Source organism: Burkholderia sp. 567 (genome assembly GCF_040545115.1).
Classification (GTDB): domain Bacteria; phylum Pseudomonadota; class Gammaproteobacteria; order Burkholderiales; family Burkholderiaceae; genus Burkholderia; species Burkholderia ambifaria.
Genome location: NZ_JBEPLG010000007.1, coordinates 1 through 56,084 on the forward strand (window position 1 = coordinate 1; position 56,084 = coordinate 56,084).

A 56,084-nucleotide genomic window follows, 5' to 3' on the forward strand; every position below is an offset into this window, starting at 1 on the left:
TTTGTGGGCCCGGGGGGGGGGGGGGGGGGGGGGGGGGGGGGCGGGGGGGGGGGGGGGGGGGGGCCCCCCCCCCCCCCCCGCCCCCGTCTGTGTCGCGCGTTATTTAGTCAAGCGGCGCGGAACGCAGGTCGCTCACCTGTTGCGGCGAGATCGGCGTACCGTTGTTGCCCCACGACATCCGGATATACGTGACGACTGCCGCAACTTCCTGGTTCGACAGCGACTGTGCGAACGGCGGCATCCCGTACGGACGGGGATTCTTGAACGTGCTCGGCGGGTAGCCACCGTTCAGCACCATGCGGATCGGGTTGACTGCCGATTCCATCACGATCGAATGGTTGCCCGCGAGCGGCGGATACGCGGGCGGCTTGCCTGCGCCGGTTTCGGCGTGGCAGGTCGCGCAATTGTCCGCGTAGATCTTCTTGCCCTGGTCGAACAGCGTGTTGCCGAACTGCTTCGACGGCTCGTACTGCATGTTCTTCGGCGCTTCAGCCTTCTGCGGGATCGACTTCAGGTACGTCGACATTGCGCGCGTATCTTCGTCGTTCATGTACTGGAGGCTGTTGTGCACGACGTCGGCCATCGGGCCGAACACCGCGCCCTTGTTCGACACGCCGGCCTGCAGCAGGTCGGACAGCTCCTGCACGTGCCAGTCGCCGAGGCCGAGTTCCTTGTCGTTCGTCAGCGACGGAGCATACCAGTTCTGCAGCGGGATCAGGCCGCCCGCGAAGGCTGCCGAGTTCACCGGGCCGCCCATCATGTTGATCGACGTGTGGCACATCGAGCAGTGGCCGAGGCCTTCGACGAGGTACGCGCCGCGGTTCCATTCGACCGACTTGGTCGGATCCGGCTTGTACTCGCCTTCCTTGAAGAACAGCGTGCGCCAGCCGATCAGCAGGTTACGGTTGTTGAATGGGAACTTGAGTTCGTGCGGACGGCTCGGCACCGAGACCGGCGGGACCGAACGCAGGTACGCGTAGATCGCGTCCGAATCGGCGCGCGTGACCTTCGTGTAGCTCGCGAACGGGAAGCCCGGGTAGAGCAGGCTGCCGTCCTTCGAACGACCGGTGTGCATCGCGCGGTAGAAGTCGTCCGACGTCCACTTGCCGATGCCGTCCTTGTCGTCCGGCGTGATGTTCGGCGTGTACATCGTGCCGAACGGCGTCGCCATCGGCAGGCCGCCCGCGAACGACTTGCCGCCGCGCACGGTGTGGCACGCGATACAGTCGCCGACGCGCGCGAGGTATTCGCCCTTCTTGATCAGCGCGGCCTGGTCGGCCGGCGTGGCCGCGACGGCGGCAGCGCCGTGCAGCGTGTCGTTGCCCGGCCACAGGACCGGCACGAGGGCGACTGCCGCGACGATCGCGACAGCCGAGAGTGCAAACAGGGACTTGCGTTTCATTGTGTCTGTCTCCCTTGCCTTATTGCGGTTCGCTGCCGCAGGCGAGCGGAGTCTTCATCGAACGCGCCGGGGCCGGCACGGGGTTGGCGGGCGCCGGTTGCGCGGCGAGCCACGCGGTCACGGCCGTGACGTCTTCATCCGACAGCTTCGACGCGATATCGTGCATGCAATCCGGTGCCTTCGCGTGGCGGTTGCCCGAGCGCCATGCGCCGAGCTGTGCGCTCAGGTAATCGGCGTGCAGGCCGACGAGGCCCGGGATCGCCGGCTGCATGCCGGTCAGCCCGGCGCCGTGGCAGGCGACGCAGGCCGGCAGCTTGCGCGACGGATCGCCTTGCGTGACGAGCTGCTTGCCGCGCGCGAGCGTGGCGGCCGGCAGCGTCGGCTTGGCCGGCGTCGGGTACGGCGGACGCTCGGCCGAGAAGTGCTCGGCGATCTCTTTCAGGTAATCGTCGTTCAGGTACGTCAGCAGGTAGTTCATCGGCGGGTACTTGCGCCGTCCGTCACGGAAGTTGACGAGCTGGTTGTACAGGTACTCGGCCGGCTTGCCGGCAAGACGCGGGAAATAATCGTTGTCGGTGCCCTGGCCGTGAACGCCGTGGCATGCGGTACAGCCGCGCACACGCTCGGCCATCGTATCGGGTGCCTTGAGCGGCGCCTGCTGGGCGTGCGCTTGCTCCGTGGGCTTGGTCTGCGCTTGAGCAGCGCTCATAAGGCCCGCGCCACCGATCAAGAGAACGGCGAGCAACGGACGGAAGAGGCGTCTTGAAGACACACGAGACTCCATGTTTATTCGTCGGGGACCTGTCCGGGCTACGATCGGCTCGGCGCATGGATGGCAGGGCAGCCGGGCTGCTGCGACGCGGCATTCTATCATCGATGGGTAATGACGGCTATTTGGCAAAAGGACATCGGTTCCTGTCTGTTTGCGACTTGCGACAATTTGCCGCGCGATATGTACGGATGATGTGAACCGGCGTGCGCTTTGACCATCGAAGACCGTACACTCGCGGGTCGCGCGGCGCCGCCTCCGCCGCAGATCCAGTCATTTCTCCCGTTTCCGGATTCATCGATGACGTTCCCTACCGTGCCGTTGCCGTCTCCCCGCTGTCGTTCCACTTGCCGCCGCGTCGCCGGCCGGCCGTTTCCGGGAGGGCGCGCGCAATGAGGATCGACAGCTTGTGGATCGGGCAGGTCGCGCTCGCGGCCTTGATGGACGCGACGTTCGCGATGGCGGTCGGCTCGGCGCTGCTCAAGGCGTGGCTCGGCAAGGACGGCGCGCGGCCGGTCGTCGCGCCGTCGCATCATGCATGGCTGCGCGCGCAACATTCGCTGGTCGCGGCGGCGCTGGCGCTCGTGCTCGCCGATCTCGGCTGGCTCGTGTATGAAGCCGCGTCGATGAGCGGCGCGGGGCTCGGCGGCGCGTTCGATGCGATTCCGACCATGCTGATGCAGACGCATGCGGGCTTTGCGTGGAGCGTCGCGTTCGCCGGCGCCGTGCTGCTCGCGATCGTCGCGCTGGCGAAGCCCGAGGGTCCGGTCGCGCATGCGGTGCTGTGGTTCGCGGTGATCGTGGTCGCGGCCGGCAAGGCGTCGCTCGGCCATGCGGCCGATACGGGCCCGCTGTCCGCGGCGGTCGGCGTGCAGACGCTGCACCTGCTCGCCACCGCGGTGTGGGGCGGCCTCGTGCTCGCGGCCGGCCTCGCGGTGCTGCCGGTGCTCGGTTCGTCGGTCGCGCGCGGCGCGCTGATCCGGATCGGCCAGCAACTGTCGCGAACCTCGGCGATCGCGGTCGTCTTCGTGCTCGGCACCGGCGTGCTCAATGCGCTGCGCGGGCTCGGCGGCTCGCTCGCGCCGCTCGACGGCAGCACGTGGGGGCGCGTGCTGTTGCTCAAGCTGCTGCTCGTCGCGCTCGCGCTCGTGCTCGGCGGGCTGAACCGCTTCTCCGCGCTGCCGCGCCTGCGCCGTACCGCGTCGACCGAAGACGCGCACACGTTCCGCAACATCCTGCATCTCGAAGCGCTGACGATGATCGCGGTGTTCGTCGCGGCCGCGGTGCTGTCGTTCTGCGTGCCGGGGTTCGCGGCGCTCGGCTGACGGCCGGTTCGGCGCGGGATGCCGTTCCCGCGTGAGCTGCGTGAGCCACATGAGCCGCATGCCGCGGATGTAAAAGCGGCCGCCTGTCGGGCGGCCGTCTCGGCCTGCGATGCGCGGCTGGTCCGCCGCGCAACGCACGTCATCTCATCTCACTTCACCTCCGCATCACCACTCGGCGACGCTGCCGTCCGCGTGGCGCCACACCGGATTGCGCCAGCGATGGCCCGTCTTCGCCATCTCGCGCACCTTCTCCTCGTTGACGTCGATGCCGAGCCCCGGGCCCTGCGGGATCGCGACGAAGCCGTCTTCGTAGCGGAACACCTCGGGGTTGCGCAGGTAGTCGAGCAGGTCGTTCCCCTGGTTGTAGTGGATGCCGAGGCTCTGTTCCTGGATGAACGCGTTGTAGCTGACCGCATCGAGTTGCAGGCACGCGGCCAGCGCGATCGGGCCGAGCGGGCAGTGCAGCGCGAGCGCGACGTCGTAGCTTTCCGCGAGCGTCGCGATCTTGCGGCACTCGGTGATGCCGCCCGCGTGCGATGCGTCGGGCTGGATGATGTCGACGTAGCCGCCCGCGAGAATGTGCTTGAAGTCCCAGCGCGAGTAGAGCCGCTCGCCGAGCGCGATCGGCGTGTTGGTCTGGTTCACGATGTCGCGCAGCGCCTCGGCGTTCTCCGACAGCACCGGCTCCTCGATGAACATCAGCTTGTACGGATCGAGCTCCTTCGCGAGCACCTTCGCCATCGGCTTGTGCACGCGGCCGTGGAAGTCGACGCCGATCCCGACGTGCGGGCCGACCGCGTCGCGCACCGCCGCGACGTTCGCGATCACCTGCTCGACCTTGTCGTAGGTATCGACGATCTGCAGCTCCTCGGAGCCGTTCATCTTCACGGCCTTGAAGCCGCGCTCGACCACCGCGCGTGCGTTGTTCGCGACATCGCTCGGCCGGTCGCCGCCGATCCACGAATACACCTTGATGCGATCGCGCACCTGGCCGCCGAGCAGCGCGTGCACCGGCACGCCGTGATGCTTGCCCTTGATGTCCCACAGCGCCTGGTCGACGCCCGCGATCGCGCTCATCATGATCGGACCGCCGCGGTAGAAGCCCGCGCGGTACATCACCTGCCAGTGATCCTCGATCAGCAGCGGATCCTTGCCGACCAGATAGTCGGCGAGTTCCTGCACGGCGGCTTCGACCGTGTGCGCGCGGCCCTCGACCACCGGCTCGCCCCAGCCGACGATGCCCTCGTCGGTTTCGATCTTGAGGAACAGCCAGCGCGGCGGGACGACGAAGGTTTCGAGGCGGATGATTTTCATGTCGCGAGTCTCCTGGGTTGCGCGGCGCGGACGTGCGGATGCGGCGCCGTCGAGTACGTGACGGTTATCCTAGCGTAGCGTGATAAAAAATAGTATTAATAGCACTATTGTGCAGATAGTGGACAGCCGCGGCGTGCCCGGCCAACGGAGAACGATCATTCAACGCGACCTGCATGGACAGACGTCCTTCCGCCTTGCGACAGCGATCCTGCGCGGCGACTATCCGCCCGAATCGCTGCTGCCGCGCGAGCCGGACCTGATGGAGATGTTCGGCGTGAGCCGCACGGTGCTGCGCGAGGCGCTGCGCACGCTGACGTCGAAGGGGCTGGTCGAATCGCGGCCGAAGGTCGGCACGCGCGTGCGGCCGCGCCGCGCATGGAACCTGCTCGATGCCGACCTGCTCGACTGGTATGCGCGGGTCGCGCCGCCGCTCGCGTTCGCGCTCAAGCTGCAGGAGATGCGCGAAATGATCGAGCCCCACGCGGCCGCGCTGGCCGCGCGTGCGCACGGGGCGGGCGCGTTCGACGCGATCGATGACGCGGTGCGCGCGATGGCCGCCGCGCGCAACGTCGACGAATGGGTGCGCGCGGACCTGCGCTTTCACCTGAGCGTGCTGGAGGCGGGCGGCAACGAGCTGCTGGTGCCGCTCGGCGCGCTGATCGACCGCACGCTCGAGGCGCAGCTGCACCTGAACGCGCGCCGGGCGCACGTGTTCAATGCGTCGCTCGCCGAGCATGCGGCCGTCGCCGACGCAATCGGCATGCGCGACGAGGACGGCGCGCGCCGTGCGATGGCGTCGCTGCTCGCGATCACGCGCGCGCGCATCGAGATGTCGTGACGGGAAGCGGCGCGCGATGCGGCGCCGTCAGGCGGCGTTCGCGCAGCCGCCCGGCTTGTGGATGCGCTCCGTCGACGCCGGATATTTCGCGAGCAGGCTCGCCGGCCGGCGCGGGCGAGCGACCAGGTCGCCGCCGCAGTTCGGGCAGCGGCCCTTCAGCACCTCGTCGGCGCAGGTCGCGCAGAATGTGCATTCAAACGTACAGATGCGGGCTTCCGCCGAATCGGGCGGCAGGTCCTTGTCGCAGCATTCGCAGCCGGGGCGCAGTTCGAGCATGACGGTTTTCCTTGGTTGGGACGGGTCGGGACGGGCGCCGCCGGACATTGCGTGCGGCGCATGTGCGCGCTACTGTACGCGCATGGATCGGTCCGGCCAACGGTGTCCCGCCCGGGCGCCGTCGTCGTGCACGGGCCGCACCAGGAGACGACCATGCTCTATCGCGGAAGCTGCCACTGCGGCGACGTGAAGTTCGAGGCGGAAGGTGACCTGCAGGGCGTGATGGCCTGCAACTGCTCGATCTGCCGGCGCAAGGGCGCGCTGATGTGGTTCGTGCCGCGTGACCACATGACGCTTCTCACGCCCGACGACAATCTGTCGACCTACATGTTCAACAAGCACGTGATCCGCCATCGCTTCTGCAAGCGCTGCGGGATTCACGCGTTCGGCGAGGGGACGCATCCGAACGGCACCGAGATGGCCGCGATCAACGTGCGATGCCTCGAGGATGTCGATATCGACGCGCTGCCCGTCACGCATTTCGACGGCCGCTCGGCCTGAGCGGCGCGTCGTCGCGTGAGCGCGCGGGCGGCGCTCAGGACGGCGAGACCGGCGCGGCCTGCGGCGTCGGCGTTTCCGCCTGCGGCGCGGGGCCCGCCGTGCGCGTGCCGGCTTCGACCGGGCGTTCGATCAGCGGCGCGAGCGCCGGCGCCATCGACTTCAGCAACTGCACGGCCATCGCGCTCGTGAAGTCGTAGCGCGCCGCGTACGGCTCGTGCGCGGTCGCCGTCAGCACGCCGAAGAAGCGGTCGCCAAGCACGAACACGAACGTGCCGCTGCGGTTGACCTTGCGCGACTCGATCAGCCGCGCGCCGCGTGCGTACACATTGAAGCGCTGGTCGCCCGTCCCGGTCTTGCCGTACACCGGGAGCGTCTTGCCGTCGGGCAGCGTGAAGCCGCCCGCGAGGCGCCGCGCGGTGCCGTGCTGCACGACGTCGCCCAGCAGCGTGCGCGCCACGTTGACGATCTCGGGCGACAGCAGCGGCTGCGGCTGCGCGGCCGCGCGCACGAAGCGCGTTTCGTACGGCGTGCCCTTCGCGAAGTCGAGGCGCGTAATCGTCTCGGTCGGCGCCTTCTGGCCGCCGTTCGCGATCAGGCCGATCAGTTTCGCGAGCGCGTCCGGCTGGTCGCCCGACGCGCCGATCGCGGCCGCGAACGACGGCGTGACTTCCTCGAACGGATAGCCGAGCGCGCGCCACGCCTTCGTGATTTCGCCATACGCGCGCAGCTCGACCATGTGGCGGATGCGCCGGTCCTGGGTCGCGTGGTAGCGGGTCTTGTACAGCCACGAGTACGTGTAGAAGCGCGCATCGCGGCTGTCGCGCTGGACGTCGGCGAGCGGCGCGTTCGGGTGGGCGCGCAGGTAATTGAGGGTCCACAGCGCGAGCGGGTGGACGCTCGCGATGTAGCCGCGATCGTTGAGGTTGAAGCGGTCGATCGCGTACTTCGCGTACAGCTCGGCGAGATCGTAGTCCGACATCGTCGCGGCCGGCGTGCCCTTCAGCTGCGCGCGCATGTGCGCGCTGAACCACGCGAGCGATTCGTTCGGCGCGACGCTGCGCAGCACCGTCGCGATCTTCGGCGGCGACTTGCGCACGTCCTGCAGCATCAGCGCGAGCGCGTCGTCGGGCGTCTTGCCCGCGTAGCGCGTGTAGTAGCGCTTCACGTACACCTTGCTTTCGCCGTCGACGAACTGCTCGAGGTAATGCTTGCGCTGCTCCGGATCGCCGAGCCACGACGTCGACGGGCCGGCCGCCTTCAGCATTTCGTAATGGACGATGTCGCGCATCAGCCGCACGAACACCAGGTTGACCGAATGCTCGAACGCCGTATGCAGCGTCAGGATGCGGCCGTTGTCCGACTTTTCGAAGTTCGAGAACACCTGCGCGCCGCCGCCCGTGTAGAACACGTCGGGGCTCGCCGAGTACTTGCGTTCGACCGCCGCATCGAGCATCGCCTGCAGCGAGCGGTCGCGCGTGTGCGACAGGTAGTCGAGCGCCCAGCGCGACAGCCCGTCGATCGGATCGGGCTTCACGTGCGCGAGTTGCGCGTTCGGCAGGTTGCCGTAGCGCGCGTGCAGCTCGGAGACGATCTGCAGGTAGGTGATCAGCGTGCGCAGCTTCGCGGTCGAGCCGAGGTTGATGCGGCCGCCGCGGTTCACGTCGAACGGCTGGTTCACGCTGTCGGTCTGCACGCGCAGCATGTTCGCGCCGTTGCGATGCTCGTACAGCGTGAAGCTGTACGTCAGATGAGACGGGTCGTCCTTCGGCGCGAGCATCTCGAAGCCGTACAGCCCGGCCGCCTGCGCGCCGTCGCGGGTCGACGCCCGCGCGAGCCGGTCGGCGACCGCCTGCTGCACACCGTTGTCGAGCGTGCTGGTGGCTTCCAGATCGAGCTGGTCGAGCTGGTACAGGTCGCTGATGCCGAGCGCCGAGAGCAGCGACGCGCGCGCGGACGACACGGCCTTGCGCGACACGAACGACTGCACGCGCGCGGCGGCCGGCGGCGCGGCGCGCTCGATCTGCGCGGCGAGCGCCGCATCGCGCAGCGCGGGAGAGATCACGCCGCCGTTCGACAGCAGCCGCAGATAGCTGTCGGTCAGCTTCTGCAGCGCCGGATAGCCGCGGTTCAGGAAATACGACGGCGCGCGCTGCGCGATGATCAGCGACAGCACCTCGCGGAACGCCTTGCCCTGTTCGTCGACGTTGTCGCCGGTGGTCGGCGCGGACAGGATGCGGTTCACGTCGTTGAAGTCGCGGCCGTACCACGCGGCGAGACCGTCGCCGATACCGTTGATTTCACCCACGTGCGGCCGCGCGGCGAGCGGCACCGAGTTCAGGTAGCGCACCAGGATCGTGCGGCGCGCGAGCATCGTCTGCGGGCCGTTCAGGTACGCGAGGATCGACGCGGACGCGATCTGGCGCAGCTTCTCCGGCGGCGTCGCGGTGCGGCCGTCGGGCGAATGGCGGAACTTCTCGATCTGCGTCGCGAGCGTGCTGCCGCCCGGGCGCGCCTGGTGATGGTTGACGACGTGCAGCGCCTGATCGGCGAGCGCGCGGCTGAAGCGGCCCCAGTCGATCGCCGGATTGCGGTTCGGCTGGTTCGGGTCGAGCAGGTAGCGATCCTCGATGAACATCAGCGAATCGGCGACCACCCGCGGCACCGTGTCGAAGTCGGCGTACACGCGCTGCGGGAACACGGTCGCGAACAGCGGCGAGCCGGTCGAGTCGAACAGCATCAGCCCGGCCTGATCTTTCTCTTCGTAAGGAAGGAACAGGCCGCGATCGGCGAGCGACAGCATCCGGTCGGAATCGCGCGCCTGCTTGCCGACGACGAAGCCGCGTGCGAGCAGGCGCTCCTGGAACGCGGGAATCATCGAATAACCGAGGCGCTCGTCGTACGGCCCGTTCGCGGGGAAACGGATGTGGTCGCTCGCGCCCGCCTCGACCGTGTAGCCGACGTCGCGCGTGAGTTCGGACAGGTAGTGCGCCTGCATGCGCGACGTCGCGATCTCGGTCATCACGAGCCGCACGAGGATCGCCACGGCGATCACCAGCGCGGCCAGCAACGACCACTTGACCCACGTCCAGACCGATGCACTACCGGTCATGCGCGGCAGGATGCGATTCAGTGGCCGATTCATGGCGGCGTCTCCCTGGAGGCACGGGCTCCGGCCGCACCTCATTAAGGATTAGTGTAGTCCTCAACGGCCGGCTGCCAAGAGCGGTTCACTACTGAGATGCAGCGGCGCAACAGGTGTGCCCGCACCGGGCGTGGGCGGCGATGCGGCCGCACGTGGCCCGGCTGGCGCGGGTGCGCGGCGGGCCGCGGGTTCGCCGACGGCGCCCGGCCTCGATGCAAAAAAGGTGCGCGATTGAACCCTTCTTTCACCTGACGAAATACTCGACCAGGTGATCGACGAAAAGCCGCGTCTTGCGCGGAAAGTGCCGCCGGCTCGGGTACGCGATATTCATCTCGAGTTCCTCGAGCCGATAGTCGGGCAGCAGCGCGAGCAGCCGTCCGTCGGCGAGATCCGCTTCGACGAGGAAGTCGGGCAGCACCGCGATACCCATGCCCGACAGCGCCCAGTTCCGGATCAGCCCGATGTTGTTCGACGATGCGGATTTGTTCGGCCGCACCGCGACGCGCGTCGGCTCGTGATCGAACGACAGGTATTCGCCCGCGAAGTCGGCATGGAACGTCAGGCACGAATGGGACGCGAGATCGTGCGGATGGACCGGTGCGCCGTGCGCTTCGACATACCGGGGCGCCGCACAGACGATCCGCTTGAGCCGCGTGAGCGGGCGCGTCACCAGCGTGTTGGTGCTGATGCGCTGCGACAGCAGCAGCCCGACGTCGAAGCCCTCGGATACGAGATCGACATGGCGGTCGACGATCGTGACTTCCGGCACGATGGCCGGATGCTGCGTCTTGAACGCATCGATCGCCGGGGCGAGCACGTGCATGCCGAACATGACCGGCGCGGCGATCTTCAGCGACCCGATCGGCTCGTGATGCATCGACGCGATCGTGTCCTCGACGCGGTCGATTTCCTCCACCACGTGGCGGATCTGCGCGAGATACAGATGACCGGCGTCGGTGAGCGACAGGCTGCGCGTCGTGCGGTTCAGCAGGCGTGCGCCGAGCCTGTCCTCGATGCCCATGATGAGGCGGGTGGCCGACGAGTTGGAGATGTTCAGTTCCGTGGCTGCACGCGCGAAACTGTGAAGTTCGGCCACCTTGATGAATAGCCGCATTGGCAGGAGTTCGTCCATTTTTTTATCGGTAAATAGAATTGTTTGTTTAATTCTATCTGTCGATGCGTCGTATTTGAACGAACGACTCACGCGAATAAGTATTACGAAATGATGTGTTGATCAACCGCCGGAAGGGTCTCAAAATAACGGGTTCCGGGGCCGTTGCCTTGTTGAATCTTATCGGCAGGATTGGTCCTATATAAACCTTCTTCCTCGGTTTGTATTTAGTAATTGTACGAAATTAGACGTGATTTTTCTTATAAAGAAAATCGATATTCGTAGTGCGATTCGAATCGAATAGGACAGGTCACGATCGCCACAGCAGTTTCGCGGGATCGTACCGGCGCACGGCCTCGACGAAGCAGTGGATCAGGTAGTCGCATGCGACCGTGTTCAGCGCATCGCGCCGCGTGAGCACACCGGCCGACACGGTCGGAATCGTCTCCTTCACATCGATCGCGACCATCCGTTCGCGTATCCAGTCGATCTCCATGAAGAGCTGCGGCACGCACGACACGCTGTCGGTATGCACCGACAGCGCGAACGCCGCGCTGAACGACGTGCATTCGACGATCGGCTGCGGTGCCGCGTAGCCGTGCGCGACGAACACGTTCTGCAGCAGCCGGCCGATGCTTTCCGGCGACGTGTTGAGCACCCATTGCGCATCCTGCAGCTGCGCGAGCGACGTGCAGTGACGCAGCGGATTGCTCGCGCGCGTCATCAGGATCAGCGCGGATTCGATGAGCGGCCGGAACGTGAATTCGGGCGACAGCCGCGTCGCATCGACGATCGCGATCACGAAGTCGAGCGTGCCGTCGCGCAGGCGCGGCAGCGCCGTGTCGAGAAAGCCTTCGCGCACGTCGAGGCGGATCGTCGGCATGCGCTGACGGAACGCGTCGAGCGCGGCCGGCAGGAAGCCGAGCGACATCAGCGGCGTCAGCGCGCACGCGAGCGCGCCTTCCTTGCCGCCCGACAGATGGATCACGTCGTCGCGCGCGTGCTGGATCTCCGCGAGGATCAGCCGCGCGCGTGCATAGACGGCCTGGCCGAAGCGCGTGAGCTGCGCGCCGCGCGCGTTGCGCGTGACGAGCGGCACGCCGAGGTCCTGCTCGAGTTCGCGGATCGCCTTGGTGAGTGCGGGCTGGGACAGATGGATCGCACGCGCGGCGGCGCGCAGGCTCCCGTGTTCGGCGATGGCGGCAAGCGCCCGGAGCTGATGGTGTTTCACGGCGTGGCGGGGCGCGGCGGCAGTAGCGACGTTCGTATCCTACACCGCGATCGCGCGGGCAAAGCGCGCGATAACCAGGCGTTATCACGATCGAAAAATGTCGCTCCGGGCTGCGTATTTTGAATGCCTAGACTGCATGCGCAGGCCGTCGAACGGGCCGCGCAACAGACACGCACCACACACGCAACCGATACGCACAACCAGTACGGAGACAAACCTTCATGAAGGCGCCCCGAGCGGACAGCACGTTCGGCGGGCATGTCGGCACCGTTGCCGCATCCCCGTCCAATCGCCAGCTGATCGTCGCGATCACGATCGGCAACGGCCTCGAATTCTTCGATCTCACCGTGTTCAGCTTCTTCGCGGTGCTGCTTGGAAAACTGTTTTTCCCGGCCGCGTCCGCGCAGCAGCAATTGCTGATGTCGGTCGCGACGTTCGGCGTCGGCTTCATCGCGCGGCCGATCGGCGGCGTCGTGATCGGGCTGGTCGCCGACCGCTTCGGCCGCGTGCCGGCGATGAACCTCACGCTCGTCACGATGGCGATCGGCACCGGGATGATCGGCGTGATGCCGACCTACGCGCAGATCGGCGCCGCGGCGCCCGTGCTGGTCGTGCTCGCACGGCTGCTGCAGGGCTTCTCCGCCGGCGGGGAAGTCGGCGTATCGACGTCGCTGCTCGCCGAGCGTGCACCGCCCGGCGAACGCGGCTACTACACGAGCTGGCAATTCGCGAGCCAGGGCGCGGCGGCACTGGCCGGTTCGTTCGTCGGCTTCCTGCTGTCGTATTTCCTCGAACCGGCCGCGCTCGAATCGTGGGGCTGGCGCGTGCCGTTTCTCGCCGGCGTGCTGATCGCGCCGGTCGGCCTGTATCTGCGCGCGCGCTTCAATGCGCTCGAACAGCACGCGCCGGCCGCGGCCGCGCGGCGCTCGTCCGCGGTGCTCGGCACCGTGCTGCGGCGCGACGGCGGCGCCGTGCTGACCGCGCTCGGCCTCGTGGTCGGCGGCACCGCCGCGCACTTCATCGTCCTCTATTACATGTCGACGTATGCGATCCGCGTGCTGCACCTGTCGATGGATACCGCGCTGTGGTGCGGGATTCTCTCCGGGGCGGTGATGTTCGTCGCCGCGCCGATCGGCGGACGCCTGTCGGATCGGCTCGGCAGCAAGCGCGTCGCGCTGTGGACGCGCGTGGCGCTGACCGTGCTGATCCTGCCGGGCTTCTGGCTGATCGGCGCGGTGCCGTCGATCGCGACGATGTACGCGGTCGTGATGCTGCTCGCCGCGCTGCACTCGGTCAATGCAGGCGCGAACGGCGTGATCCTCGCGGAGCTGTTTCCGAAGAGCACGCGCGCGACCGCGCTGTCGATCGCGTATGCGGGCGGCGTGTCGATCTTCGGCGGCTTCGCGCAGTTCATCGTCACCTGGCTGATCGGGGCGACCGGCAATCCGGCCGCGCCGGCGTGGTACGTGATCGTCTGCGGCCTGCTGTCGCTCGTCGCGCTCGCGTTCGCGTCGGACCGAAGCGATCAGGATCACTGACAGACTGACTTCCATCTTCTTCGATCGATTCCATGACCACGACCGTTTCGTTTTCGCCGTCGCCGGCCGCGGCCGCCGCCGGCGATCTGTGCGACCTGCCCGCGCGCACCATGCTCGAATTGCTGAAGTCCCGGCAGATCAGCGCCTGCGAGCTGCTCGATGCGCATCTCAAGCGCATCGCGACGATCAACCCGCGCGTGAATGCGCTCGTCACTGTCGTCGATCCCGATGCGCTGCGCGCCCGCGCACGCGAGCTCGACACGCGCTGGGCGCGCGGCGAATGGCAGGGGCCGCTGCACGGGCTGCCGGTGTCGCAGAAGGATCTGACCGCGACGCGCGGCGTGCGCACGACCTTCGGTTCGACGCTGTTCGCCGAGCACGTCCCGCAGCACGACGCGCTGATCGTGCGGCGCTGTGCGAGCGCCGGCGCGCTGATGATCGGCAAGTCGAACACGCCGGAATTCGGCGCCGGCTCGCATACGTTCAACGACGTGTTCGGCGCGACGCGCAACCCGTGGGACCTGACGCGTTCCGCCGGCGGCAGCAGCGGCGCCGCGGCCGCGGCACTCGCGTGCGGGATGAATCCGCTCGCGTGCGGCAGCGACATGGGCGGTTCGCTGCGCAACCCGGCCGCGTGGAACAACGTCGTCGGGCTGCGGCCGTCGCCCGGGCGCGTGCCGCGCGCGCCGGACCTGAACGGTTGGGCGACGCTCGGCGTCGACGGGCCGATGGCGCGCGATGTCGCCGACACGGCGCTGCTGCTGTCCGCGATCGCCGGGCCGAGCGGCGAAACCGCGACCGAAATCGCGGAGCCGGGCGTACTCTTCGCGCAGCCGCTCGAACGCGATTTCCGCGGCACGCGCATCGCGATGTCGCGCGGTTTGCCCGGCGTGCCGGTCGATCCCGAGATCCGGCGTGCGGTCGATGCGCAGGCGCGCGTGTTCACGTCGCTCGGCTGCGAAGTCGAATTCGACGACCCCGATCTCGCCGAAGCCGAAGACCTGTTCCGGATCGAGCGCGCGTGGATGATCGGCACGCTAATCGACGGCTTCGACGAGCGGCAGCGCGCGGCGCTCAAACCCGAACTCCACGACGAATACCGGCTGCATCGTTCGCTCTCCGCCGCGGATCTCGGCCGCATGTTCGTGCGCAAGACGCGCCTGTTCGAGCAGATGCGCGCGTTCATGCAGCGCTACGCGTTCTACGTGCTGCCGACGACGCAGGTGATGCCGTTCGACGCCGCGCTGCGCGCGCCTGCCGATGTGCTCGGCGTCGAGAGCACGACCTACATCGACTGGATGCGCGTGTGCTGGCTGCTGTCGTCGACCGAGGCGCCGATCTTGTCGGTCCCGTGCGGATTCTCCGAGGCCGGCCTGCCGATCGGGATGCAGATTGTCGGCCGCCATCGCGACGACTGGGGCGTGCTGCAGTTCGGCCATGCGTACGAAGTCGCGTCCGGCCGACGCTGGACGCCGCCGCCCGTCGTTGCCGACGCACGGCGCTGACCGCCTTTCCCGACTGACCCCGACCGTTCCGGCTTGCACCGGAGCAGGCCGCGCGCCTGCGGGAGGCGTGCGCCCGTGTATCGCCATTCGACCCGCGCACTGGAGATCGTTCGATGAAGAAGAAGCTGTTGGCCGGCGCGGGTGTCGCGCTGATCGCGGGTGCGGCGCACGCCCAGAGCAGCGTCACGCTGTACGGGATTATCGATGAAGGGCTGACCTATGCGAGCAACATCGCGACGCCCGGCCCGAACGGCACGGTGAGCGGTAAGCCCGCGTTGCGAATGCTCGGCGGCGTGCAGCAGGCGAGCCGCTGGGGGCTGCGCGGCAGCGAGGATCTCGGCGGCGGGCTGGCCGCGGTCTTCACGCTCGAGAACGGCTTCGATCCGAGCAGCGGCAGGCTCGGTCAGGGCGGGCTGATGTTCGGCAAGAAGGCGTTCGTCGGGCTGTCGGGGCCATTCGGCACCGTCACGCTCGGGCGGCAGTACGACACCAACGTCGACATCCTCGGGCCGCTCGAGGCCGCCGCGCTGTTCGGCGGCTACATGGTCGCGCACCCCGGTGACCTCGACAACGTGAACAACGCGAACTCGACCAACAACGCGATCAAGTTCACCAGCAAAGACTACGGCGGGGCTCGGGTCGCGGCGATGTACGGGGTGGGCGGCATCGCGGGCGCGGCGACGCGCAACCAGGTGTGGTCGGCAACAGTTGCCTACACGCGCGGGCCGCTCGCGGTGGCGGCCGGCTATCTGAATGCGCGCAATCCGAACGTGTCGTTCTTCGGCACGACCGGCAGCCCCGCGCCGACCGTGGGCGGCGTGCCGGGCAGCAACATGCTGTCGCCGGTGTATTCCGGCTATGCATCCGCGCGCACGCTGCAGGTCGCGGCGGTGGGCGGCACCTATGCGATCGGCGCGATGACGCTCGGCGCGATGTATACGAACACGTCGTTCCGCCAGCTCGGCGACCTGTCCTCCGGACCGAACCCGGGCGGCGTGTCCGGCAACGCGGTGTTCAACAACGCGGAGGCGAGCGTGCGCTATCAGTTCATGACCTCGCTGTTCGGCGGCGTGGCGTACGACTACACGCGCGGCGGCGGCGTGAACGGCCGCGACGGCGCGACGTATCACCAGGTCGCGGCCGGGCTCGACTATTTCCTGTCGAAGCGCACCGACGTCTACGTGAGCGCCGTCTATCAGCGCGCATCGGGCACCGACTCGACGGGGCACCTGGCCGTCGCGGCGATCAACGGGCCCGGTGCGTCCGCGAACGATCGGCAGTTGCAGGCGCGCGTCGGCATGCGGCACAAGTTCTGATCCGCACGGGGGCGCTCGAGCGCGCGGTGATATCCTCGCGAAACGCCCGCGACCGACGGGCGGATACCGACTGCGCGTACGCGGCCCGACGCCGTGCCGCGCGGCATTTCCGAGGGAGAGCCGAACCATGAGCCGCAAATTCATTCTGAAGGGCGACACGACCGACCATGGCGGCGTCGTGCTCGACGGCATCGCCAATTCGTCGTTCGACGGCCGCGAGCTCGCCTATCTCGGCGCGACCGTGTTCTGCGCCGCGTGCAAGACGCAGGGCGTGATCGTGTCCGACGGCGGCGAGCGGACGATGACCGTGATGGGCAAGGTCGTCGCGCTCGAACACGACCTGTGCCAGTGCCTGTGCACGCCGCAGCCGAAGCTGATCCCGTCGCAGGGCACGGGCACTATCTCGGGCTGATGCCCGTCGAATCGGCGCGACGCGCGCCGCGGGCTGCGCGTCGTCAGACGCTGCCTTCGGTCTCGATCACCAGGATGCGCGCTTCGCCGAGCGGGTGCGCGACGTGTTCGGTGCCGATCGTCGCGTGGAATACGTCTCCCGTTTCGAGCACCGTCGCGTGCTCGATGCCTGCTTCCCGGTAGCGCATCTCGACACGGCCGTCGAGCACCGCGAACACTTCCTCTCTGTCGTTCACGTGCCACCGGTACGGCTGATCGGTCCAGTGCAGGCGGACCGTGATGCCGTTCAGGTTCGCGATGTCCAGCGCGCCCCAGGGGCGCTCGGCGGTGAACGCGGTGCTGCGGATGATATTCATCGATAGGTCCGTGAGTGGGGAGGCCGCGCAGGGCGGGCGGCGTGGTCGAATGCGCGGGATCAGCGCGCCATCGCACGCAAGGCCGCGTCGATCGTCTGCCTGCGCTTCTCCAGCCCTGCCGCTGAGCGCTCGGTCATGCGCTTCAGCACCGACGCGGGCGCGGTATCCGGCGAGCCGGCGTCGAACGGCGGCGCCGGCGCGTATTCGAGCGCGAGCTGGATCGACTGCGCCTCTTCGTCGCCCGCGAGTTCGGCGGCGATCGTCAATGCGAAGTCGATGCCGGCCGTCACGCCGCCGCCGGTGATCAGGTTGCCGTCGCGCACCACGCGTTCGCGCACCGGCACCGCACCGAGCGGTTCGAGCAGTTCGTGAAACGCCCAGTGCGTCGTCGCGCGGCGTCCGCGCAGCAGGCCGGCCACGCCGAGCAGCAGCGCGCCCGTGCACACCGACGTCACGTAGCGCGCGGTGGCCGCGCGCTGCTGCACGAACGCGACCGTTTCCGCATCGAGCAGCAGGTCGTTGATGCCGATGCCGCCCGGCACGCAGATCACGTCGAGCGGCGGGCAGTCGTCGAACGTGCAGGTCGGCGCGAGCGCGAGGCCGCCGCTCGACGCGACGGTGTCGCGCGATTTCCAGACCAGGTGGACAGCCGCGTCGGGCAGCGACGCGAGCACGTCGTGCGGGCCGGTGAGATCGAGTTGCTGGACGCCCGGAAACACGAGAAGGCCGATATGCAGGGTCATGCGAACACTCCGTAGGGAAGGGGGCGCCGCGACCGGCGCACGATGGACAGATCGATTCTAGGCGCGTAGTGTTTGGCGAAATTGCCATATCACCCACGTTTTAAGCCAATCGCCATGTCCACAGCGCCGCGCTCGATCCTGATTCTCGCGTTCCCCCGTGCGCAGCTGCTCGACGTGAGCGGGCCGCTGCAGGTGTTCGCGTCCGTCAACGAACTCGCCGAGGAACGTGGTCAGTCCGCGCCGTATGCGCCGCGCGTCGTCGCCGCCGAGGCCGGGCCGCTCGAGACGTCGTCCGGCCTCGTCGTGATGGCCGATTCGCTGCGCTCCGCGGGACGGCCGGATACGGTGATCGTGGCCGGCGGCAAGGGCGTGCGCGCCGCGTCGCAGGATGCGCGGATGGTGCGCTGGGTCCGCCAGCAGGCGCAGCGCGCGCGACGTGTCGCGTCGGTCTGCACCGGCGCGTTCCTGCTCGCCGAGGCCGGCCTGCTCGACGGGCGGCGTGCGGTCACGCACTGGGCGCGCTGCGACGAATTCGCGGCGCGCTACCCGAACGTGCGCGTCGAGCCCGATCCGATCTTCATCCGCGAAGGCGCGCTGTGGACGTCGGCCGGCGTGACGGCCGGCATCGATCTCGCGCTCGCGCTCGTCGAGGAGGATCTCGGGCGCGCGGTCGCGCTCGACGCCGCGCGCGAGCTCGTCGTGTTCCTGAAGCGTCCGGGCGGGCAGGCACAATTCAGCGCGATGCTGTCGATGCAGCGCACCGACGATCGTTTCGGCGAACTGCATGCATGGATCGCCGAGCACCTGACGGCCGACCTGTCGGTCCCGGCGCTCGCCGAGCGCGTCAGCATGAGCGAGCGCAGCTTCGTGCGCCACTACCGCGCGGGCACCGGCCGCACGCCCGCGCGCGCGGTCGAACAGATTCGCGTCGAGGCCGCGCAGCGTTTGCTCGGCGAAACCGCGTGGCCCGTCAAGCGGATCGCCACGCGGTGCGGCTTCGGTTCGGAAGAGACGCTGCGGCGCAGTTTCGTTCGCGTGCTCGGCGTGTCGCCGCAGGGCTATCGCGAGCGGTTCGCGCGGTAAGGGGCGGGCATGCCGCGGGCGGCCAGTGCGTGGCCGGCGCGCGGCAGCCGGGGGACGGAACGATCGCGACCCCGAACTGAACGAAAGCCGGTTACTTTCCAGTCCGAAGTGCGTCGACTATTCAGAAGTCGAGAACAATGGACGGGGGCTTGTGCCGTGCCCGTTGCGCGCTCTATTCTGTCCTGTTGGCGATTCGAAGGGGGCGCAGCATGGACCGCATCCAGGCAATGGAAGTTTTCACCCGCGTGGTCGACGCGAACAGCTTTACGCGCGCGGCCGACACGCTCGCGATGCCGCGCGCGTCGGTCACGACCATAATCCAGAATCTCGAGGCGCTGCTCGGCGTGCGGCTGATGCACCGGACAACGCGCCGGCTGTCGCTGACGCCGGAGGGCGCCGCGTACTACGAGCATTGCATGAAGATCATCTCGGAGATCGCGGAGGCCGACGCGAGTTTCCAGTCCGGCAACCGCAAGCCGAGCGGCGTGCTGCGCGTGCACATGCCGAGCTCGCTCGGGCGGCGCGTGGTGTTGCCGGCGCTGTCGATCTTCCGGCAGCGCTATCCGGACATCACGCTCGACCTTGGCTTGTCGGACCGCTACGTGGATCCGGTGGAGGAGGGCATCGACTGCATGATCCGGGTTGGGCCGCTCGAGGATTCGTCGATGGTCGCGCGGCGGATCGGGATGCTCAAGCGCGTGACCTGCGCGTCGCCCGACTATCTGGCGCGTCACGGCGAGCCCCAGGAGATCGCCGACCTGGCCGACCATCATGCGGTCAATTTCCGCGCGAGCCATGGCGCGCGGGCGATTCCGTGGGTGTTCATGATCGACGGCAAGCCGCTCGAGGTGCGGATGAACGGCAGTGTCACCGTCAACGATTCGGATGCGTACGTGACGTGCGGGCTCGAAGGGTTCGGGATGATCCAGCCGACGCTGTTCATGGTGCTGCCGAACCTGCGCGACGGCTCGCTGGTCGAGGTGCTGCCGGACTGCAACCCGAAGCCCAAGCCGATCTCGATCGTGTATCCGCACAACCGGCATCTGTCGCAGAAGGTGCGGGTGTTCGCGGACTGGCTCGCGGAGCTGTTCGAGTCGACGCCGGCGCTGGAGGGCGGGGAGAACTGGCGCGGGAAGGTATGTGCGGATTCTGTCGAGGAGCGCAGATCGGTGGTGGCGTAGCGCGGCGTGCGCGTGGCCTGAGGGACGGGCGACGCGCGATATCGCGTGTGTGCTGGATGAAGCCATGAAAAAAGCCGCTGTTCCTTGCGGAACAGCGGCTTTTCGCATTTGGTGGCGAATCAGGGATTCGAACCCCGGACCTGCGGATTATGATTCCGTCGCTCTAACCGACTGAGCTAATTCGCCGAAGACTTGAATTATGCAGATGTGCCGCCGGGCTGTCAACACCTTTTTCATCTTCCCCGAAAAAAGTTGCCGGCGGCCCGGGTTGCAGGCGGGGTGCCCCCCGCCTGCCCGACCTCATCAGTCCTGCGCGTAGATGTTCGAGTCCTTCGTCTCCTTGACGAACAGCAGACCGATCACGAACGTGCCCAGCGCGATCACGATCGGATACCAGAGGCCCGAATAGATGTTGCCCTTCGCCGCGACGATCGCGAACGCGGTCGCCGGCAGGAAGCCGCCGAACCAGCCGTTGCCGATGTGATACGGCAGTGACATCGACGTGTAGCGGATCCGCGTCGGGAACATCTCGACCAGCATCGCGGCGATCGGACCGTAGACCATCGTCACGTAGATCACGAGGATCGTCAGTATCACGATCGTCATCGGCCAGTTGAGCTGCGCCGGGTCGGCCTTGGCTGGATAGCCGGCGCCCTTCAGCGTCGACGCGAGCGTCTTGTCGAACGCCGCGCCCTGCGCCTTCGCATCGGGCGCCTTGCCGTCATAGGCCGGGATCACCGTGTCGCCCACCTTGATCTGGGCGGTCGAGCCTGCCGGCGCCGCGACGTTCTCGTAGTTCAGGCCGGCCTTCGCGAGCGCGCTCTTCACGATGTCGCACGAGCTCGTGAACTTCGACGTGCCCACCGGGTTGAACTGGAACGAGCAGGTGGCCGGATCGGCGATGACCGAGATCGGTGCCTTCTGCGTCGCGAGTTCGAGCTGCGGGTTTGCGTAGTGCGTGAGCGCCTTGAACAGCGGGAAGTAGGTGAGCGCCGCGATCAGGCAGCCGGCGAGGATGATCGGCTTGCGGCCGATGCGGTCCGACAGCGAGCCGAAGAACAGGAAGAACGGCGTGCCGATCAGGAGGGCGATCGCGATCAGGATGTTCGCGCTGGCACCGTCGACCTTCAGCGTCTGCGTGAGGAAGAACAGCGCGTAGAACTGGCCCGTGTACCAGACGACGGCCTGGCCGGCGGTCAGGCCGACGAGCGCGAGGATCACGATCTTCAGGTTCTTCCACTGGCCGAACGCTTCGGTCAGCGGCGCCTTCGACGTCTTGCCCTCGGCCTTGATGCGCAGGAACACCGGCGATTCGTTCAACTGCAACCGGATCCATACCGACACCGCGAGCAGCAGGATCGACGCGACGAACGGCACGCGCCAGCCCCAGCTGCCGAACGATTCCTCGCCGATGAGCGTGCGCACGCCGAGGATCACGAGCAGCGACAGGAACAGGCCGAGCGTCGCGGTCGTCTGGATCCACGCGGTGTAGAAGCCGCGCCGGTTCGCCGGCGCATGCTCGGCGACGTAGGTCGCCGCGCCGCCGTACTCGCCGCCGAGCGCGAGGCCCTGCAGCAGCCGCATCGCGATGAAGATCACGGGCGCCGCGATGCCGATCGTCGTGTAGCCGGGCAGGAAGCCGACCACGAAGGTCGAGATGCCCATGATCACGATCGTCACGAGGAACGTGTGCTTGCGGCCGACGAGGTCGCCGAGCCGGCCGAACACGATCGCGCCGAACGGCCGCACGGCGAAGCCGGCCGCGAAGCCGAGCAGTGTGAAGATGAAGGCGGCGGTCGGATTGACCCCGGAGAAGAAGCTCTTGCTGATGTAGGCCGCGAGTGACCCGGCCAGGTAAAAGTCGTACCACTCGAACACGGTGCCGAGCGACGACGCGAAGATCACCTTCTTTTCTTCGGCCGTCATCGGCGAGTGCGAAATTTGCCCGCCTAAGGTTGCCATGAATCGTCTCCAAGTCCCTTGATATAGATATGCGGCCGCCTTGGGTGGGCGGGCCTGTCGACGATTATTGGCACGGAAACTTACGGCGCACTGACTTGCGGGCACAAAACGACTGCGCGTTAACCCGCGCCGAATCGGCCGCTTCGCCCCTCGATCGGGTCGCAAACGGGCGGTAAAGCGCCGGTTTCGATGCGATCGCGGCGGGGTGCGCGGTGCGGGTGAGGTGAGGGCTCGCGCGTGTCAGGCTGGATCCGCGGCGGGCGCCGACAGCGGCAGGCTGATGCGCACGAGCGTGCCGGCAAGGCGCGGCGCCTGTTGATAGACATGATCGTCGAGCGTCAGCGTGCCGCCGTGCTGCGTCGCGATCTCGCGCACGATCGCGAGCCCGAGGCCGCTGCCGTCGCCTTCGCGGCCGAGGATCCGGTAGAAGCGCTCGACCACGCGGTCGCGTTCGGCGGCCGGGATGCCGGGCCCGGTGTCCTCGACTTCGAGATGCACGCGCCGCGTCGCCGGCTCGGCCCGCACGCGCACGGTGATGCGGCCACCTTCGGGCGTGTAGCGGATCGCGTTGTCGACCAGGTTGCCGAGCATCTCGCGCAGCATCACGGGATTGCCGTCGACGTCGAGCGGCGCATCGTCCTCCGGGCCTTCGTAACCGAGGTCCATGCGCTTCGCGAGCGCGGCCTGCACCCAGTCGCGCACCGTGCGGCGCGCCAGCGCGCCGATTTCGACCGGCTCGAAGGTCAGCCCGCTCGCGCGGTTCTCGGCGCGCGCGAGCGCGAGCAGTTGCGTGACGAGCCGCGCGGCCTGCTCGGAACTCGTCGCGATCTGTTCGAGCGAGCGCTGCACGTCGGGCGGCACGGGGTGGCGCAACGCGAATTCGGCCTGCGTGCGCAGCCCCGCGAGCGGCGTCTTCATCTGATGCGCGGCGTCGGCGATGAAGCGCTTTTGCAACGCCATGTTCTGCTCGAGCCGCGCGAGCAGGTCGTTGAACGACGTGACGAGCGGCTCGATCTCGGGCGGCGCGCGCTGCGCCTCGACCGGCGACAGGTCGTCGGGCCGCCGCCCGCGGATGTGCGCCTGCAGCGCGTTGAGCGGCGCGAGCCCGCGCGACAGCCCGAACCAGACGAGCAGGATCGCGAGCGGCAGGATCACGAACTGCGGCAGGATCACGCCCTTGATGATGTCGTTCGCGAGTGCGTTGCGCTTGTCGAGCGTCTCGCCGACCTGCACGAGCACGGGCACGGGCTGTGCGCCGCCCGGCTCCGGCAGTGCGACGGTCGTATACGCGACGCGCACGTCGTTGCCGCGCAAAAGGTCGTCGCGGAACACGACGACGCCCGGCGGCGGGCGGTCCTCGTCGCGCGGCAGCGGCATGTCGGCCTCGCCCGCGACCAGCTCGCCGCGCGTGCCGAGCACCTGGAAGTACACGCTGTCGACGTTGTCCGCGCGCAGGAAGTCGCGCGTCTGCTGCGGCAGCGTCAGCTCGGCGACGCCGTTGACCGGATGGATCTGCCGTGCGAGCACGTATGCGTTGGTCTCGAGCGCGCGGTCGAACGGGCCGTTCGCGATCGTCTTCGCGACGAGATAGGTGACGGCGATGCTCATCGGCCACAGCAGCAGCAGCGGCGCGAGCATCCAGTCGAGGATTTCGCCGAACAGCGAGCGCGGGCGCGGCGCCTCGGGCGCATCGGTTTCGTCGGGCGGCGCGAACGGGTTCTCGTAGCGCGCGTCGCGTGTGTCGTCGGCGGCCGACGCCGGCGCGCCGCTCGGGCGGCGGGAATGGGCCGGGGTGGCCATCGCGGGGCGCCCGGCTTCAGCGCAGCGGCGTGCCGGCCACCACGGGCTGGGGCGCTGCCGTATCGGTCGGCGCGGCGGGCGCGACCTTCTCGAGGCAATAGCCGAGGCCGCGCACGGTCGAGATCCGCACGCCGCTCGGTTCGATCTTCTTGCGCAGTCGGTGCACGTAGACTTCGATCGCGTTGTTGCTGACTTCCTCGCCCCATTCGCACAGGTGATCGACGAGCTGCTCCTTCGACACGAGCCGGCCGATCCGCTGCAGCAGCACCTCGAGCAGGCCGAGCTCGCGCGCGGAGAGATCGAGCACGTGATCGTTCGCATACGCGATGCGGCCGACCTGGTCGAACGCGAGCGAGCCGTGGCGCACGACGGTCGGGCCGCCGCCCGCGCCGCGCCGGGTCAGCGCGCGCACGCGCGCTTCCAGCTCGTTGAGCGCGAACGGCTTGGCCATGTAGTCGTCGGCGCCGAGGTCGAGCCCCTTCACGCGTTCGTCGACGCTGTCGGCGGCGGTCAGGATCAGCACGGGGAGGTTGGAATTGCGGGCGCGCAGGCGCTTGAGCACCTCGAGCCCGGACATTTTCGGCAGGCCGAGATCGAGGATCAGCAGGTCGAATGTCTGCATCGACAGCGCCGTATCGGCGTCGACGCCGCTCTTCACGTGGTCGACCGCATAGCCCGATTGGCGGAGTGACCGGGTGAGGCCGTCCGCGAGTATGCTGTCATCTTCGGCGATGAGAATTCGCATGGTGCTGACCGATGGCCGGCGGGCATTCGCGCCGGCGCGGCTGTCTCCGAAGTTATTCGTGTACAACGCTCTGCATTGCGGGCTTGCACAAAACACTGTTTTTTTATACAGTGTCTGCATTCATGGGCAGCGCTTGAAGTGGGCGCGCCTCTAACAGACGCTGCTCATCATAGCAAAGGACGATTCATGGAAGATAGCAAGAAGGGCTCCGGGATGACCGCCGAGAAGAGCAAGGCGCTGGCGGCCGCACTCGCACAGATCGAGAAGCAGTTCGGCAAGGGCTCGATCATGCGCATGGGCGACGGCGAAGTGGCCGAGAACATCCAGGTCGTGTCCACGGGCTCGCTCGGTCTCGATATCGCGCTCGGCGTCGGCGGCCTGCCGCGCGGCCGGGTCGTCGAGATCTACGGTCCGGAATCGTCGGGTAAAACCACGCTGACGCTCCAGGTCGTCGCCGAGCTGCAGAAGCTGGGCGGCACGGCGGCGTTCATCGACGCGGAGCACGCGCTGGACGTTCAATATGCAGCGAAGCTCGGCGTGAACGTGCCGGAACTGCTGATCTCGCAGCCGGACACCGGAGAGCAGGCGCTCGAAATCACCGACGCGCTGGTGCGCTCGGGCTCGATCGACATGATCGTCATCGACTCGGTCGCGGCGCTGGTGCCGAAGGCCGAAATCGAAGGCGAGATGGGCGATTCGCTGCCGGGCCTGCAGGCCCGCCTGATGTCGCAGGCGCTGCGCAAGCTGACGGGCACGATCAAGCGCACGAACTGCCTCGTGATCTTCATCAACCAGATCCGGATGAAGATCGGCGTGATGTTCGGCAACCCGGAAACCACGACGGGCGGCAACGCGCTGAAGTTCTATTCGTCGGTGCGTCTCGACATCCGCCGGATCGGCTCGATCAAGAAGAACGACGAGGTGATCGGCAACGAAACCCGCGTGAAGGTCGTCAAGAACAAGGTGTCGCCGCCGTTCCGCGAAGCGATCTTCGACATCCTGTATGGCGAAGGCATTTCGCGTCAGGGCGAGATCATCGATCTCGGCGTGCAGGCGAAGATCGTCGACAAGGCCGGTGCCTGGTACAGCTACAACGGCGAGAAGATCGGTCAGGGCAAGGACAACGCGCGTGAATTCCTGCGCGAGAATCCGGAAATCGCGCGCGAGATCGAGAACCGTATCCGCGAATCGCTCGGCGTGGTCACCATGCCGGAAGGTGCGGCTGCGGTCCACGACGAAGCCGAGGCGATGGACGAAGAAGAGTGATGGTCGGGCGCCGAGGTCAGGCAGGCAAGCCGGAGGAGAGCGACGCGCCCGCAACGGCGGGTCGCTCCGGCCGGCGAGCCGGATCCTCGGGTGCCGACCGGCCGGTCGCAGGCGGCAACGCCGCGAACCGCACCGCGACGAGGGCATCCGACGATGCCCTCGTTTCATTTGAGATTGCCGCGCCGGACGATCCGTTCGACGACGACGAATCGTTCGACGCGCACGACCGCTCCCGCCGCCGTGTTTCCGGTGTCAGCTTCCCCGGCGAGCGCGCAGCCGCTGCGGCGGCGCCGGCCAGGGAAGACGTCTATACGCGCAGCAGCCAGCATCCGCGCCGCACGCGCCGGGCGTCCGGCGCGTCTTCAAGCACATCATCAAGCACCTCTGCCGGCGACGATCCGGCCGCCGGCAAGCGCAAGTCGTCGAAACCGCCGCGTTCGTTGAAGGGCCGCGCGCTCGGCTATCTGTCCAGGCGCGAATACAGCCGTGCGGAACTCGCGCGCAAGCTTGGGCCGTACGTCGGCGAAGACGAATCCGTCGAGCCGGTGCTCGATGCGCTGGAAAAGGAAGGCTGGCTGTCCGACGCGCGCTTTGCCGAAAGCCTCGTGCATCGCCGTGCGTCGCGCGTCGGCGCCGCGCGCATCGTCAGCGAACTGAAGCGTCACGCGGTCGGCGACACGCTCGTCGAGGAAGTCAACGCGCAGTTGCGCGAGACCGAATGGACACGTGCGCAGGCCGTCTGGCGCAAGAAATTCGGTGCACTGCCGCAAACGCCGGCCGAGCGCGCGAAGCAGGCGCGCTTCCTTGCCGCACGCGGCTTCTCGAGCGGGATCATCGTGAAGTTGCTGAAGGTCGGCGACGATTTCCTGGTCGACGACTGACCGGCGCGTCACGCGCGCTGCGCGCGATTTTGCTGCAATGCAACCGTTTCCGGACAGGCGGGAATACCCGCCGTCGCGGCCGGCTGCCTCGAATACCCGATATGCTAAAATCCACGGGTTTTCCTCTTCGGCCTCAACCTCCAGCATGCCGCTATCCGAGCCCGTGCCCCGTCAGTTGCGACATCGACGCGCAATCCGAGCGGAAGCCTACGAGCGCGGCGACGGCTTGTGGGACATCGAAGCCTGCCTGACCGACCACAAGCCGCGCGATGTCGCGCTTGCGTCGGGCATCCGGCCCCAGGGCCTGCCGATCCACGAACTCTGGCTGCGCGTGACTATCGATCGTGATCTCAACGTCGTCGACGCCGAAGCGTCCTCGGAATGGGTTCCCTATCCCGGTCACTGTCAATCCGCCACTCCCGCCTATCGGGCCCTCATCGGGCTCAATCTCTTCCGCAATTTCCGCCGCAACGCGAACCGGCTGCTGGCCGGCGTCGCAGGCTGTTCCCATCTCACCGAACTGTGCGCCGTGCTGCCGACGGCAGCGATCCAGGCGTTCGCCGGCGATGTGTGGAACGTGCGCGAGGAAGGCGGCGAAGGGCCGGATCATGGCGGCGCGCACGACGACGCGCCTTTCCAGCTCGGCCGCTGCCGGGCGTTGCGGTTCGACGGCGAGGTCGTGCGGCAGTACTACCCGCGCTGGTATGGCGCGAGCCGGCCGGACGTGCCCGGTGAAGGCAGCACGAAGGAATGAACGGAAATCATTCGAAGAAGCGTCTTAAGCGACTTTTCATCCAACTCTCAGACTGAAGGGAATCACGCATGAAGATTCACGAGTACCAGGGTAAGGAAATCCTGCGGAAATTCGGAGTCGCGGTACCGCGCGGCAAGCCGGCGTTCTCGGTTGACGAGGCCGTCAAGGTGGCAGAAGAGCTCGGCGGCCCGGTGTGGGTCGTGAAGGCTCAGATTCACGCGGGTGGCCGTGGCAAGGGCGGCGGCGTGAAGGTGGCGAAGTCGATCGAGCAGGTTCGCGAATACGCGAACCAGATCCTCGGCATGCAGCTCGTCACGCACCAGACCGGTCCGGAAGGCCAGAAGGTCAACCGTCTGATGGTCGAAGAAGGCGCCGACATCAAGCAGGAACTGTATGTCAGCCTCGTCGTCGATCGCATCTCGCAAAAGATCGTTCTGATGGGTTCGAGCGAAGGCGGCATGGACATCGAAGAAGTCGCCGAAAAGCACCCGGAACTGATCCACAAGGTCATCGTCGAGCCGTCGACGGGCCTGCTCGACGCGCAGGCGGACGACCTGGCCGCGAAGATCGGCGTGCCGGCTGCTTCGATCCCGCAAGCGCGCGCGATCCTGCAAGGCCTGTACAAGGCATTCTGGGAAACCGACGCGTCGCTGGCTGAAATCAACCCGCTGAACGTCTCCGGCGACGGCAAGGTCATCGCACTCGACGCGAAGTTCAACTTCGACTCGAACGCGCTGTTCCGCCACCCGGAAATCGTCGCGTACCGCGACCTGGACGAAGAAGATCCGGCTGAAATCGAAGCGTCGAAGTTCGACCTCGCGTACATCTCGCTCGACGGCAACATCGGCTGCCTCGTGAACGGCGCAGGCCTCGCGATGGCGACGATGGACACCATCAAGCTGTTCGGCGGCGAGCCGGCGAACTTCCTGGACGTTGGCGGTGGCGCCACGACCGAGAAGGTCACGGAAGCGTTCAAGCTGATGCTGAAGAACCCGGACCTGAAGGCGATCCTCGTGAACATCTTCGGCGGCATCATGCGCTGCGACGTGATCGCGGAAGGCGTGATCGCCGGTTCGAAGGCCGTGAACCTGAACGTGCCGCTCGTCGTGCGCATGAAGGGCACGAACGAGGACCTCGGCAAGAAGATGCTGGCCGATTCGGGCCTGCCGATCATCTCGGCGGACAGCATGGAAGAGGCTGCGCAGAAGGTCGTCGCGGCTGCCGCAGGCAAGTAAGCGCGCGCTAATGAACACGCATGGCGGCGCGGTTTGCACGCGACGCCAATCGAACAGAGGTCAAAATACATGTCGATTCTGATCAACAAGGACACGAAGGTCATCACGCAGGGCATTACCGGCAAAACCGGTCAGTTCCATACGCGCGCCTGCCGTGAATACGCAAACGGCCGCGAAGCATTCGTCGCGGGCGTGAACCCGAAGAAGGCCGGCGAAGATTTCGAAGGCATTCCGATCTACGCGAGCGTCAAGGAAGCGAAGGCGGAAACCGGCGCGACCGTGTCGGTCATCTACGTTCCGCCGGCAGGCGCCGCCGCCGCGATCTGGGAAGCTGTCGAAGCCGACCTGGATCTCGCGATCTGCATCACGGAAGGCATCCCCGTCCGTGACATGATCGAAGTGAAGGACCGCATGCGTCGCGAAGGCCGCAAGACGCTGCTGCTCGGGCCGAACTGCCCGGGCACGATCACGCCGGACGAACTGAAGATCGGCATCATGCCGGGTCACATCCACCGCAAGGGCCGCATCGGCGTCGTGTCGCGTTCCGGCACGCTGACGTATGAAGCCGTTGCTCAGCTCACGGCACTGGGCCTCGGCCAGTCGTCGGCAGTCGGTATCGGCGGCGACCCGATCAACGGTCTGAAGCACATCGACGTGATGAAGATGTTCAACGACGATCCGGATACGGATGCGGTCGTGATGATCGGTGAAATTGGCGGTCCGGACGAAGCCAATGCCGCCGAGTGGATCAAGGACAACATGAAGAAGCCGGTCGTCGGCTTCATCGCGGGTGTCACGGCGCCTCCGGGCAAGCGCATGGGCCACGCCGGCGCGCTGATCTCGGGCGGTGCGGATACGGCCGAAGCGAAGCTGGAAATCATGGAAGCGTGCGGCATCACCGTCACGCGCAACCCGTCGGAAATGGGCCGTCTGCTGAAGAAGGCGCTGTAATTTCCGCGTGGTTCGTCCTGCAAAAAACGCCGGCTTAGCCGGCGTTTTTTGTTATGCTCGCGCAATGAATTTGTAAGCCCCGGGCATGCGCGACGCATGTGCCGGTAATGAACCGGGCCGCCCGTCACAGGGTCTTCGCCCCGCACCTATATCCACTCATGCTTGAATTCCTGACGTCGCTGCACTGGGGCGCCGTGCTCCAGATCGTCATCATCGACATCCTGCTCGGCGGCGACAACGCCGTCGTGATCGCGCTCGCGTGCCGCAACCTGCCGGCCAACCAGCGGCTGCGCGGCGTCGTGTGGGGCACGGCCGGCGCGATCCTGTTGCGGGTGGTGCTGATCGCATTCGCGGTCGCGCTGCTCGACGTGCCGTTCCTGAAGTTCGGCGGCGGCCTGCTGCTGCTGTGGATCGGCGTCAAGCTGATGGCGCCGGATGCCGACGCGCACGACAACGTGAAGCCGGCCGACCGGCTGTGGGACGCGGTGAAGACGATCGTGATCGCCGACGCCGTGATGAGCCTCGACAACGTGATCGCGATCGCAGGCGCGGCCGAGCAGGCCGATCCGTCGCACCGGTTGGCGCTGGTGATCTTCGGGCTCGTCGTCAGCGTGCCGATCATCGTGTGGGGCAGCACGCTGGTGCTGAAGCTGCTCGACCGGTTCCCGATCGTCGTCGCATTGGGCGCGGGGCTGCTCGGCTGGATCGCAGGCGGCCTGATGGTGCACGACCCGGTCGGCGATCGCTGGCCGGTGCTCGATACGCAGGCCGCGATCTACGGTGCGAGCATCGCCGGTGCACTGTTCGTCGTTGCCGCCGGATACGCGCTGCGGCGCCGCCGCAGCGGTCCGCATCCGCAGTGACGTTGGCCGTCCGGCCGACTGCCGGGCCCGCGGCCCACTGGCTACGATCGAAACGCCTGCCTGATTCGGCAGGCGTTTTTCGTTTCCGGAGCCAGTCATGTTCGAAGCCTTTTCAGTTTCCCTGTTCCGTCGCGTCGCCGCCGATCTGCGGCGCGCGCGCCGGCCCGTGCCGCGTTGGCGGCCGGCCGGCTTCACGCTGATCGAGTTGATGATCGTGCTCGCGATCGTCGGCGTGATCGCGGCCTATGCGATTCCCGCGTACCAGGATTACCTCGCGCGGTCGCGCGTCGGCGAGGGGCTCGCGCTCGCGTCGTCCGCGCGGCTCGCGGTTGCCGACAATGCCGCGAGCGGCGCAGGCCTCGACGGCGGCTACAGCCCGCCGGTCGCCACCCGGAACGTCGAATCCGTCCGGATCGACGGCGATACGGGCCAGATCACTGTGACGTTCACCACCCGCGTCGCCGCGGCCGGCGCGAATACGCTCGTGCTGGTGCCGTCCGCGCCGGACAAGGCCGATACGCCGACCGCACGGGTGCCGCTGAAAAAGGGCGCGATGCAGGCCGGCGCGATTGCGTGGGAGTGCTTTGCCGCCGGCAAGGCCGCGTCATCGCTGCCGGCGCCGGGCGCGGGCCCGTTGCCGGCGGAGGCGGCGACGTTGCCCGCGAAATACGCGCCGGCGGAATGCCGCGCATAGTGCAGGCGGCCCGCGGGCCGGTGCGTGGGCGTGCGCACGGCGCCGCGCACGCATTGCCGGCCTGCCGAGCCGGCCCGGCCGTATCGGGTGACGGGGCGGCGGGGCCGCACAGACGGGGGAAAGTTTTGTATAGTGCGCCGGTTGCTGACATCCGGTTCGCTCATGCCTTCTACTTTTTCCCGTTCGTTGCCGCTCGTTGCGCTGCCTGTCGCCCTGATCGTGCCGTACGCGATCACGAATCACACGTATCCGATCCCGACCTTCTATTCCGAATTTGCCGCGCTGGTGCTGTATCTGCTGGTGGGGCTCTCCGTCGTGCTGCTCGCGCGCACGGGCCGCCCGGCCGAACCGTTCGCCGCGCCGGCCGCGTTCGTCGCGCCACTCGGGTTCGCGGCGGTGCTGCTCGCGCAGGTCGCGCTGATGCCGCTGAAAGTGCCGTCGATGAACTGGCTGGCGCTCGGCTATCTGGCCGCCGCGCTGGTCGCGATGCAGGCCGGCTACACGCTCGCGCGCGAGGGGCTCGCCGAAGCCACCGCGCGAATGATGGCCGGCGCGCTGCTCGTCGGCGGCGTGTTCGCGGTCGCGAGCCAGGTCGTGCAGTTGTTCCATCTCGAAACCGCGGTGTCGCCGTTCGTCGTGGTCTACAACATCGCGGTCGATCGCCGTCCGTACGGCAACATGGCGCAGGCGAACCACCTGGCGACCTACATCGCCTTTGCGCTCGCGGGCGCGCTGTATCTGGTGCAGACGCGCCGGCTCGCGGTATGGGCCTGGTTCGCGCTGTCGGTCGTGCTGTCGGGCGGTCTCGCGCTGACGGTGTCGCGCGGCCCGTGGCTGCAGGTCGCGGTGATGGTCGTCGCGGGCTTCTGGATGGCATGGCTCGAATCGCGCCGTGCGCCCGGCAACCGCCGCGCCTGGCTGATACCGGCCGCGCTCGCGGTGGCGTTCGTCGGGGTGAACGTCGCGGTGCGCTGGGCCAACGTGCATTTCCACCTGGGGCTTGCCGAGTCGGCCGCCGAGCGGATGCGCGACGCGGGGCAGATCGCGCCGCGGCTCGCGCTGTGGAAGTACGGGCTTGCGATGTTCCGCGAGCATCCGCTGCTCGGCGTCGGCTGGGGCGAATTCCCGTCGCACCAGTTCGCGCTCGTGCGCACGCTCGGCGGTGTCGAGATCGCGAACAACTCGCACGACATCTTCATCGACCTGCTCGCGAAGTCCGGTCTGCTGGGTCTCGGCGTGCTGGTCGTCGCGCTCGTGACGTGGTTCGTGCGCGCGGTGCGTGCGCCGCAGTCGAGCACGCGCGTGTTCGGCCTCGCGCTGATCGGCATCCTGCTGATGCATGCGCTCGTCGAATATCCGCAGCAGTACATGTTCTTCCTGCTGCCGGCGATGTTCGTGATCGGCCTGCTCGACGTGAAGCCGCTGCGCCTCCTGCCGGGCCGCGCGGCGTTCGGGCTGTTCGCGGTGCTGGCGGTCGGCGGTGTGCTGGCGGCGGTACCCGTGCTGCGCGACTACCAGCGCGCGGAAGTGCTGTATTACGGCAGCGATCCGGCCGCGCAGTACCGCGATGCGCCGTCGCAGCTGTTCGGCGCGTGGGGCGATTACGGGGTGGCCACGCTGCTGACGATTTCGCCGGAGAACCTGCCGCTCAAGCTCGCCGCGCATGAGCGCGCGATCGCGCTGCTGCCGGGCGAGACGGTGCTGCGCCGCTATGCGGCACTGCAGGCGCTGGCCGGTCGGGAGGCCGATGCGCTCGATACGGTCGCGCGCCTGCATGTGTTCGCGAAGGAATTGAAGGACTGGCCGCAGCAGTTGGCGTTGCTGTACAAGCTGTGCGACCAGCAGCCGGCGCTGAAGGCGTTCAAGGCGGCCGTCGTCGCGAAGTACGGGGAAGTGCCGGCCGATGCGGACGAGGACGACTCCGACGACGATTCCGAGTGACGCCACGCTGAACACCGTGCCGACACCGCGCGGCGCCGGGCGGGGAATCCCGGGGCTGGCCGCATTGCGGTGAGGCGGGTGGGCGATGGCGGAGCGGGAAGGGGGCGGCGATTGCTTCCCCCGGGGAATGGATGCCGGCCGAATCCGGTGCGATTCGCGTCAACCATTGTCAAATCGCGGCCACGCGCAAGGCGGCGCGTGCACAATGCGGCAAAGCGTTCACGTGCGCGACCGCCCGCTGCGGGCCGCTGCCGCGAACGCCGCCCCGGATCTCCGGGAACCCGTCAAGCAGGATCGCGACCGCGCAGCCGTCGGTCGTGCGGCCGTAACGGCGCGCCGGTCCGATGGCCGCGGCGCAGGGCGATCTCCGCCGGCGCGGCGTTCGTCCGCAACAGTACTGAAGAACGATATTCGACCATGGCCCTTCGCTCGACCTTCCTGATCCTGCCTGCCGTCGCCGTGCTGTTTTCCGGCTGCGCGATGCTGTCGTCGTCGCAGGAAAGCAAGCTGACCTGCCACATTCCGCGCGCCGTCTATCCGGATAGCGCGAAGCCGCTCACGCGTCCGGTCACCGTGCTCGTGCGCGCGCTGATGACGACCGCGGGCGAAGCGCAGAACGTCACCGTGACGACGAGCAGCCGCAATGCGGCGGCGGATCGCGCGGCCGTCGACGCGATGACGCACGCGACCTGCGCGCAGACCGGCGCCACCGCGAATCCGTTCCTGCTCACGCAACCGTTCGTGTTCGAGCCGCGACGCGCGCAATGACGGGCGGCCGGGCACGCTGTATCGCGCCTGCCGCTTGCCGTCGATTCCTGTGAGGCGCCGCCGTGCCGCCGACGTTCAGTGCCGCGGCATCAGGTTCGCGCCGTGGCACGCCGGCTCGGCCGCCTTGCGCAGCCCGAGCATCGTGAACCCGTTGCGCTCCTGGCGGATCAGCGCGTAGCGTCGCGCAACCGTGTTGCCGTCCTTGCCCGTCAGATCCAGTTCGACCTGGAAGCGATCCTTGCTGTCCGAGCAGCCGCGTACCGGTCCATAGGCGAACCCGGTACCGGACACCTTGCTTTCCGCAATGAATCCCTGCCGCGCTTGCAGCGCCGCCGCAGCGGACGCGGGTTCGCTCCATGCGCGCGCGAGCGCATCGTCCACGCCCAGCCATTCGTCGACGAAATCGCGGCCGTTGACCGCGACCGGCTGCACGCGTTGCACGGAGTCGCCGTCGACGCGATAGCGGAAGATGCCCGGCCGTGTCATCACGTCGCTGTCGCGCGAGCCGACCGTCATGCGCAGCTCGAAGCCGTCGGGGCGCACCTTGAAGCGGATCGCGTCGTCGTCGAGCACGTAGCCGTGAGCCGTATGGAACAGCGTGCGTTGCGCGGCCGCGCCGTTGGCCGGCGCGACCACGTCGGCGCCGAACCGGCTCCAGCGCGACGAGCACCACGGCGTGCCGTGGACGACCGCCACCTGGCCGCCGGGCAAGGCGCCGAACCAGAAGCCGCCGCCGTAGGCGCCGCCAATGTCCTTGTAGTCGTCGGCCTGCCAGCGCAGCACGCGCCGCCAGCCGCCGTTTTCCCACGCATAGGCCGTGAGCAGGTTGTCGTCGCCGCACGCGATGTCGAAGCCGGCGCGTACGAAGAGGAGCGGGCGGGACGTGCCGTCGCGTTGGACGTCGACGTCCGGGTTGCGGCCGAATGCCGATTCGCCATTTTTCGGCTGGGCAGATTGGGTGGATTGGGCGGGTACGCCGAGCGTGGCCGCAAGCGTGCGTTTCAGCGCAGCCGGCTCGACGTGTTCGTCGCTGCACGCAAGCCGCGCGTCGATCGCGCCGACGAGCGCCTGCTTGTATGCGCGAAGCGCGTCGCGCAAGGGCGGCGAGACGTCGACGGTGCCACCGCCGTCGCCTTGCGGATTACGGACTTGCTGTACGCGGTGCTGCGCGTCGAGCGCCGCGCGTGCGGCGGTGTCGGCGGCGGGGCAAGGGCTGGCGGCGGAGGCGGTGGTGGGTATGGCGCAGGCGATGGAGAGTGCGAGTGTTACGCGGTTCAGCAAGTTTTTCATCGAAAGATTTTTTTTGTTCTTTTCTTCGTTCATCACGGCGAGCAGTTGGCCGGAGACCGAATCGGAATCGACGCCCGGCGCGCTGAACGGACGATTCTACCGATCCATCGTGGGGCGGATATAACTCAATGTCGCCACGACCAGGACGGCGAGGCTCACGACGAATCCTATCCGGCGAGTGTGTTTTTGCATGTCATTGGATACGCGGTCACCCCGAGACATGACCGACCCGGCAGGACCGGTATCCGACGGTTCTGGCACGCGTCGCGTCGCGATCGTGCGGCCGTGCCCCGCATTGCCCGGCCATTTCGGATCGGCCGCAGGCCGCGGAGCCGACGCCCGAATCGCGACGGGGGCCCCGCGGTAATCGCATCGGAACCGTCAGAACTGCCGCTTCTTGAGCGTATAGGCAACCAGCGAATACAGCGTGTTCGTCTGGGCGTTGAAATATCCGCCCTGAGTCGTCTTCTCTCTGCTCGAGTTCCAGGTCTTCCCCCCGTCGCTGCTGACGAACGTGAGATCGAGCGGTGTGCCGTTGCGGCTGGCGTCGGTTGCGTAGACGAGCAGCAACCCGTCCCGGCCGACGCTCAGGCTATCGAGCGTCAGCGTGTCGTCAAACGAATGCAATTGCCGCACCTGCTCGGGTGCGCCGTTCGTCCAGGTCGAAATGGCGCCGACGCGTTTTCCCTTGTCGGCGGGATTATCGAAATTGCGCGGTTCGCCGAGGCGCGACAGCGCGTAAAGCGCATAGTGATCCGACGCGGTCGGTGACGAGGACAGGCTGACGATCACTTGTTCGGGCAACACGGCGTCCAGGGCGAACCCGGATTGTTCCCAACCGAGCCGATAGACGACGCTTCCGGCGGAAGCATGCTCGGATTTCTCGACGTGGTATGCCACGCGCAAGGTACCGTCCGGGCCCAGGTCGATGCCGTCAAAGATGCGGCGGGGTTTGCCGGCGTCGGCGGCACCCGGCGGCAGTTCGATTTCCCGCCACGACTGACCGCCGTTGGACGTGCGCCACACGTGCGGGCCCCAACCGATCGCATAGCCGCGCTGCGGATCCAGAAACAGCAGGCGACCGATGTTCCGGTCTTCGGGCCACGCGAGCTGCACCCAGTCGCGTCCGCCGTTGGACGACTTCCAGAGCTTGGTCACTTGCGGCGTCAGCCCGTCGGCAGGCTGAGGCGACTTATAGTCCATCCAGCCGGTGCTGATGAATTCGACCGTCCAGTCCTTGGCGTGCCACCAGGCGGCGGTCTGGCCCACCTGCTTGAAATGGCGCGTCATGTCTCCGTTCACCGGGCCGCGCCAGAATTCGACCGACGTCCGGTTCAGCGTTTCGCGACTGTCGTTCATCCACGCTTCGGCCGGCTCGGCTTTTTCCTTGTCCTTCCATTCGGCATATGGCTTGAACGTGATTTCAGGATCGCTGATCTTCAGCGTGATCGCCTCGTTTCCCGATATCACGAAGTCGCCTCCGCCGTAAGGCTTGCTGTTCTTCATGAAAGTGTTGGAAACGACCTGCCAGTCATTCGACATATACGAGAACCCGACAATCAAAACAATGAGCACGACTGCCGCAGCCAGCGACAGCTTCAGGAATTTTTTCGTCATTTCATTTCGGCATCAGTTTTTCGAGTGCCTGTGCAACAGGGTCGATGACATGTTCGTTGACGGCATCACCGGCCTTTTTCGCATATTCCACGGTATTGTCGACGTACTGTTTGCCCACGCCGACACCGCTGTCGAATGCCTGGGAGAATGTCCTGAGATCCCCCCATTCCTGGGCGTTGGGTTGCTTCAGGATGTAATACATATCGACAGGCCCGAGCCCGGCCAGACCGCCGTCGAGATAGGCGAGAGGGTGGGTCTTGAACGCGTACGTCTTGAAGGTGTCGTCATCCAGTTCGAGCGCGTACTGCGGCACGTTCATCGCGCAGCTGCCGCTGTTTGGCTTCTTGCCCCTGATCGAAATGGTGTCGCCGCGCATGTTCTGCTGCAAACCCTGTTCCAGATAATGCTGCAGGAACCAGCGTGCGCTCGCAAGCCACGCTTTGCCCTTGTCGCTCAATTCCGGCAGCAGGTATTTGCCGTAATTCGAGCAGTAGTAGTAACCGTAGCTGACGTAATATCCCGGCGGCTTATGCCCGCACCCGATATGACGCATCATGAAATTGCCGTGGCGGGACCAGTCGGAATCGGTGCTTTCCGCTTGTATCAGGTTTTCCCGCCGATGCAGCAGTTCACGGGCAACTTTCGTGTCTTTCCACGGATCCCATGACGTCGCGAATTTCTTGACGGTCGCCCAGATACTCGACGTGCTGACTTTTTCGACCGTTTCCCAGTACTCGCCGTGCAGCGGCCGGTAGTAGTACGGGCACGTTCCGATAATGGAATCCGCCGCCGGCGTCACATGCTTGTCGCAGATGTTGATCTGCACCTTCGGCCGATCCTTGTACCCCGTCGGCGTCAGCATCCCCGCGCCGCTGCCCAGTACGTTGTTGTCCTGTTGTCCGTCAGCCATTCGATTTCCCTAGAAACTTGACGACGACGTCATGCGGCACATGGCTCTGCGTGAGCCCCGTCTCACCTGCCGCATTGGTGACGCCTTCCGAGAGCAGCTTGCCGTTCGAGAACATCTGGTACCGCGTGTTCGCAACCGGAATGTCGGTGCCGGCCCAGTGCGCGATGAACGCCTGATCGTAGTTGCCGGTCGAGTTCGGCAGGGTCGGCATCGTCTGCGACAGGTGCGTGGGGCCGCTGAACGCATGCTGCGCACCCTTGATGTCGATCTTGCCGGGTGCGTGCACTTCGATGTTGCCGTTCGCGATGCGGATGTACGCGCCGCCGGAGGTCAGCAGGATTTCCTTCGCCGCGGCGCCTTCGATCGACTCGGTGACCGCCATCAGCTTCAGCGCCTTCTGGGCGGTCAGCTCGATGTTGTCCGCGTGCGCCTGCACTTCGACCTTGCCCTTGCCGGCGAACAGCTTGATCCCGGAGTTCTGCGCGAACAGGCTGATCCGGTCGAGGACGCTCGCGATCAGCGACTTTCCGGCGGCCACGTGCGTGCTTTGCCCGCTGACGAGGTTGACGTGCTGGTCCGCGGCAAGCTGGACGGACTGTTGCGTGGACATCCCGATACCGGCCGGGCTGCCGAACAGCATCACGGGCTCCTTGAACGCGTTGGCCGTGCCGGTTCCGCCGCCGGCGGTCCTGCCGCCCGACGTGCCGCCGCTCACGCTGTTCTGCGTCGCGTCGGTGAACTGCTTCAGCGCCGAGTGGCCGGGGTCGAGCGACTCGGCCTGATGCTGGGCGCTGACATCCGACATGGCTTCCATCAGGCCTTCCGCACGGACGAGTTGCTGTTGCGTTTCCTGAACGTCGAGCGGCTGGCTTGCCGGCTGTTTCGGATGCGTGGTGACGTACAGGCCGCGGTTCGCGCGCACGGCACCGTATGCGTCGGAGCGCAGGTCGAAACCACTGCCGAGATAGCTGCCGCGGTTGTTGCCCGTGTGGTCGATCAGGTAGCCGAGATGCAGGTGCGCGTTGGTCTGGCTGCTGTACAGATGCACGCGGTTCTGCGAGGTCGCGTCGTCGAGCACGAGCTGGTTGTAGCCGGCGCCCGCGTATTCTTTCGACCGGTATCCGGACAGGATGCCGTTGCTGTGCCATTGCGGAGTGGTCGCGCCGTTGTAGACCTTGCCGACGATGATCGGGCGATCGCAGTCGCCGCCGAGGAAATCGACCAGCACCTCCTCGCCGCTACGGTGCGGGTGAACGGCCCCATAACCATTGCCCGAATCCGACGCGGTGGCACGCAGCCAGCACGACGCCTTTTCGTCGCCGTCGTTCAGGCGGTCCCAATGGAAGCGAACCTTGACCCGGTTGAGCTCGTCGGTGTGGACTTCCTCGCCTTTCGGTGCGACGACGATCGCCGATTGCAGGTGCATCGGCGGCTTCGCGTGCTCGAACGGGCTGCGAAACGGTACGGTCGTGCGCTGGGCTTCGACGCGGATCTGAAAGAAGCCTTCGCTGCCGTCGGGATGACGCACGCGCGACTGGCCCGTATCGGTTGCCAACACGATGCTGCCGACCTCGGCTTGCAAGCTATGCGGGAAAACCGCCTGTTCGTCCGCCACGGGCAGGTTGTTGACGATGACCCACGTCGTCTCGATCACGGCGAATTCGCGCTGCCCGGCATCGTCGTTGTCGTGTTCGGGGTGATCCGCCAGCTCGAAGGTCCGCCCGGCATCCATGCGCCGCACGCCGCCGACGCCATGAAAGCGTTTCGCGCGCGACTCCTGTTCCTCCATCCATATCTTCGACAGATGGTCACCGCGGGACTGTTCGGGATACGTGTACGCACCGGTGTATTCGTAGACCTCGAGCTGCGGCGGCAGATCACCCTGATTGGCGATCGTCGGCGTATGGGTCGCCTTCGGATTGGCCGCGCTCGGCGGCTGCTTGTAGTCGAACGTGCGTGTCGCGCGGGCGACGCTTCGCAGCGTGCGCGTGCCGGAGAACTGGACGAACGTGTCGGCCTCGTCACCCGTGCCCGCATGATGAAAGCGCACCGTTCGCGGCGACAGCGCCGGCAACGCGTCGACGCGGTCTACGACGACGAGCCGGTGCGACTTGCCGTCCTGGTCCTGTTCCCAGAAGCCATACAGGCCTTCGGATTCCATCAGGCGATGCACGAAATTCCAGTCATCCTCGTACTGCATGCCGAACGAGCGGAGCGGCAGCGGCTGGTGGAGCTTGAAGGTGAAGCGACCCTTGGCCTGCGGATGCTGGTTCAGCACGTCGGCAATGATGTCGTCCGCGGACTGGTCCTGCCAGATTCGCTGGTCGCGGCGAAACTTCAGGAAGTGCAGGAACGAAGCGAAGACGATCTGGTAGTGCGTGACGCCGCTGTCCGAGCCGAGCCGGCGGGCGCAATGCACGTAGCCGTGGTGAGGCGCATAAGACTGGTCGGCCTGCAGGATCCACAGCGTGACCGGCTGCGCGATCAGCTTCTTGAGCTCGAGGTTATCGGACACCGACACGGTATCGACCGTGAACTCGAAGTGACGCCCGAGCCGTGATCGGCCGATGACGCGATGCGGCAGCAGCACGTTGGGGCCGAGCGGCGTATCCAGTTTGACAAGGCGCTCGTGCTGAACCGGTCCGGCCAGCAATGCGCTTCTTAACATTTGCGAATTCATCACCCGTGCTCGCTTTTTATTGTGCTGGGTCGCACGCTCTCCCGTGCGGAATCCGGTAATTGTATGAGATAAACGGTCGGTATCCCGAATTTACCGGCCGACAGGGTGCCGACCGGTCAGCCGGCGGTGTCCTCGGCCTTCCAGTCCCCCGACTTCCCGCCACGCTTTTCTCTCACGCTCACCTCGGTGATCACCATTCCGCGATCGACCGCCTTGCACATGTCGTACACGGTCAGCAGCCCGACCTGCACGGCAGTCAGCGCTTCCATCTCGACACCGGTGCGCCCGAACGTCTCGACCTGCGCGACGCAGTGCACGCCCGGCAGCGCGTCGTCGAGTTCGAAGTCGACGGCCACGCGCGTCAGCGCGAGCGGATGACACAGCGGAATGAGGTCGGCGGTGCGCTTGGCGCCCTGGATCGCGGCGATGCGCGCGACGCCGAGCACGTCGCCTTTCTTCGCCTTGCCGTCGCGGATCAGCGCGAACGTCGCCGGCAGCATCCGGATCGTGCCGCGCGCGATCGCGATGCGTTGCGTTTCCTGCTTGCCGCCGACGTCGACCATGTGCGCATGGCCGGCGGCGTCGAAATGGGTAAGTCCTGACATGTCCTGCTCCGATCTCTTGTGTCGCGGCCGGTCGATCCACCGCGTCGGGCACCGTGCCGCAACCATCTGCAACGTTTCAACGGGCGCCTATCATAGCAGCGGCCTGCGCGACGCCGGGCGTGCAGACGGCGCATCCGCCGCAGCGAACAGTCGCGATCCCGCCGGTACAATGACCGGGATCTTCAGACCAAACGCCGCGATGCGCGCCCGGCGCGCGGGACGCGTCGCTTTCATCCTGCCATGCGTGTCAAACAGTTGCTTGCCGTGTTGCTGTCGACGGCGCTCGTGCTGCCGCCGAGCGGCCATGCACAGCGCCTGTCCGCGCTGCCGCTCGAGCCGGCGGCCGGCACTTCGCCGTCGATTTCCACGGTGCCGTCCGGCATCGCGACCGGCGTATTCGGCACCTACGGCGGCGCGGAAAGCCGGTTCTCCGGCGGCGACGGCGCGTCCGCGCCGGTCGCGAGCCTGCGCGCACCGCTGCGCGCGCTGGAACTCCCCGACCTCGGCGACGGCTCCGGCGGTTCGCTCACGCCGCAGGCCGAGCGCCGTCTCGGCGAGCGCGTGATGCGCGAGGTGCGGCGCGACCCGGATTACCTCGACGACTGGCTCGCGCGCGACTACCTGAACGCGATCGCGAAGCGGCTCGCGGCCGCGGCCGCGGCGCGCTACATCGGCGGCTACACGCCGGACTTCGAGCTGTTCCCGGTGCGCGATCCGCAGATCAACGCATTCTCGATGCCGGGCGGTTTCATCGGGATCAACAGCGGGCTGGTGGTCACGACGCAAACGGAATCCGAACTCGCATCGGTGGTCGGCCACGAGATGGGCCACGTGCTGCAGCGGCACATCGCGCGGATGATCGGCGCGAACGAGAAGACGGGCTACACCGCGCTCGCGACGATGCTGCTCGGGGTGCTGGCGGGCGTGCTCGCGCGCAGCGGCGATCTCGGCAGCGCGATCGCGATGGGCGGGCAGGCGTTTGCGGTCGACAACCAGCTGCGCTTCTCACGCTCGGCCGAGCGTGAGGCCGATCGCGTCGGTTTCCAACTGCTCGCGGGCGCCGGCTACGACCCGTACGGGATGCCGGGCTTCTTCGAGCGGCTCGAGCGCGCGTCGATGGGCGACGCGGGCGTGCCGGCCTATGCGCGCACGCACCCGCTGACGGGCGAACGGATCGCCGACATGGAGGATCGCGCGCGCCGCGCGCCGTACCGGCAGCCGCGCCAGTCGGCCGAATACGGCTTCGTGCGCGCGCGGCTGCGCATTCTGCAGAACCGTGCGCCGAACGACATCGCGGCCGAGGCGCGCCGGATGCAGCTCGAGATCGACGATCGCACGGCGCCGAACGTCGCGGCGAACGAGTACGGGATCGCGCTCGCGAACACGCTGCTCGGCCAGTACGATGCGGCCGACAAGGCGCTGGCGTCGGCCCGTGCCGCATTCGACGCGCGCGAGCGGCGCGCGGACGATCCGCAGACGAGTTCGCCGAGCCTCGACGTGCTCGCCGCCGACCTCGCCCGCCGCGCGGGCCGGACCGACGACGCGGTGCGGCTCGCGGCGCTCGCGCAGCGGCGCTGGCCGGCGTCGCACGCGGCGATCGTCGCGCACCTGCAGGCGCTGATCGCCGCGCGCCGCTTCGACGAAGCGCAGATGCTCGCACGCACGCAGGCGAAAGCGGACCCGGAGCAGCCGGACTGGTGGGACTATCTCGCGAAGGCGAGCGACGGCAAGGGCGACGTGCTCGCGCGGCGCCGTGCGCTCGCGGAGAAGCTGGCGCTCGACGGCGCGTGGCCGTCGGCGATTCGCCAGCTGAAGGAGGCGCGCGACGCGAAGGACGTGTCGTTCTACGATCAGTCGATCATCGGCGCGCGGCTGCTGGAATTCGAGGCGCGCTACAAGGAAGAGCGCGAGGACGAGAAGAACGGCCGCGGATAACGGCCGCGAGGCGGGCAGGGCGTGGGCGCTTCAGCTTGCGGCGCTGTCGTTGCCGTTGCCACCATCCAGCGCGTCGCACCGCGCCCGCTGCGCGGGGCTCGCGACGAAGCCGAACGTTGCGGGCACATCGGCACTCGACAGATTGCCGAGCGCCAGCGTGCGCCCGTCACGCCAGCGCAGCACGGGCGGCGTCGCGTCGAAATCCGCATGATCGGCGAACAGGCCGAGGTCGTGGTCGTGCAGCGCCGCGACGCGCGGCGGCGTGCCCGCCGCGCGGAACAGCACGCCGCCCGCATCGTCGAGCCATGCGGCGTCGGGCTCGAACGGCGCGCCGGTCTGGTCGGCCAGCGTGAGCTGCCCGTCGCGTTCGGCCAGGCGCACGACCCACGGTGTGTAGGCGAGCTCGACGTACACGCGCTGCGGCCCGTTCTGGAAGAACCACTGGCCGTGCGCGTCGCATTCGTAGTTGCGTCCGATGAACGCGTTGAGCGCCGCATGCCGGATCGGCGAGCCAAGCTCGCCGGCGGCCTGCGCGGCGTCGTCGCGCAGCCGCCACTCGCCGCGCCGGTCGAGCAGCAGCCAGCCGGTGCAGTCGGGTACGTTCGGCCATTTGGCGAGGGCCTGCCTGACGATGTCATCCATGGTCGACGAATTTCGAGCAATAGCCGAACACCCGCGCCGACAGCCAGTCGAGGCGGCCGGGGAACGGTCCGGTCATGAATCCCGCATGGCCGCCGTCCATGGGCTGATCGAGCTCGACGGCCGGCGACACGTCGGCTGCGCTCGGCAGCGCGGATTCCGGCAGAAACGGGTCGTTGCGGGCGTTGAGGATCAGCGTGGGCACGTCGATGGCCGGCAACAGCGGCCGCGTGGTGGCCTGGGTCCAGTAGTCGTCGGCGTCGGCGAAGCCGTGCAGCGGTGCGGTCACGACTTCGTCGAAGTCGCGCATCGTCACGGCGCGCAGCATCGCGTCGCGGTCGAACAGGCCCGGATACTGGTCGAGCTTCGCGAGCGCCTTGCGCTTGAGCGTCTTCAGGAAGCTGCGCGTATAGACCATCGCGAAGCCCTGCGACAGCGCGCGGCCGCCCGCATGCACGTCGATCGGCGTCGAGATCGCGGCGGCCGCGTGCACGATCGACGTGTCGCTGCGGTGCTCGCCGAGCCAGCGCAGCAGCACGTTGCCGCCGAGCGACACGCCGGCCGCGACGATCGGCCCGCGATGCTGCGCGGCGAGCCGCTGCAGGATCCAGTCGACTTCGGCGCTGTCGGCGAGATGGTAGAAGCGCGGCTGGCGGTTCAACTCGCCGCTGCAGCTGCGAAAGTGCGGGACGACCGCGTGCCAGCCCTTCGCGCGCGCGGCGGCCATCATCGCGAGCGCGTAGTGCGAGCCGGAACTGCCTTCGAGGCCGTGGAACAGCACGAACAGCGGTGCGTCGGGCGGCGGCGCGGCACTGTCGAGGTGCGCGACCCAGTCGAGATCGATGAAGTCGTGGTCGGGGGTTTCCCATCGCTCTCGTCGGTAGGCGACAGCCGGACGCCGTGCGAACAGCGCGGGCACGATGGTTTGCACATGGCTGTTCGGCAGCCAGCGCGGTGCGCGATAGCGCAATGAATCGTCGTCGGGGGCCGGGGCCCCGGTCAGCGGCGAGGTGGGCGGAGAAGCCGTACTCATGATCGCCCCGCTAATGCGTTGCTTCGTTGTTCGTCAGTGCAGCGGACCCTGCCCGTGACGGATCTTCGCGGCGAATTGTCCGGCCGCCTGTTCAGGAATCGGGCTCGCGTGGATATGCGCGATGCGCCACTCGCCGCGTTCGTGGATCATCACGTACGTCGCGAAAACCATGTCGGGTTCGGCCGTCAGGTCGGCCTGCTGATGCGCTTCGGCGATCGTATAGACGACGGTGCCGAGACTGTCGTAAACACGGATGTCGAGCGGTTCGATCGTGACCGGGCGCGTCGCGAGCCGGTTGGCCAGCCCGCTGCGGATCTGGTCGAGCCCGTGCAGATGCTCGCCGTCGGCCCAGACGCAGCTGGCGAAGTCCTCGTCGATCCACAACCCCAGCAGCGCGTCGAGATTGGCATCGGCGACGGCCTGGTAGTAGGCGTTCAGCGTATCGGCAGCGGCTTCGAACAGGCGGGCAAAACGTGGCATCGGGGTTATCTCTCGCGCGCGTCGCGCGCCGTATTCAGCACGGCGGCCCGGGTGGGGCCGCCTTGCACCGGTGAATCGGATTGCCCGGCGCGTCGTGCGACGCTGCCGGTCAGGGTCAGCGCTGCCCGACGAGCATGCCGCGCAAATCGCCGAATACCTGCTCGGGACCGAGTTCGCGCAGGCATTTCAGATGGCCGAGCGGGCACTCGCGTTCGAAGCAGGGACTGCATTCGAGATGAAGCCATTGTACCTTCGCCAGGTCCGACAGCGGAGGGGTGTGGCGCGGATCAGTCGATCCGTACAACGCGACGAGCGGCCGCCGCAGCGCGGCGGCGACGTGCATCAGCCCGGAATCGTTGGTCACGACCGCGTTCGCGCGCGCGATCAGCGCGCACGCCTCGGACAACGACGTCTGCCCGCACAGGTTGCGCACGTTCGGCGCGTGGTCGGCGATCGCCTGCGCGGCCGCGGCGTCCTTCTGCGAGCCGAGCGCGACGATCTGCGTATACGGGAAAGACTGATGGACGATCGTCGCGAGCGTCGCGAAGTGCTCGGGCGGCCAGCGCTTGGCCGGGCCGTATTCCGCGCCGGGGCAGAACACGACGAGCGGCTTGCGCGTATCGAGATTGAAACGCGCGGAGACGCGCGCCGTCTCGTTCAGGTCGGCGTCGAGGCGCGGCGGCGGCAGCATCTTCATCGACTCGGGCAGCTTCGCGCCCGGCGCATACGCGAGCGCCGCGTAGTGTGTCGTCATCGGCGGCCGCTCGGCCGATTTGTCGGGGTTCGCGTGCCGCACGTTGAGCAGGCCGTAGCGGTGCTCGCCCGTATAGCCAATCCGCAGCGGAATGTTCGCGAGCCACGGAATCACCGCGGATTTCAGCGAATTCGGCAGCACGTACGCCGCGTCGTAGCCGACGTCGCGCAGGTCGCTCGCGAGCTGCCAGCGGCGCAGCAGCTGCAGCTTGCCGTGCGCGAGGTCGGTCGCGTAGACATCGTGGATCTCGGGCATCCGCTCGAGCACCGGCGCGACCCAGGTGGGTGCGACGGCATCGATCACGATGCGGGGATGGATTTTTTTCAGCAGCGCAAAAAGCGGCTGCGCCATCAATGCGTCACCGATCCAATTCGGTGCGATAACCAGCGCTCGACGCATCAGGTCGACTTCCGATGTCGTAATGAAGCACGGCGCGCATGCACCGCGTTCGGGTTGTCAGAACAGGAAAAGGGCGGCGCGCCGGAGTTCCGGCTGCGCCGCCTCGCGTGCGGCGGGCCCGCGGGCCCGGTCGGGCTCAATGGCCCTTGACCACCTCGCCGTCGCGCAGCTTGTAGCGCGTGCCGCAGTACGGGCAGCGCGCCTCGCCGTGCGAGACGTCGATGAACACGCGCGGGTGCGCGCTCCAGCGCGCCATGGCCGGGTTCGGGCAGTAGGCGGGGAGATCCTTGGCCGTCAGTTCGACCAGCGGCATTTCCTTGATTTCACTCATGAGACTTTCTCTTATCACTCTGTGGTGGGGCGGTCGGTCGCGCGGCGCGCTCAGACCTTCGTCAGCCAGTGCGCGTACTTCGCGTTCTTGCCCGACACGATATCGAAAAACGCCGACTGGAGCTTTTCCGTCACGGGGCCGCGGGCGCCGCTGCCGATCGTACGGTTGTCGAGTTCGCGGATCGGCGTGACTTCGGCGGCCGTGCCCGTGAAGAACGCTTCGTCGGCCGTGTAGACCTCGTCGCGCGTGATGCGCTTCTCGATCACCTGGATGCCTGCGTCCCGCGCGAGCGTGATGATCGTGTCGCGCGTGATGCCGTCGAGGCACGACGACAGGTCGGGCGTGTACAGCTTGCCGTTGTTCACCAGGAAGAAGTTCTCGCCGGAGCCTTCCGACACGTAGCCGTCGACGTCGAGCAGCAGCGCTTCGTCGTAGCCGTCGGCGGTCGCTTCCTGGTTCGCGAGGATCGAGTTCACGTACCAGCCCGACGCCTTCGCGCGCACCATCGACACGTTCACGTGGTGGCGGGTGAACGACGACGTCTTCACGCGGATGCCCTTCGCGAGGCCTTCCTCGCCGAGGTACGCGCCCCACGGCCACGCGGCGATCGCGACGTGGATCGTGTTGCCCTTCGCGGACACGCCGAGCTTTTCCGAGCCGACCCAGATGATCGGGCGCAGGTAGCCCGACTCGAGCTTGTTCTCGCGCACGACGTCGAGCTGCGCGGCTTCGAGGGTTTCCCGGTCGAACGGCACGTCCATCTGGAAGATCTTCGCCGAATTCAGCAGACGTTTGGTGTGCTCGTGCAGGCGGAAGATCGCGGTGCTGCCGTCGGCCGTCCGGTACGCGCGCACGCCTTCGAAGACGCCCATGCCGTAGTGCAGCGTGTGGGTCAGGACGTGGATCGTGGCGTCGCGCCAGTCGATCAGCTTGCCGTCCATCCAGATCTTGCCGTCGCGGTCGGCCATTGACATGGGGTTCTCCTGTGAAGCAATTGGGTACAGCGGCTTGTGTGCAGCATTGAGCCGGAAAGACGCTTATTTTAGCGTCATTTGGTGTCGCGCCGGTCGGTCGGCGCAGGGCCGGCGCTATAATCGTCCGGTACCGATTCCAATAACGACGGGCCGTGCCGGCAGGAGACGCCGGAGCCCGCACGAACCGCCCGCCGCGGCCCGCTTTCCGATGCTCGCTCGATTGTCCGCCACCGACCGCTTCGCGCTGATCCAGGGCGCGCGCGACTATTCCCCGACACTGATGGCCATCCTCTCCTGGGGGCTCGTGACCGGTGTCGCGATGAGCAAGTCGGTGATGACGCTCGGGCAGGCGAGCGCGATGTCGATCCTCGTCTACGCGGGCTCGTCGCAGCTCGCGGTGCTGCCGCTCCTCGTCGCGAAGCTGCCGATCTGGACGATCCTGCTCACGGCCGCGATGGTCAACCTGCGCTTCGTGATCTTCAGCGCCGGGCTTGCTCCCCATTTTTCCTACCTGCCGCTGTGGCGGCGCCTCGCGATCGGCTATTTCAACGGCGACGTGATCTACCTGCTGTTCCAGAAACAGGCCTTCGCGTACGGCCACGTGCCGGGCAAGGAAGCCTACTTCTGGGGGATGGCGCTCGCGAGCTGGCTATCGTGGCAGGTGTCGTCGCTCGCCGGCATCCTGCTCGCGAGCGTCTTTCCCGCGAGCTGGGGGCTGGAGCTGGCCGGCACGCTCGCGCTGATCCCGATCATGGTGTCGGCGGTCGCGAACCGCTCGACGCTCGCCGCCGTCGCGGTCGCGGGCGTCGTGTCGCTGATCGCGTTCGACCTGCCGTACCGGCTCGCGCTGCCGATCGCGGTGCTGGCCGCGCTCGCGGCCGGCTGCACGGCCGATTTCTTCGTCGAACGCGCCGACTGGCGCCGCATCCGCACCGAAACCGTGCACGAGAAGGAAATCGAATGAGCGCGACGGACATCTGGATCGTGATCGTCGGGATGACGATCGTCACGGCCGTCACGCGCGCGCTGTTCCTGCTCGGCGGCGAACGCACCGTGCTGCCCGAGCGCGCGCAGCGCGCGCTGCGCTATGCGCCGGCCGCCGCGCTCGTCGCGGTCGTGCTGCCCGACGTGCTCGAAACGCCGGCCGGGCTATCGTTCGCGCTGTCCAATCATCCGTTCTACGCGGCGCTCGCTGGCCTCGGCTGGTTTTTGTGGCGGCGCAGCATGCTCGGCACCATCGTGATCGGGATGCTCGTCTTCACCGTGCTGCGCCTGATCTTCTGATGAATCGCCGCAGCGGCCGGCCGGGCATCGACCGCTTGCGGCTGTACATTGCTGCGTTGCAGCAATGTGTCGGCGGCCGCGTGCGATCCCAAATAGGCGGAATTCGCCGTCGCACGGGTCAGTCTGCCGGATGGATCGGCTAGAATGCCCGTTCAAGATTTTTTACCCGTGCGCGTCATGCGAACCGCCAGCCACGGCCGCATCCGGCGCCCTTTCGCGGCTGCCCGCGCACGTCCAGCGTGAACCCCCTTTCCCCATCCACTACTTCAATCTGTTCAACATGAGCCAAGTCAAGCGTCTTACCGACCTGATCGCCGCCGGCCAGCTCGCCGGCAAGCGGGTGTTCATCCGCGCCGACCTGAACGTCCCGCAGGACGATCACGGCAACATCACCGAAGACACGCGCGTGCGCGCGTCCGTGCCGGCCATCCAGGCCGCGCTCGACGCCGGCGCGGCCGTGATGGTCACGTCGCACCTCGGTCGTCCGACCGAAGGCGAATTCAAGCCCGAAGACTCGCTCGCGCCGGTCGCGAAGCGCCTCGCCGAACTGCTCGGCCGCGACGTGCCGCTGGTCGCGAACTGGGTCGAGAACGGCGTGAACGTCGCGCCGGGCCAGGTCGTGCTGCTCGAGAACTGCCGCGTGAACAAGGGCGAGAAGAAGAACTCGGACGAGCTCGCGCAGAAGATGGCGAAGCTCTGCGACGTGTACGTGAACGACGCGTTCGGCACCGCGCACCGCGCGGAAGCGACCACCCACGGGATCGCGAAGTACGCGCCGGTCGCGTGCGCGGGCCCGCTGCTGGCCGCCGAACTCGACGCGCTTGGCAAGGCGCTCGGCAACCCGGCCCGCCCGCTGGTGGCGATCGTCGCCGGTTCGAAGGTGTCGACCAAGCTGACCATTCTCAAGTCGCTCGCCGGCAAGGTCGACCAACTGATCGTCGGCGGCGGCATCGCGAACACGTTCATGCTCGCGGCCGGCCTGTCGATCGGCAAGTCGCTCGCGGAAGCCGATCTCGTCGCCGAGGCGAAGGCGATCATCGACGAAGCGCGCGAGCGCGGCGCGTCGGTGCCAATCCCGTCCGACGTCGTGACGGCCAAGGAATTCTCGCCGACGGCCGCGGCCACGGTGAAGCAGGTCGCCGACATCGAAGCGGACGACATGATCCTCGACATCGGCCCGGATACGGCCAAGGCGCTCGCGAGCCAGCTCGAGAAGGCCGGCACGATCGTGTGGAACGGTCCGGTCGGCGTGTTCGAGTTCGACCAGTTCGGCAACGGCACCAAGACGCTCGCCGAAGCGATCGCCAAATCGTCCGCGTTCTCGATCGCGGGCGGCGGCGACACGCTCGCGGCCATCGCGAAGTACGGCATCCACGACCAGGTCAGCTATATCTCGACCGGCGGCGGCGCCTTCCTCGAGTTCCTCGAAGGGAAGAAGCTGCCGGCGGTGGAAGTGCTCGAAACGCGGGCGGCCTGAGCGTGGCGGCGCGCGCAGGGGTGACCAGGGCCGCGCGCTCTGCTAAAGCGGAGCAGCCGGCCGGCGCGGGCAAGCGCAAACGCGCGCCCGCGCGGGCGAACTCAGCCCCGCGCGCACCGGCGGCCGCCGGCGACGCGGCCGTGCAGCACCACGAGATTCAGAACAAAGCGATGCCGGGCGCAAGCACCGGCACGCCCCCCGGAACGGCGGCCGCTGGGCCTGCCGATTCCGGCTCTCGCAGCGTTTCACCCAGCGCATCCACCTTGATCCAGATGAGGAGTTTCATGCAGCGCGCCACCAAGATAGTCGCCACGATCGGCCCGGCTTCCAGTTCGCCGGAGATTCTGCTGCAGATGATGCAGGCGGGCCTCGACGTCGTGCGGCTCAATTTTTCGCACGGTACGGCCGACGATCACCGCCAGCGCGCCGAGATGGTGCGAGAGGCCGCCCGCAAGGTCGGCCGCGAGATCGCGATCATGGCCGACCTCCAGGGCCCGAAGATCCGCGTCGGCAAGTTCGAGAACGGCAAGACCACGCTCGAGCCGGGCCAGGCCTTCATCCTCGACGCGGGCTGCGAGCTCGGCAACGACGAGCGCGTCGGCCTCGACTACAAGGAACTGCCGCGTGACCTGAAGCCGGGCGACCTGCTGCTGCTGAACGACGGCCTGATCGTGCTGACCGTCGAGCGCGTGCTCGGCGACGAGATCCACACGGTCGTCAAGGTGGGCGGCGAGCTGTCGAACAACAAGGGGATCAACCGGCAGGGCGGCGGGCTGTCGGCGCCCGCGCTGACCGCGAAGGACATGGAGGACATCCGCACGGCGATGTCGCTCGGCGCGGATCTCGTCGCGGTGTCGTTCCCGAAGAACGCGACCGACATGGAAATGGCGCGCCAGCTCGCGAATATCGCGGGCGCGCCTTACGGCATCAAGCCGAAGATGATCGCGAAGATCGAGCGCGCGGAGGCGATTCCGGCGCTGCAGAGCATCCTCGACGCATCCGACGGCATCATGGTCGCGCGTGGCGACCTCGCGGTGGAAGTCGGCAACGCGGCCGTGCCGGCGCTGCAGAAGCGGATGATCCGGATGGCGCGCGAGTCGAACAAGCTCGTGATCACCGCGACGCAGATGATGGAGTCGATGATCCTCGCGCCGGTGCCGACCCGCGCGGAAGTGTCGGACGTCGCGAATGCGGTGCTCGACGGCACCGATGCGGTGATGCTGTCGGCCGAGACGGCCGCCGGCAAGTACCCGGTCGTCACGATCGAGACGATGGCGGCCGTGTGCGTCGAGGCGGAAAAGTCCGAGCACGTCGAGCTGGACAAGGATTTCCTCGACCGCACGTTCACGCGGATCGACCAGTCGATCGCGATGGGCGCGCTGTTCACCGCCTATCACCTCGGTGCCAAGGCGATCATCGCGCTGACCGAATCGGGCGCGACCGCGCTGTGGATGTCGCGTCACTACACGCACGTGCCGATCTTCGCGCTGACGCCGCGCGTCGGCAGCGAGCGCACGATGGCGCTGTACCGCAACGTGACGCCGCTGCACGTCGACTTCAACAGCGACCGCGACTCGGCGCTGCAGGCGGCGCTCGAGATCGTCGTGAAGCAGGGCTACGTGCAGCACGGCGACATGGTCGTGCTGACCGTCGGCGAGCCGATGGGGCAGGCGGGCGGCACCAACACGCTGAAGATCGTGCGGGTCGGCGAGCATTACTGATCGCTAGGCGCCGGCGTGCGCCGGGCCGGTCTGCAGACCGGTCGCTCGAGCTGATGCGGCACCGTTTATCGACGAAAGCCGCGCGGGGTCCGATACCCCGCGCGGCTTTTTTTCTGTTTTTTGGCCGCATTGTGCCGTGCGAAGGTAACAAATTGCGAGCAGGCGCCACCGGGCGGTCGGAATCGGAGGCGCTTCGCGATAAAATGCCGCTATTCGACGCTCAGCCGCGCCGTGCCCCCCGTTCGAACGGGAGCGAGCGCTGCGCCGGCGTCAGGGCGCACCGGTTTTCATTCCAAGGAGTTCCACAATGCCTCTCGTATCAATGCGTCAATTGCTGGACCACGCGGCAGAGCACGGTTACGGCCTGCCGGCCTTCAACGTGAACAACCTGGAGCAGGTCCAGGCGATCATGGCGGCGGCGGATCAGGTCGGCGCGCCCGTGATCATGCAGGCATCGGCCGGCGCGCGTAAGTACGCGGGCGAGCCGTTCCTGCGCCACCTGATCGAAGCGGCGGTCGAGTCGTATCCGCACATCCCGGTCGTGATGCACCAGGACCACGGCCAGTCGCCGGCAGTCTGCATGGGCGCGATCCGCAGCGGCTTCACCAGCGTGATGATGGACGGTTCGCTCGAAGCCGACGGCAAGACGGTCGCCTCGTACGAGTACAACGTCGACGTGTCGCGCAAGGTCGTCGAGATGGCGCACTCGATCGGCGTGACGGTCGAGGCCGAACTCGGCGTGCTCGGCTCGCTCGAGACGATGAAGGGCGACAAGGAAGACGGCCACGGCGCGGAAGGCACGATGACCCGCGAGCAGCTGCTGACCGATCCGGAGCAGGCGGCCGACTTCGTGAAGCTCACGCAGTGTGACGCGCTCGCGATCGCGATCGGCACGTCGCACGGTGCGTACAAGTTCTCGAAGAAGCCGACGGGCGACATCCTGTCGATCCAGCGCATCAAGGAAATCCACGCACGCATCCCGAACACGCACCTGGTGATGCACGGTTCGTCGTCGGTGCCGCAGGAGCTGCTGGAAGAAATCCGCCAGTTCGGCGGCGACATGAAGGAAACCTACGGCGTGCCGGTCGAGGAAATCCAGGAAGGCATCAAGCACGGCGTGCGCAAGATCAACATCGACACCGACCTGCGTCTCGCGATCACCGGTGCGATCCGCCGCTACCTGTTCGAGAACCCGGGCAAGTTCGATCCGCGCGACTACCTGAAGCCGGCGCGTGAAGCGGCGAAGAAGGTATGCGTCGATCGCTACCTCGCGTTCGGCTGCGAAGGCCAGGCCGCGAAGATCAAGCCGGTGTCGCTCGACAAGATCGCCGAACAGTACAAGTCCGGCGCGCTCGCGCAGGTCGTGCGCTGAGACTGTAGTACGATTGCCCCCGCCGAAAGGCTGGGGCCGGCTGCCCGCCGCCGGACTGATCCGGCCCCGGCAGCCGTTCCGTCCGGCCGAACGAGGGCCGGCCGGCAACTGGCGGGCACGATCGCCCGCCGGTTCGCCGACGCATTGCAAGACCGCCGTTCCCGCCTGCCGCGGGGAACGGCGTTTCCCTTTTTGTTTGGCTCCTTATCTGCGAAAAGACGATGTCTACCCTTTACGAATCCACGCTCCGCTCGCTGCCGCTCCTCGGTCGCGGCAAGGTCCGCGATAACTACGCGGTCGGCAACGACAAGCTCCTGATCGTCACGACCGATCGCCTGTCGGCATTCGACGTGATCATGGGCGAGCCGATTCCGAACAAGGGCCGCGTGCTGAACCAGATGGCGAACTTCTGGTTCGACAAGCTCGCGCACATCGTGCCGAACCACCTGACGGGCGACGCGCCGGAAGCGGTCGTCGCGGCCGACGAGGTCGAGCAGGTCAAGGGCCGCGGCGTGGTCGTCAAGCGCCTCGAGCCGATCATGATCGAAGCGGTCGTGCGCGGCTATCTGGCCGGCAGCGGCTGGAAGGAATACCAGGCGTCGGGCGCCGTGTGCGGCGTGCAGTTGCCGGAAGGCCTGCAGAACGCGCAGAAGCTGCCCGAGCCGATCTTCACGCCGGCCGCGAAGGCCGAGCTGGGCGAGCACGACGAGAACATCACGTTCGAGGAAACCGAGCGCCGCATCGGCACCGAGCTGGCCGCGACGATTCGCGACATCTCGATCCGCCTGTACAAGGAAGCGGCCGACTACGCGGCGACGCGCGGCATCATCATCGCCGACACGAAGTTCGAATTCGGCCTCGACAATCACGGCAAGCTGTACCTGATGGACGAAGTGCTGACGGCCGATTCGTCGCGCTTCTGGCCGGCCGACCAGTACCAGGTCGGCACCAACCCGCCGTCGTTCGACAAGCAGTTCGTGCGCGACTGGCTCGAGACGCAGCCGTGGGGCAAGACCGCGCCGGCGCCGGCGCTGCCGGCCGACGTCGTCGAGAAGACGGCCGCGAAGTACCAGGAAGCGCTCGAGCGCATCACCGGCCAGCCGCTCGCCTGAGCGAGCTTTGCATGGGACCCGAGTAAGCGCTGAAGCGCTTACTCGGGTCGACAAGGACATACGAAAATGAGTGAAGTCCAGACCGCCCACACGCACAGCGCGCCGCTCATCGGCGTGCTGATGGGCTCGAGTTCCGACTGGGACGTGATGAAGAACGCGGTCGCGATCCTGCAGGAATTCGGCGTACCGTACGAAGCGAAGGTCGTGTCCGCGCACCGGATGCCCGACGAGATGTTCGACTATGCGGAGAAGGCGCGCGAGCGCGGGCTGCGCGCGATCATCGCGGGCGCCGGCGGTGCCGCGCACCTGCCCGGCATGCTGGCCGCGAAAACCACGGTGCCGGTGCTCGGCGTGCCGGTCGCGAGCAAGTACCTGAAGGGCGTCGATTCGCTGCACTCGATCGTGCAGATGCCGAAGGGCGTGCCGGTCGCGACGTTCGCGATCGGCGAGGCCGGCGCCGCGAACGCCGCGCTGTTCGCGGTGTCGATCCTGTCCGGCACGTCGGCCGACTACGCGAACCGGCTTGCCGCGTTCCGCGTGCGCCAGAACGAAGCCGCGCACGCCATGGTGCTGCCGCCGCTGGCGTGACGGCGCACCGGCGGCCGCACCGTCATTCCGGCGGCCGCCTGACTTTCCTCACTGCGGCGGGCAGCGCCCGTCGCGACCGACCACTGACATGACCGCAACTCCTGATTCCGTTTCCCCGATCCTGCCCGGCGCGTGGCTGGGCATGGTCGGCGGCGGCCAGCTCGGCCGCATGTTCTGCTTTGCCGCCCAGTCGATGGGCTATCGCGTCGCCGTGCTCGATCCCGATCCGGCGAGCCCCGCCGGCGCGGTCGCCGACCGCCACCTGCGCGCGGCCTACGACGACGAAGCCGCGCTCGCCGAGCTGGCCGGGCTGTGCGAGGCCGTGTCGACGGAATTCGAGAACGTGCCGGCCGCGAGCCTCGACTTCCTCGCGCGCACGACGTTCGTCGCGCCGGCCGGCCGCTGCGTCGCGGTCGCGCAGGACCGGATCGCGGAGAAGCGTTTCATCGAGGCCTCCGGCGTGCCGGTCGCGCCGCACGTCGTGATCGAATCGGCGACGGCCCTGGCCGCGCTCGACGATGCCGCGCTCGACGCGGTGCTGCCGGGCATCCTCAAGACGGCGCGTCTCGGCTACGACGGCAAGGGCCAGGTGCGCGTGAGCACCGCGCGGGAAGCGCGCGATGCACATGCGGCGCTCGGCGGCGTGCCGTGCGTGCTCGAAAAGCGCCTGCCGCTGAAGTACGAAGTGTCCGCGCTGATCGCGCGCGGCGCGGACGGCCGCTCGGCCGCCTTCCCGCTCGCGCAGAACGTGCATCACAACGGCATCCTCGCGCTGACCATCGTGCCGGCGCCGGCCGCCGATGCCGCGCGTGTCGAAGAGGCGCAGCAGGCGGCCGTCCGGATCGCCGATACGCTCGGCTACGTCGGCGTGCTGTGCGTCGAATTCTTCGTGCTGGAAGACGGCTCGTTCGTCGCGAACGAAATGGCGCCGCGCCCGCACAACTCCGGCCACTACACGGTCGATGCGTGCGCAACGAGCCA

The 56,084-nt window shown here is 67.4% G+C and carries 51 protein-coding genes and 1 tRNA gene (1 of these 52 running past the window's edge); 27 read left to right on the top strand and 25 right to left on the bottom strand.

From position 1 onward, the window contains the following. Window positions 1-103: 103 nt before the first annotated feature. Together ABIC50_RS20350 and ABIC50_RS20355 are read right to left on the bottom strand one after the other, a co-directional pair. Window positions 104-1,402: a c-type cytochrome gene (locus tag ABIC50_RS20350; protein ID WP_006757973.1), complete on the bottom strand. Its 1,299-nt coding sequence runs from the start codon at window positions 1,400-1,402 to the stop codon at window positions 104-106. 19 nt (window positions 1,403-1,421) lie between these two features. Continuing rightward, window positions 1,422-2,186, bottom strand: coding sequence for a c-type cytochrome (locus tag ABIC50_RS20355; protein WP_041489853.1), 765 nt, complete (start codon window positions 2,184-2,186; stop codon window positions 1,422-1,424). Between the two features lie 377 nt (window positions 2,187-2,563). On the opposite strand from ABIC50_RS20355, the gene ABIC50_RS20360 reads away from it, so the two are divergent. After that, a complete protein-coding gene (locus tag ABIC50_RS20360) occupies window positions 2,564-3,496 on the top strand; it encodes a CopD family protein (protein WP_354166531.1) in 933 nt (310 codons plus the stop codon). Window positions 3,497-3,661: 165 nt separating this feature from the next. Here the strand turns inward: ABIC50_RS20360 and dgoD are convergent, their stop codons facing one another. Beyond that, entirely contained in the window at window positions 3,662-4,810 is a 1,149-nt protein-coding gene (dgoD, locus tag ABIC50_RS20365) for a galactonate dehydratase (RefSeq protein WP_006751313.1), read from the bottom strand. 133 nt (window positions 4,811-4,943) lie between these two features. Between dgoD and ABIC50_RS20370 the strand changes: the two genes are divergently transcribed. Next, window positions 4,944-5,648: a FadR/GntR family transcriptional regulator gene (locus tag ABIC50_RS20370; RefSeq protein WP_175746050.1), complete on the top strand. Its 705-nt coding sequence runs from the start codon at window positions 4,944-4,946 to the stop codon at window positions 5,646-5,648. Window positions 5,649-5,675: 27 nt separating this feature from the next. Here ABIC50_RS20370 and ABIC50_RS20375 read toward each other — a convergent pair whose 3' ends face one another. Then, a complete protein-coding gene (locus ABIC50_RS20375; protein WP_175678103.1) occupies window positions 5,676-5,924 on the bottom strand; it encodes a DUF1272 domain-containing protein in 249 nt (82 codons plus the stop codon). A 153-nt stretch (window positions 5,925-6,077) separates the two neighbouring features. Between ABIC50_RS20375 and ABIC50_RS20380 the strand changes: the two genes are divergently transcribed. Then, entirely contained in the window at window positions 6,078-6,425 is a 348-nt protein-coding gene (locus tag ABIC50_RS20380; protein WP_175656338.1) for a GFA family protein, read from the top strand. Between the two features lie 34 nt (window positions 6,426-6,459). On the opposite strand, the gene ABIC50_RS20385 is transcribed toward ABIC50_RS20380, so the two are convergent. The 3 genes from ABIC50_RS20385 to ABIC50_RS20395 form a co-directional block, all read right to left on the bottom strand. Further along, window positions 6,460-9,567, bottom strand: coding sequence for a transglycosylase domain-containing protein (locus ABIC50_RS20385; protein WP_354166533.1), 3,108 nt, complete (start codon window positions 9,565-9,567; stop codon window positions 6,460-6,462). Window positions 9,568-9,811: 244 nt separating this feature from the next. Continuing rightward, on the bottom strand, window positions 9,812-10,699 hold the full coding sequence (locus ABIC50_RS20390) for a LysR family transcriptional regulator (RefSeq protein ID WP_354166536.1): 888 nt from the start codon (window positions 10,697-10,699) through the stop codon (window positions 9,812-9,814). Between the two features lie 289 nt (window positions 10,700-10,988). Beyond that, window positions 10,989-11,909: a LysR substrate-binding domain-containing protein gene (locus tag ABIC50_RS20395; RefSeq protein ID WP_229060812.1), complete on the bottom strand. Its 921-nt coding sequence runs from the start codon at window positions 11,907-11,909 to the stop codon at window positions 10,989-10,991. A 221-nt stretch (window positions 11,910-12,130) separates the two neighbouring features. On the opposite strand from ABIC50_RS20395, the gene ABIC50_RS20400 reads away from it, so the two are divergent. The 4 genes from ABIC50_RS20400 to ABIC50_RS20415 all read left to right on the top strand — a co-directional run bounded on the left by ABIC50_RS20400 (window position 12,131) and on the right by ABIC50_RS20415 (window position 16,680). Continuing rightward, entirely contained in the window at window positions 12,131-13,447 is a 1,317-nt protein-coding gene (locus tag ABIC50_RS20400) for an MFS transporter (protein ID WP_011657843.1), read from the top strand. 32 nt (window positions 13,448-13,479) lie between these two features. Then, window positions 13,480-14,952 (top strand): amidase, encoded by a 1,473-nt coding sequence (locus ABIC50_RS20405; protein ID WP_354166538.1) that lies wholly within the window; start codon window positions 13,480-13,482, stop codon window positions 14,950-14,952. A gap of 113 nt (window positions 14,953-15,065) precedes the next feature. Continuing rightward, a complete protein-coding gene (locus ABIC50_RS20410) occupies window positions 15,066-16,268 on the top strand; it encodes a porin (protein WP_354166540.1) in 1,203 nt (400 codons plus the stop codon). Between the two features lie 127 nt (window positions 16,269-16,395). After that, window positions 16,396-16,680, top strand: coding sequence for a PAAR domain-containing protein (locus ABIC50_RS20415; protein WP_354166543.1), 285 nt, complete (start codon window positions 16,396-16,398; stop codon window positions 16,678-16,680). A gap of 43 nt (window positions 16,681-16,723) precedes the next feature. On the opposite strand, the gene ABIC50_RS20420 is transcribed toward ABIC50_RS20415, so the two are convergent. Both ABIC50_RS20420 and ABIC50_RS20425 read right to left on the bottom strand, forming a co-directional pair. Continuing rightward, window positions 16,724-17,035: a cupin domain-containing protein gene (locus ABIC50_RS20420; protein WP_354166545.1), complete on the bottom strand. Its 312-nt coding sequence runs from the start codon at window positions 17,033-17,035 to the stop codon at window positions 16,724-16,726. Between the two features lie 59 nt (window positions 17,036-17,094). Next, window positions 17,095-17,778, bottom strand: a complete 684-nt coding sequence (locus ABIC50_RS20425; RefSeq protein ID WP_354166546.1) for a DJ-1/PfpI family protein — start codon at window positions 17,776-17,778, stop codon at window positions 17,095-17,097. 114 nt (window positions 17,779-17,892) lie between these two features. Here ABIC50_RS20425 and ABIC50_RS20430 point away from each other — a divergent pair, with 114 nt between their 5' ends. Then, window positions 17,893-18,861, top strand: a complete 969-nt coding sequence (locus ABIC50_RS20430) for a GlxA family transcriptional regulator (protein WP_354166548.1) — start codon at window positions 17,893-17,895, stop codon at window positions 18,859-18,861. 209 nt (window positions 18,862-19,070) lie between these two features. After that, complete coding sequence (locus ABIC50_RS20435) at window positions 19,071-20,042, top strand: LysR family transcriptional regulator (RefSeq protein ID WP_354166551.1); 972 nt, start codon at window positions 19,071-19,073, stop codon at window positions 20,040-20,042. Window positions 20,043-20,151: 109 nt separating this feature from the next. On the opposite strand, the gene ABIC50_RS20440 is transcribed toward ABIC50_RS20435, so the two are convergent. The 4 genes from ABIC50_RS20440 to ABIC50_RS20455 all read right to left on the bottom strand — a co-directional run bounded on the left by ABIC50_RS20440 (window position 20,152) and on the right by ABIC50_RS20455 (window position 24,549). After that, window positions 20,152-20,228: transfer RNA gene (locus tag ABIC50_RS20440), tRNA-Met, on the bottom strand. A 117-nt stretch (window positions 20,229-20,345) separates the two neighbouring features. Next, on the bottom strand, window positions 20,346-22,004 hold the full coding sequence (locus ABIC50_RS20445) for an MFS transporter (RefSeq protein ID WP_105834557.1): 1,659 nt from the start codon (window positions 22,002-22,004) through the stop codon (window positions 20,346-20,348). Between the two features lie 240 nt (window positions 22,005-22,244). Then, on the bottom strand, window positions 22,245-23,804 hold the full coding sequence (locus tag ABIC50_RS20450) for a sensor histidine kinase (RefSeq protein ID WP_354166553.1): 1,560 nt from the start codon (window positions 23,802-23,804) through the stop codon (window positions 22,245-22,247). Between the two features lie 16 nt (window positions 23,805-23,820). After that, window positions 23,821-24,549 carry a response regulator transcription factor gene (locus ABIC50_RS20455; protein WP_105834559.1) on the bottom strand — a complete coding sequence of 243 codons (729 nt, stop codon included), beginning with the start codon at window positions 24,547-24,549 and terminating at the stop codon, window positions 23,821-23,823. Window positions 24,550-24,735: 186 nt separating this feature from the next. Here ABIC50_RS20455 and recA point away from each other — a divergent pair, with 186 nt between their 5' ends. The 9 genes from recA to ABIC50_RS20500 all read left to right on the top strand — a co-directional run bounded on the left by recA (window position 24,736) and on the right by ABIC50_RS20500 (window position 33,902). Then, window positions 24,736-25,815, top strand: coding sequence for a recombinase RecA (gene recA, locus ABIC50_RS20460; protein WP_011657832.1), 1,080 nt, complete (start codon window positions 24,736-24,738; stop codon window positions 25,813-25,815). Continuing rightward, complete coding sequence (gene recX / locus ABIC50_RS20465) at window positions 25,815-26,696, top strand: recombination regulator RecX (protein WP_354166555.1); 882 nt, start codon at window positions 25,815-25,817, stop codon at window positions 26,694-26,696. The genes recA and recX overlap by 1 nt, the downstream gene beginning before the upstream one ends. A gap of 145 nt (window positions 26,697-26,841) precedes the next feature. Beyond that, complete coding sequence (locus tag ABIC50_RS20470) at window positions 26,842-27,450, top strand: DUF2889 domain-containing protein (RefSeq protein WP_012364627.1); 609 nt, start codon at window positions 26,842-26,844, stop codon at window positions 27,448-27,450. A 68-nt stretch (window positions 27,451-27,518) separates the two neighbouring features. Then, the gene (sucC, locus tag ABIC50_RS20475) at window positions 27,519-28,685 is read left to right on the top strand and encodes an ADP-forming succinate--CoA ligase subunit beta (RefSeq protein ID WP_175696479.1); all 1,167 of its coding nucleotides are present in this window, start codon (window positions 27,519-27,521) and stop codon (window positions 28,683-28,685) included. Window positions 28,686-28,754: 69 nt separating this feature from the next. Next, window positions 28,755-29,636, top strand: a complete 882-nt coding sequence (gene sucD, locus ABIC50_RS20480; RefSeq protein ID WP_006477916.1) for a succinate--CoA ligase subunit alpha — start codon at window positions 28,755-28,757, stop codon at window positions 29,634-29,636. A 158-nt stretch (window positions 29,637-29,794) separates the two neighbouring features. After that, the gene (locus tag ABIC50_RS20485; protein WP_041491266.1) at window positions 29,795-30,499 is read left to right on the top strand and encodes a TerC family protein; all 705 of its coding nucleotides are present in this window, start codon (window positions 29,795-29,797) and stop codon (window positions 30,497-30,499) included. A gap of 97 nt (window positions 30,500-30,596) precedes the next feature. Further along, window positions 30,597-31,193, top strand: a complete 597-nt coding sequence (locus tag ABIC50_RS20490; protein ID WP_354166557.1) for a pilin — start codon at window positions 30,597-30,599, stop codon at window positions 31,191-31,193. 162 nt (window positions 31,194-31,355) lie between these two features. Next, window positions 31,356-33,134 (top strand): PglL family O-oligosaccharyltransferase, encoded by a 1,779-nt coding sequence (locus ABIC50_RS20495; protein WP_354166558.1) that lies wholly within the window; start codon window positions 31,356-31,358, stop codon window positions 33,132-33,134. 417 nt (window positions 33,135-33,551) lie between these two features. Further along, window positions 33,552-33,902, top strand: coding sequence for a TonB family protein (locus ABIC50_RS20500; RefSeq protein ID WP_354166560.1), 351 nt, complete (start codon window positions 33,552-33,554; stop codon window positions 33,900-33,902). A gap of 75 nt (window positions 33,903-33,977) precedes the next feature. Here ABIC50_RS20500 and ABIC50_RS20505 read toward each other — a convergent pair whose 3' ends face one another. From ABIC50_RS20505 to moaC, 5 genes are all read right to left on the bottom strand, one after another. Then, complete coding sequence (locus ABIC50_RS20505; RefSeq protein ID WP_354166562.1) at window positions 33,978-35,192, bottom strand: hypothetical protein; 1,215 nt, start codon at window positions 35,190-35,192, stop codon at window positions 33,978-33,980. 381 nt (window positions 35,193-35,573) lie between these two features. Continuing rightward, window positions 35,574-36,734, bottom strand: a complete 1,161-nt coding sequence (locus tag ABIC50_RS20510; protein ID WP_354166869.1) for a WD40/YVTN/BNR-like repeat-containing protein — start codon at window positions 36,732-36,734, stop codon at window positions 35,574-35,576. 76 nt (window positions 36,735-36,810) lie between these two features. Next, entirely contained in the window at window positions 36,811-37,719 is a 909-nt protein-coding gene (locus ABIC50_RS20515; RefSeq protein WP_354166563.1) for a hypothetical protein, read from the bottom strand. Beyond that, window positions 37,712-40,399 carry a type VI secretion system Vgr family protein gene (locus ABIC50_RS20520; protein WP_354166566.1) on the bottom strand — a complete coding sequence of 896 codons (2,688 nt, stop codon included), beginning with the start codon at window positions 40,397-40,399 and terminating at the stop codon, window positions 37,712-37,714. The genes ABIC50_RS20515 and ABIC50_RS20520 overlap by 8 nt, the downstream gene beginning before the upstream one ends. Window positions 40,400-40,515: 116 nt before the next feature. Further along, window positions 40,516-41,004, bottom strand: coding sequence for a cyclic pyranopterin monophosphate synthase MoaC (moaC, locus tag ABIC50_RS20525; protein ID WP_011657821.1), 489 nt, complete (start codon window positions 41,002-41,004; stop codon window positions 40,516-40,518). 240 nt (window positions 41,005-41,244) lie between these two features. On the opposite strand from moaC, the gene ABIC50_RS20530 reads away from it, so the two are divergent. Further along, window positions 41,245-42,939, top strand: a complete 1,695-nt coding sequence (locus tag ABIC50_RS20530; RefSeq protein WP_354166567.1) for a M48 family metalloprotease — start codon at window positions 41,245-41,247, stop codon at window positions 42,937-42,939. A gap of 30 nt (window positions 42,940-42,969) precedes the next feature. Here ABIC50_RS20530 and ABIC50_RS20535 read toward each other — a convergent pair whose 3' ends face one another. From ABIC50_RS20535 to ABIC50_RS20560, 6 genes are all read right to left on the bottom strand, one after another. Continuing rightward, window positions 42,970-43,581: a DUF2946 family protein gene (locus ABIC50_RS20535; protein ID WP_354166569.1), complete on the bottom strand. Its 612-nt coding sequence runs from the start codon at window positions 43,579-43,581 to the stop codon at window positions 42,970-42,972. Further along, window positions 43,574-44,611, bottom strand: a complete 1,038-nt coding sequence (locus ABIC50_RS20540) for a hydrolase (protein ID WP_011657819.1) — start codon at window positions 44,609-44,611, stop codon at window positions 43,574-43,576. Before ABIC50_RS20540 ends, ABIC50_RS20535 begins: the two co-directional genes overlap by 8 nt. Window positions 44,612-44,644: 33 nt before the next feature. Continuing rightward, window positions 44,645-45,091 carry a nuclear transport factor 2 family protein gene (locus ABIC50_RS20545; RefSeq protein WP_006749968.1) on the bottom strand — a complete coding sequence of 149 codons (447 nt, stop codon included), beginning with the start codon at window positions 45,089-45,091 and terminating at the stop codon, window positions 44,645-44,647. Window positions 45,092-45,206: 115 nt separating this feature from the next. After that, entirely contained in the window at window positions 45,207-46,244 is a 1,038-nt protein-coding gene (gene waaF, locus ABIC50_RS20550) for a lipopolysaccharide heptosyltransferase II (RefSeq protein ID WP_041491262.1), read from the bottom strand. A 136-nt stretch (window positions 46,245-46,380) separates the two neighbouring features. Beyond that, a complete protein-coding gene (locus ABIC50_RS20555) occupies window positions 46,381-46,575 on the bottom strand; it encodes a zinc-finger domain-containing protein (protein ID WP_006749970.1) in 195 nt (64 codons plus the stop codon). Between the two features lie 50 nt (window positions 46,576-46,625). Next, complete coding sequence (locus tag ABIC50_RS20560) at window positions 46,626-47,549, bottom strand: branched-chain amino acid transaminase (protein WP_006749971.1); 924 nt, start codon at window positions 47,547-47,549, stop codon at window positions 46,626-46,628. 208 nt (window positions 47,550-47,757) lie between these two features. On the opposite strand from ABIC50_RS20560, the gene ABIC50_RS20565 reads away from it, so the two are divergent. The 3 genes from ABIC50_RS20565 to ABIC50_RS20575 all read left to right on the top strand — a co-directional run bounded on the left by ABIC50_RS20565 (window position 47,758) and on the right by ABIC50_RS20575 (window position 50,310). Then, a complete protein-coding gene (locus tag ABIC50_RS20565; protein WP_105832454.1) occupies window positions 47,758-48,513 on the top strand; it encodes an AzlC family ABC transporter permease in 756 nt (251 codons plus the stop codon). Then, a complete protein-coding gene (locus ABIC50_RS20570; RefSeq protein ID WP_006749973.1) occupies window positions 48,510-48,833 on the top strand; it encodes an AzlD domain-containing protein in 324 nt (107 codons plus the stop codon). The genes ABIC50_RS20565 and ABIC50_RS20570 overlap by 4 nt, the downstream gene beginning before the upstream one ends. A 280-nt stretch (window positions 48,834-49,113) precedes the next feature. Next, a complete protein-coding gene (locus tag ABIC50_RS20575) occupies window positions 49,114-50,310 on the top strand; it encodes a phosphoglycerate kinase (RefSeq protein WP_041489852.1) in 1,197 nt (398 codons plus the stop codon). A gap of 157 nt (window positions 50,311-50,467) precedes the next feature. Here ABIC50_RS20575 and ABIC50_RS20580 read toward each other — a convergent pair whose 3' ends face one another. Beyond that, window positions 50,468-50,596 carry a hypothetical protein gene (locus ABIC50_RS20580; protein ID WP_256097633.1) on the bottom strand — a complete coding sequence of 43 codons (129 nt, stop codon included), beginning with the start codon at window positions 50,594-50,596 and terminating at the stop codon, window positions 50,468-50,470. Here ABIC50_RS20580 and pyk point away from each other — a divergent pair. The 5 genes from pyk to ABIC50_RS20605 all read left to right on the top strand — a co-directional run. Then, window positions 50,583-52,031 carry a pyruvate kinase gene (pyk, locus tag ABIC50_RS20585; RefSeq protein ID WP_502693556.1) on the top strand — a complete coding sequence of 483 codons (1,449 nt, stop codon included), beginning with the start codon at window positions 50,583-50,585 and terminating at the stop codon, window positions 52,029-52,031. The two genes, ABIC50_RS20580 and pyk, sit on opposite strands and share 14 nt — an antisense overlap. 307 nt (window positions 52,032-52,338) lie before the next feature. Then, window positions 52,339-53,403, top strand: a complete 1,065-nt coding sequence (gene fba, locus ABIC50_RS20590) for a class II fructose-bisphosphate aldolase (protein WP_011657813.1) — start codon at window positions 52,339-52,341, stop codon at window positions 53,401-53,403. Window positions 53,404-53,624: 221 nt separating this feature from the next. Beyond that, on the top strand, window positions 53,625-54,515 hold the full coding sequence (locus ABIC50_RS20595; protein ID WP_006749977.1) for a phosphoribosylaminoimidazolesuccinocarboxamide synthase: 891 nt from the start codon (window positions 53,625-53,627) through the stop codon (window positions 54,513-54,515). A 66-nt stretch (window positions 54,516-54,581) separates the two neighbouring features. Beyond that, the gene (gene purE, locus ABIC50_RS20600; RefSeq protein ID WP_011657812.1) at window positions 54,582-55,103 is read left to right on the top strand and encodes a 5-(carboxyamino)imidazole ribonucleotide mutase; all 522 of its coding nucleotides are present in this window, start codon (window positions 54,582-54,584) and stop codon (window positions 55,101-55,103) included. 88 nt (window positions 55,104-55,191) lie between these two features. Further along, on the top strand, window positions 55,192-56,084 hold the 5' portion of the coding sequence (locus ABIC50_RS20605) for a 5-(carboxyamino)imidazole ribonucleotide synthase (protein ID WP_354166571.1). 304 nt of this gene lie beyond the right edge of the window; 893 of the gene's 1,197 nt are visible here — the first part of the coding sequence; it begins with the start codon at window positions 55,192-55,194; its stop codon lies beyond the right edge, outside the window.

Excerpts from the sequence above, each read along its gene's own strand:
- ABIC50_RS20530 (WP_354166567.1), top strand. The coding sequence starts at position 41,245 with ATGCGTGTCAAACAGTTGCTTGCCGTGTTGCTGTCGACGGCGCTCGTG.
- ABIC50_RS20455 (WP_105834559.1), bottom strand. The coding sequence starts at position 24,549 with ATGCGAATTCTCATCGCCGAAGATGACAGCATACTCGCGGACGGCCTC.
- ABIC50_RS20375 (WP_175678103.1), bottom strand. The coding sequence starts at position 5,924 with ATGCTCGAACTGCGCCCCGGCTGCGAATGCTGCGACAAGGACCTGCCG.
- ABIC50_RS20505 (WP_354166562.1), bottom strand. The coding sequence starts at position 35,192 with ATGAAAAACTTGCTGAACCGCGTAACACTCGCACTCTCCATCGCCTGC.
- ABIC50_RS20430 (WP_354166548.1), top strand. The coding sequence starts at position 17,893 with ATGTCCACAGCGCCGCGCTCGATCCTGATTCTCGCGTTCCCCCGTGCG.
- ABIC50_RS20415 (WP_354166543.1), top strand. The coding sequence starts at position 16,396 with ATGAGCCGCAAATTCATTCTGAAGGGCGACACGACCGACCATGGCGGC.
- ABIC50_RS20520 (WP_354166566.1), bottom strand. The coding sequence starts at position 40,399 with ATGAATTCGCAAATGTTAAGAAGCGCATTGCTGGCCGGACCGGTTCAG.
- waaF (WP_041491262.1), bottom strand. The coding sequence starts at position 46,244 with ATGCGTCGAGCGCTGGTTATCGCACCGAATTGGATCGGTGACGCATTG.
- ABIC50_RS20560 (WP_006749971.1), bottom strand. The coding sequence starts at position 47,549 with ATGTCAATGGCCGACCGCGACGGCAAGATCTGGATGGACGGCAAGCTG.
- ABIC50_RS20545 (WP_006749968.1), bottom strand. The coding sequence starts at position 45,091 with ATGCCACGTTTTGCCCGCCTGTTCGAAGCCGCTGCCGATACGCTGAAC.
- ABIC50_RS20425 (WP_354166546.1), bottom strand. The coding sequence starts at position 17,778 with ATGACCCTGCATATCGGCCTTCTCGTGTTTCCGGGCGTCCAGCAACTC.
- ABIC50_RS20500 (WP_354166560.1), top strand. The coding sequence starts at position 33,552 with ATGGCCCTTCGCTCGACCTTCCTGATCCTGCCTGCCGTCGCCGTGCTG.
- moaC (WP_011657821.1), bottom strand. The coding sequence starts at position 41,004 with ATGTCAGGACTTACCCATTTCGACGCCGCCGGCCATGCGCACATGGTC.
- ABIC50_RS20595 (WP_006749977.1), top strand. The coding sequence starts at position 53,625 with ATGTCTACCCTTTACGAATCCACGCTCCGCTCGCTGCCGCTCCTCGGT.
- ABIC50_RS20575 (WP_041489852.1), top strand. The coding sequence starts at position 49,114 with ATGAGCCAAGTCAAGCGTCTTACCGACCTGATCGCCGCCGGCCAGCTC.
- recA (WP_011657832.1), top strand. The coding sequence starts at position 24,736 with ATGGAAGATAGCAAGAAGGGCTCCGGGATGACCGCCGAGAAGAGCAAG.
- ABIC50_RS20490 (WP_354166557.1), top strand. The coding sequence starts at position 30,597 with ATGTTCGAAGCCTTTTCAGTTTCCCTGTTCCGTCGCGTCGCCGCCGAT.
- ABIC50_RS20485 (WP_041491266.1), top strand. The coding sequence starts at position 29,795 with ATGCTTGAATTCCTGACGTCGCTGCACTGGGGCGCCGTGCTCCAGATC.
- ABIC50_RS20565 (WP_105832454.1), top strand. The coding sequence starts at position 47,758 with ATGCTCGCTCGATTGTCCGCCACCGACCGCTTCGCGCTGATCCAGGGC.
- ABIC50_RS20350 (WP_006757973.1), bottom strand. The coding sequence starts at position 1,402 with ATGAAACGCAAGTCCCTGTTTGCACTCTCGGCTGTCGCGATCGTCGCG.
- purE (WP_011657812.1), top strand. The coding sequence starts at position 54,582 with ATGAGTGAAGTCCAGACCGCCCACACGCACAGCGCGCCGCTCATCGGC.
- ABIC50_RS20495 (WP_354166558.1), top strand. The coding sequence starts at position 31,356 with ATGCCTTCTACTTTTTCCCGTTCGTTGCCGCTCGTTGCGCTGCCTGTC.
- ABIC50_RS20420 (WP_354166545.1), bottom strand. The coding sequence starts at position 17,035 with ATGAATATCATCCGCAGCACCGCGTTCACCGCCGAGCGCCCCTGGGGC.
- dgoD (WP_006751313.1), bottom strand. The coding sequence starts at position 4,810 with ATGAAAATCATCCGCCTCGAAACCTTCGTCGTCCCGCCGCGCTGGCTG.
- ABIC50_RS20580 (WP_256097633.1), bottom strand. The coding sequence starts at position 50,596 with ATGAAACTCCTCATCTGGATCAAGGTGGATGCGCTGGGTGAAACGCTG.
- fba (WP_011657813.1), top strand. The coding sequence starts at position 52,339 with ATGCCTCTCGTATCAATGCGTCAATTGCTGGACCACGCGGCAGAGCAC.
- ABIC50_RS20385 (WP_354166533.1), bottom strand. The coding sequence starts at position 9,567 with ATGAATCGGCCACTGAATCGCATCCTGCCGCGCATGACCGGTAGTGCA.
- ABIC50_RS20360 (WP_354166531.1), top strand. The coding sequence starts at position 2,564 with ATGAGGATCGACAGCTTGTGGATCGGGCAGGTCGCGCTCGCGGCCTTG.
- ABIC50_RS20405 (WP_354166538.1), top strand. The coding sequence starts at position 13,480 with ATGACCACGACCGTTTCGTTTTCGCCGTCGCCGGCCGCGGCCGCCGCC.
- ABIC50_RS20445 (WP_105834557.1), bottom strand. The coding sequence starts at position 22,004 with ATGGCAACCTTAGGCGGGCAAATTTCGCACTCGCCGATGACGGCCGAA.
- ABIC50_RS20470 (WP_012364627.1), top strand. The coding sequence starts at position 26,842 with ATGCCGCTATCCGAGCCCGTGCCCCGTCAGTTGCGACATCGACGCGCA.
- ABIC50_RS20510 (WP_354166869.1), bottom strand. The coding sequence starts at position 36,734 with ATGTCGAATGACTGGCAGGTCGTTTCCAACACTTTCATGAAGAACAGC.
- ABIC50_RS20570 (WP_006749973.1), top strand. The coding sequence starts at position 48,510 with ATGAGCGCGACGGACATCTGGATCGTGATCGTCGGGATGACGATCGTC.
- ABIC50_RS20435 (WP_354166551.1), top strand. The coding sequence starts at position 19,071 with ATGGACCGCATCCAGGCAATGGAAGTTTTCACCCGCGTGGTCGACGCG.
- ABIC50_RS20515 (WP_354166563.1), bottom strand. The coding sequence starts at position 37,719 with ATGGCTGACGGACAACAGGACAACAACGTACTGGGCAGCGGCGCGGGG.
- ABIC50_RS20410 (WP_354166540.1), top strand. The coding sequence starts at position 15,066 with ATGAAGAAGAAGCTGTTGGCCGGCGCGGGTGTCGCGCTGATCGCGGGT.
- ABIC50_RS20540 (WP_011657819.1), bottom strand. The coding sequence starts at position 44,611 with ATGAGTACGGCTTCTCCGCCCACCTCGCCGCTGACCGGGGCCCCGGCC.
- ABIC50_RS20535 (WP_354166569.1), bottom strand. The coding sequence starts at position 43,581 with ATGGATGACATCGTCAGGCAGGCCCTCGCCAAATGGCCGAACGTACCC.
- ABIC50_RS20390 (WP_354166536.1), bottom strand. The coding sequence starts at position 10,699 with ATGGACGAACTCCTGCCAATGCGGCTATTCATCAAGGTGGCCGAACTT.
- sucC (WP_175696479.1), top strand. The coding sequence starts at position 27,519 with ATGAAGATTCACGAGTACCAGGGTAAGGAAATCCTGCGGAAATTCGGA.
- sucD (WP_006477916.1), top strand. The coding sequence starts at position 28,755 with ATGTCGATTCTGATCAACAAGGACACGAAGGTCATCACGCAGGGCATT.
- pyk (WP_502693556.1), top strand. The coding sequence starts at position 50,583 with ATGAGGAGTTTCATGCAGCGCGCCACCAAGATAGTCGCCACGATCGGC.
- ABIC50_RS20355 (WP_041489853.1), bottom strand. The coding sequence starts at position 2,186 with ATGGAGTCTCGTGTGTCTTCAAGACGCCTCTTCCGTCCGTTGCTCGCC.
- recX (WP_354166555.1), top strand. The coding sequence starts at position 25,815 with ATGGTCGGGCGCCGAGGTCAGGCAGGCAAGCCGGAGGAGAGCGACGCG.
- ABIC50_RS20380 (WP_175656338.1), top strand. The coding sequence starts at position 6,078 with ATGCTCTATCGCGGAAGCTGCCACTGCGGCGACGTGAAGTTCGAGGCG.
- ABIC50_RS20450 (WP_354166553.1), bottom strand. The coding sequence starts at position 23,804 with ATGGCCACCCCGGCCCATTCCCGCCGCCCGAGCGGCGCGCCGGCGTCG.
- ABIC50_RS20555 (WP_006749970.1), bottom strand. The coding sequence starts at position 46,575 with ATGAGTGAAATCAAGGAAATGCCGCTGGTCGAACTGACGGCCAAGGAT.
- ABIC50_RS20400 (WP_011657843.1), top strand. The coding sequence starts at position 12,131 with ATGAAGGCGCCCCGAGCGGACAGCACGTTCGGCGGGCATGTCGGCACC.